Origin of the sequence: Actinomadura fibrosa (genome assembly GCF_900659615.1) — a bacterium.
GTDB lineage: Bacteria > Actinomycetota > Actinomycetes > Streptosporangiales > Streptosporangiaceae > Spirillospora > Spirillospora fibrosa.
In genome coordinates this window covers 1-46782 of the sequence record NZ_CAACUY010000057.1, presented here as the reverse complement: position 1 = coordinate 46782, position 46782 = coordinate 1, and the positions used below count along the sequence as shown (strand labels likewise).

Genomic DNA, 46782 nt, shown 5'->3' with positions numbered 1-46782 from the left:
CGCCTGCTCGCTCGCGCTGCCGGGGGACGGTCCGTCCCGGTCGTCGGTGCGGGCGGAGGTCGGCGCGGGCGGGCACCTCGACGTCGCCCCGGAGCCGGTGGTCGCGGCGGGCGGCTGCGACCACCGCTCGGCCGCGTCCGTCGCGCTGGCCGCCGGGGCGACGCTGCGGTGGCGGGACGAGCTGGTCCTCGGCCGACACGGGGAGCAGCCCGGCCGCCATTCCGGCAGGCTCGACGTGACGGTCGGCGGTGCGCCGCTCCTGCGCCACGAGCTGCGCCTGGACGATCCCGACGTCCACCTGAGCAGCGCCGTCCTGGACGGTGCGGGCGCCGTCGGCTCCGTCCTCCTGGTCGGTGAGGACCTGACGGCGGAACCGCACACCGGGGACGGGCTCTCCGTCCTCCCCTTGGCGGTGCCTCAGGCCCACCATGTGCGCGCGGTGCTCATCACGGCGACGGCGGAGCATTCGGCGGAACTGAGGCGGCGTCTCGTCCAGGGAGAGCGCATGGCGCAAAGTGCTCTCGCCGGGACGGACCGTCCGGCACCCGAGCCCACGGCCGTGCCAGGGACCGCCTACCGAACCTGAGGTACCGCTGGCCGCACCCGGCCTCATTAACGACCGGTAACCCCAGGTGGACTATGGACAAACGCTCCGTCGCGCGATGAGATGGCGGACCCGAGAATTCGCCCATCCCCAGGCGGCCCCGATGACGGAAGTTGTGCTAGACGGCGTCGACAAGGTGTATCCGAACGGGCAGATCGCCGTCCGGAACGTGCGGCTGCGCATCGGTGACGGCGAGCTGTTCGTCCTGCTGGGTCCGTCCGGCTGCGGGAAGTCGACGATCCTCCGGATGATCGCCGGGCTGGAGGAGATCACCTCGGGCGACCTGTGGCTGAACGGGACCGTCGCCAACGAGCTGCCGCCGCGCGACCGGAACGTGGCGATGGTGTTCCAGGAGGGCGCGCTCTACCCGCACCGCACCGTCAAGGGGAACATGATGTTCCCGCTGGAGGTGTCGGGCGACGACCGCGCCGAGGCCACCGCGAAGGTCGTCGAGCTGGCGCGCGCGCTGGGCCTCAACACGATGATCGACCGGCTGCCGCGCACGCTGTCCGGCGGGCAGCGGCAGCGGGCCGCGATCGGCCGGGCGCTGATCCGCGAGCCGTCGCTGTTCCTCATGGACGAGCCGCTGTCCAGCCTCGACGCGGGCCTGCGGGCGGAGCTGCGCGTCGAGATCGCCGCGCTCGTGCGCTCCACCGGCACCACGACCGTCTACGTCACGCACGACCAGGTCGAGGCGATGACGATGGCCGACCGCATGGCGGTGCTGCGCGACGGCGTCCTGGAGGACGTCGGCACCCCCGAGCAGCTCTACGGCGACCCGGGGACGGTCTTCGTGGCCGCGTTCCTCAGCAGCCCGCCGATCAACCTGTTCCAGGCGACGCTGTGGGGCGTGGAGGGCGAGGGGCTGCTGCTCGACCTCGGGCCGCAGCGGCTGACGCTGCCGTGGGACGACCCGCGCGCGTCCGCGCTGATCAGCCACCACGGCCGGCCCGTGATCGTCGGCATCCGGCCGGACACGCTCGTCCCCATCGCCGCGGGCTCCCCCGCACGGCCGGGAACGGTCCTTTCCGGGCAGGTGCGCGCGCTGGAGTTCCACGGGCACGAGTGGCTCGCGTACGCCGAGGCGGGCATCCCGACCGTGGACGGCAACGAGGTCGGCCGGCCGAGGCGGCCCGACTCCGCGGGGCCGGGGCGCTCCGGAGTGCGCGAGCGGCTGCGCGGGCTGCTCGGCCGCCCCGCCGCCGACGAGCCGGTGCCGGAGGAGCACGCGGGCCACCACCGCCGCTCCGACCTGGTGTTCCGCGCCGCGCCCGGCGAGCGGCCGAACCGCGGCGACCACGTCGCCCTCACCGTGCACCTGGACCGGATCCTGCTGTTCGGCGCCGACGGCCGCCGCGTCACGCCGGTCGCGCGATGACGTCCCGGAGCCTGCGGAGCCCCGCCTCGATCTCCGGCGGCGCCACGGCCCCGTAGCCGAGGACCAGCCCGCGGACGGGCGGGCCGGTGACGGCGAACTCCGACAGCGCGTACAGCCCGACGCCCGCGTCCAGGGCCCGCCGGGCGAGCTCCGCGTCGTCCGCGCCGTCGGTGAGGCGGGCGCTCAGGTGCAGGCCCGCCGCGGACGGGACGAGCGCGAGCCGGTCCCCGAACCACTCCCCGACCAGCTCGGCGACGCGCCGGTGCCGCGCCTCGTACTCGCGCCGCGACCGGCGGATGTGCCGCGCGAGCAGCCCCTCGTCGATGAACCGGGCGAGGGCCGCCTGCGCGGGCACCTCCGCGTGCCAGGACGAGACGTAGCGCGCCATGCGGAACGCGTGGTGCAGCGAGGGCGGCGCGACCAGGAACCCGAGCCGCAGCACCGGCCGCATGATCTTCGAGAACGTCCCGGTGTAGAGGACGCGCCCGTCCGCGTCGAGGCTCTGCAGCGGCTCGATCGGGCGGCCGCCGTAGCGGTACTCGGTGTCGTAGTCGTCCTCGACGATCACCACCTCGCGGCGCCGCGCCCAGTCCAGCAGCGCCCGCCGCCGCGGCAGCGACATCGGCATGCCCAGCGGGAACTGGTGCGACGGCGTGACGTAGACGGCCCGCGCGGCGTCCGGCAGCGCGTCGACCCGCAGCCCCTCCGCGTCGACCGGGACGCCGCGCACCCGCATCCCCGCCGCCTCGAACAGCATCCGGGCGGGCGGGTAGCCGGGGTCCTCGACGGCGACGGTGTCGCCGGGTTCGAGGAGCACGCGGACGATCAGGTCCAGCGCCTGCTGGACGCCGGCCGTCACCACCACGTCCCGGGCTCCCGCCCGCACCGACCTGGTCACCCCGGCGTGGCGCGCGATCGCCGCCCGCAGCTCCGGCAGCCCCGCCGGGTCGCCCGCGGACCCGGCGCCCGCCAGCGCCGACGGCCGCAGCAGACCGGCCATGATCCGCCGCCACGCCTCGTAGGGGAACAGCCGCACGTCCGGCAGGCCCGCCCGGAAGTCCCACGTCACCCCCGGCATGGGGGCGGGCCACAGGTCCAGGCCGTCCCAGCCCCTCCTCGGCCGCAGCGGCGACGCCGCCGGAGCGCCCCGCGCCGCGGATCCCGTCTCCCGGACGAACGTCCCGGCCCCCACGCGGCTCTCCAGGAACCCTTCCGCGGCGAGCCGGTCGTAGGCGACCGCGACCGTGTTGCGGGAGATCTCCAGCCGCGCCGCCAGCTCCCGCGTCGGCGGCAGCGCCTCCCCGGCCCGCAGCCGCCCGTCCAGGATCGCCGCGCGGAGCTGCCGGTAGATCTGCCCCGCGAGATCGCGGCGCCCGACCAGGCTGACATGCACGTCCACGGCGCCGATCCTAGATCGGCTCAGTCATTTCGCCCGTTTTTGGCCCTGTACCTGGGCCTCTCGCCGTCCCTAGCGTGGACGCATGGACGCGCTGACCGAACTGCTGACCACCGACTTCCGCCCGCTCGACCGGAAGGCGTTCGACCTGTACCTCGCCGCCGTCGCGCAGGTGAAGCCCGACGCGCTGGCCCTCCCGACCCCGTGCCCCGACTGGACGGTGCACGGCCTCCTCCGCCACCAGGTCAGCCAGGACGAGGGGTTCGCCGCGGCCGCGCGCGGCGACGGCGCCCGCCTCGCGAACTGGCGGAACGGCGACCTCGGCGACGATCCCGCCGCAGCGGCGCGGACGTCGGCCGGCCTCGTCACGGCGGCCTTCGCCGAGGTGTCCCTCGACCAGGAGATGGTGCTCCCCGAGGTGCGCGAGGGCGGCGGCTTCCCCGCCTCCCTCGCGATCAGCTTCCACTTCGTCGACCTCGTCGTGCACGCCTGGGACCTCGCGACCGCCATCGGCGTGCCCTGGGAGCCGTCGGAGGAGCTGGTCGCCGCGTCCCTGAAGGTCGCGGCGATCGTCCCCACCGGCCCGGACGACCGCGGGCCGGGCCAGGCGTTCGACCGGCTCGTCCCGGCACCGGACGGCGCCTCGCCCGCCGACCGCCTGCTGGCCCTCCTCGGCCGGCGCCCGCGCTGACCGCCGCCGGACGCCGCCGGCGGGCGGGCCTCCCGCGCCCACCGGAGGGTCAGGCCGGTGCGCTCTCGCAGACCGCGTCCCGGTAGAAGCCGATCTTGAACTGGATGTGCTGCTGCTGGTCGCGCAGCCGGGCGATCTGCTCCTCCACCCGGCGGTCGTGCTCCTGGAGGATCTCCAGCCGCTCCTGGACGGTCTCGCCGCCGCCGCGAGCCAGTTCGGAGTACCGGAGCATCTCCGCGATCGGCATTCCGGTCTCGCGCAGGCAGCGCAGCATCCCGAGCCACTGGAGGTCGTCGTCGCTGAACACGCGCCGTCCGGACGCGTTGCGCGCGATGCCCGACAGCAGGCCGATCTTCTCGTAGTAGCGGAGGGTGTCGATGCTGAAGCCGCTCTTCTCAGCGGTCTCTGCTGGAGAGTAGGAGCTCACGCCCCAAGCATTTCACCTGGAGCGCACTCCAGGTCAATCCGCCGTAGGAGCCAGGCACCAGTACGGGCCCCGGCGGACGGGCCCTCAGGATGGCCCCGGCGGACCTGTCGGCCGGAGGCGGCACCCGCGACGATACGTGGCGGCCCGCCGAACCGGGCGGGCCGTGGCGCGCTCCGCGGAGCGCGCCGCCGTCGCTCGTCCGGGAAGGACCCACCATGATCCGTAGGACCCTCGCCACCGCGCTCCTGACCGGAGTCGCGCTCACCGGGCTCGCCCAGGCCGCCGGCGCCGCCCCGACCCACGCCGCGGCCGTCAAGTCCAAGCCCTTCGAGGCCTGCGGCAAGGGAGAGACGGCCAAGACCGGCAAGTGCGTCAAGAACGCCAAGCAGAAGGTGTCCGGGACGGTGCGGTTCGCCAGCTCGACGCAGGTGACGGGGAAGGCCGTCAACAAGACCCGCGGCGTGATCAACGTCGTGGTCGGGTTCTCCTGGAAGGCAGGGGCCAGAACCACAGCACGACCCGCACCCTGCCGGTCAAGGCCGGCGCGTCACCCAGGATCGGTGTGGCCGTCCCCGTCAACGCGGCGATGGTGCAGAAGGTGACCGTGCAGATCTGCAAGGGCCCGAAGACCGCGCGCGTGTGCGGCACCAAGAAGACCGTCCGCCCGTAGCCGGAGCACCGGTCTCCCACCGGGATTAGGAGCCGGCGATCTGGGGAGCTTGACCTGGAGCGCACTCCAGCTAGCAGAGTGGACCGGAACAGTCACCGCGAGGGACACGAAGGATTCGCCATGCGCATCGGACTCCAGGTTCCCAGCTTCACCTTCCCGGGAGGGCCGGAACAGATCGGCCCGGCCTTCGGCCGCATCGCCCGCGAGGCGGACCAGGCCGGGCTCCACTCGCTGTGGGTGATGGACCACTTCTTCCAGATCACCATGGTCGGCCCGCCCGAGGACCCGATGCTGGAGGCCTACTCGACGCTCGCGTACGCGGCGGCGCTGACGGAGCGGATCACGCTCGGCACGATGGTCACCGGCGTCACGTACCGGCACCCCGGCATCCTCGTCAAGACCGTGACCACGCTGGACGTGCTGTCCGGCGGGCGGGCCTGGCTGGGCATCGGCGCGGCGTGGAACGAGGAGGAGTCCAAGGGGCTCGGCGTGGCGTTCCCGCCGACCGCCGAGCGGTTCGAGCGGCTGGAGGAGACGCTCCGGATCGCGCACCAGATGTGGAAGGGCGACGAGTCGCCCTTCCAGGGCGAGTACTACCAGCTCGAACGCCCGCTGAACTCGCCGCAGTCGGTGCGGAGGCCGCATCCGCCGATCCTGATCGGCGGGGGCGGCGAGAAGAAGACGCTGCGGTTCGTCGCCAAGTACGCCGACGCCTGCAACCTCTTCGACGGCGACGAGCTGCCCCGCAAGGTGGACGTCCTGCGCGAGCACTGCGAGCGCGAGGGCCGCGACTACACCGAGATCGAGAAGACCGCGCTGACGTTCACGCAGGAGCCGTCGGTGGACGCCGCCGTGGACACCGTCGGGCGGCTCGCGGAACGCGGCATCGACCAGGTGATCTTCTCGCAGGGGGCCGGGCAGGACCTCGCGGGCATCCTGGGCGAGGCCCTCGCGCAGACCGAGAAGATCGTCCCGGCGGGCCGCTGACCCGGACCGGCCGGACGCCCGGCCCGGCGTCCGGCCGGGCGGGCCGTCCCGGCACGTCCCAGGCGTGCCGGGACGGCCCCCGGATCAGCTCCGGACCGGCGGCTCCAGCCGCAGCGGGACGCCGAACAGGTTGAGCGCGTTGATCAGCGACACCAGGGCCACGAGATCGCCCAGCTCGCGCTCGGCGGGATAGTGCTTCCGCAGCGTCTCCCAGAGCTCGTCGCCCACCTCCCGCCGGAGCGTGACGGCCTCGGTGTAGGCGAGCGCCGCCCGCTCCCCGTCGGTGTAGAGCGGCGACTTCGCCCAGACCGCGAGGTGGTGCATCCGCTCCTCCGGCTCGCCGAGCCGCCGGGCGTCGCGGATGTGCAGGTCCACGCAGAACGCGCAGCCGTTCAGCTGGGACGCGCGGATCTTGATCAGCTCCTGGACCCGGCGGTCCAGCGGACCCTTGTGGATCAGTTTCGCGATGCCGATGAAGCCCTGGTAGACCTCGGGCGTCGCCTCCTGCAGCAGCATGCGGGCCATGCCGTTCTCCCTTCGTCACGAGGGAGACGACGCACCCGGGGCCGCTGTGACGGCGTCCGGGCGCGGCCGCAGATGAGCGATCTTGTCCGGGTTGAGCACGCGGCGGTAGGCCGTGATCCGGCCGTTCCGGACCTCCAGCGTGTCGACGCCGACGAGGCGGCCGTCCTGCCGCCGGACGAGCCAGCCCGGCTCGCCGTTGACCTCGACTGGAACGAGCCGGAAGCGGCTCCGCGCGCATCCGCAGCACGACCGTCAGCACCCGCGCGGCGCCCGAGATGACCTTGCGCGCGGCGAAGACCTTGCCGCCGCCGTCGGTCGTGTACGTCGCGTCCGGGTCGAGCAGCGCCATCAGCGCGGTGCCGTCGCCCTCCTCGTAGGCCGCCCGGAACGCCGCCAGCACCCGCGCGTGCTCGCCCCGCCGCGCCGGGCGGACCGGGTCCGCCGCGGCGATCTTGCGGCGGGCGCGGGACGCGAGCTGCCGGCACGCCGCGGGCGACCGGTCCAGCACCTCCCCGATCCGCTCGTACGGCACCTCGAACGCCTGGTGCAGCACGAACGCGACCCGCTCGGGCGGCGAGAGCTCCTCCAGGACGAGCAGCATCGCCGTGCCGACGGTGTCGTCCACGAGCACCGCGTCCGCGACGTCCGGGCCGGTCAGCAGCGGCTCGGGCAGCCACGGGCCGACGTAGTCGACGCGGCGGGCGCGGGCGGACCCGAGCACGTCGTACGCCCGCCGCGCCGCGACCGTGACGAGCCAGGCCCGCAGGTCGCGCACGCCGTCCAGCGACTCCTGCGCGGCGGCGCGGAGCCACACGTCCTGGACGATGTCCTCGGCGTCCGCGACGCTGCCGGTGATGCGGTACGCGGCGCCGAACACGGCGGGCCGGTGCTCGGCCCACTCGTCGTCGAGGCGGCGAGGACGCGGCGGCACGGGCGCTGTCATGGACGCGCCGCTCAGGCCGCCGCCGGGGTGAAGACCCACTTCTTGTAGGACCAGTACCGGAACGCCGAGCCGAGGCCGACGCCCGCGAGCAGCCCGAGGTTGTAGGCGATCCCGCCGTGCAGCCCGAGCGTGTAGTACGTGAAGCCGGTGCACAGGACCTGGATGAGCAGCCCGATCCCGTTCAGCGCGAAGAAGATCACGACCTCGCGGCCGGAGCCGTCGCTGTCGCGGTGCCGGAACGTCCAGAAGCGGTTGGCCAGGTAGGAGGTCAGCGTGGACACCACGGTCGGCACCACCACGCTGGTGACCGGGCTGCCGCCGAGCCAGGCGCGCATCAGGTTCGCGCCGAAGATCATGATGAGAGTGCCGACACACCCCACGAAGCCGAAGCTGACCAGCTCACGCAGGAATGTGCGGTACTCCGGGGCGGAAAAGACCGTTTTGGCTGGTCTTGACCGCTGCAAGGTACTCACTCGCCCAGAGAGTACCGGATTTATTGCATCGTCCTCGGCGTCGCGCGCTGGCGCGCACTCCTTCAACGGACGACGCGGCGATCGCTGCATCGCTCCGGCTCGCCCAGGGGCTCGCTGCGCGATCAGTGCCTCGCAGGCTCGGCACTGGCTTCGCACGCGATCGCGGCGCTGCGGTGGGCCTCTACGCCTTGTTACACGCCTGGCTAGAGGAGGGTGTTCAGGGGGATCTTGGGGTCGGTTAGGCGGGTGGCGTCCACTGGGGCGGCGGAGCGGATGAGGGCTTGGATGTCTCCTGTGACATCCCACACGTTCACGTTCATTCCGGCTACGACGCGGCCGGCGGAGAGCCAGAAGGCGATGAACTGGCGGGAGGCCACGTCGCCGCGGTAGACGACCTGGTCGTACTCGCCCGGGGACACGACGCCCGACATCTCCATGCCGAGGTCGTACTGGTCGGTGAAGAAGTACGGGATCCGGTCGTAGACGACGTCCCGGCCCAGCATGGCGCGCGCGGCCGCAGGGCCGCCGTTCAGGGCGTTCGCCCAGTGCTCGACGCGGATCCGGCGGCCGAGGAGCGGGTTGTAGGCGTTCGCGACGTCGCCGGCGGCGAAGATCTCCGGGTCGGACGTGCGCAGGGACTGGTCGACGAGCACGCCGTCGGACACCTCCAGCCCGGCGGCCTCGGCCAGCGCGGTGTTGGGCCTGACGCCGATGCCGACGACCACGACGTCCGCGGGGACCTCGGCGCCGCCCGAGGTGACGACGGCCGACACCTGCCCGGCGCCCCAGAACCCGGCGACGCCCTGGTCGAGGCGCAGGTCGACGCCGTGCTCGCGGTGCAGGGCGGCGAACGTCCCGCCGAGCTCCGGGCCGAGGGCCGCGTGCAGCGGCGTGGGCTCCGGTTCGATCACCGTCACGTCGTTGCCGTGCGCGCGGGCGGCGGCGGCCGCCTCCAGGCCGATCCAGCCGCCCCCGGCGATCACGACGCGGCGGCCCCCGTGGGCCAGCGCCTGCCTCAGGGCGGCGGAGTCGGCCATCGTCCGCAGGTAGTGGATGCCCTGGAGCTTCGAGCCTGGGACGTCGAGGCGCCGCGGCGACGCGCCGGTCGCCAGCAGCAGCCGGTCGTAGTGGACGGGCTCCTTGCTGTCGAGCCGGACCTCGTGGGCCGCCCGGTCGATCGAGACGGCGGAGACGCCGAGCCGCAGCTCGACGTCGTGCTTCTCGTACCAGTCGGCCTCGTGGACGTGCGCCTTCTCGCGGGCCTCCTTGCCGAGCAGGAACCCCTTGGACAGGGGCGGCCGTTCGTAGGGCCGTTCGATCTCGTCCCCGATGAGCACCACCCTGCCGGGGAAGCCCTCCTCACGGAGCGTCTCCGCCGCCTTGGCCCCGGCCAGGCTGGCACCGACGATGACGAACGTCCCCTCGGTCATGGGTGACCTCCCGTAGACGGCTTCCTGCTATGCCTACAGCGGCCCCTGTGATGAGACAAGGGTCATGCGACGGCGCGTCGGGGCACATTCCCTTCACCTCGGCGCGCCGCGACGGTCACTGGCGGTGAGGACGATCGGCGGTGCGATCGCCGAGCATGCGGTGGCGGGCCATCGCGGACAGGTCGGTCAGCGAGGCGATCTGGTCGACGACCGCGCGGAGCCGGGCGGCGTCGTCCGGGGCCTCCACGAAGGCTTCCCGGAACCCGGGGTCGAGCGTGCCGGGCGCCCCGGCGAGCATCATCTCGGCCAGCTCGGTGATCAGCGTCCGCTGGCGGGCCCTGACCTCCTCGTGACTGATCCACACGTAGTGCGCGGTGATGCCCTTGAGCAGCGCGTTCTCCAGCCGCTGGGCGCGGGGGACGATCAGCTCCGCCGCGTAGCGGGTCAGCGGGCGGTCGCCGTAGGCCTGCCGGGTGGCGGTCTCGGCGGCGAGGCAGAACCGCCCGATGAGCGTGCTGGTGAGGTTCTTCAGCGCGGCGAGGCTGCGCGGGGTGCCGTCGTAGCGGTCCGGCCAGTACGGCTCGGCGAGCAGCCGCGCGAAGCGCTCCTCCAGCTCGTTCAGGTCGGCGTCGGCGCAGTACAGCTTCGCGGCGGTCGCGGCGACCAGCCGGCGCTCGGCCGGGTCGGCGAGCCGGGCGAAGTCGATGTGCCCGGCGACGAGCGCGTCCTCCAGGTCGTGGACGGAGTAGGCGACGTCGTCGCTCCAGTCCATGACCTGGGCCTCGAAGCACGGCCGGCCGTGCCCGACGCCCTCGCGGACCCAGCGGGCGACGTCCATGTCGTCGGCGTAGACGCCGAACTTGCCGTTCACCGCGTCGGCCTGGGACCAGGGGTACTTCATCGCGGCGTCCAGCGCGGCGCGGGTGAGGTTCAGCCCGACGCTGCGGCCGTGCAGGGGCGGGCCGTCCGGCGCGAAGGACTTGGGTTCGAGGCGCGTCAGGACGCGCAGGCTCTGCGCGTTGCCCTCGAAGCCGCCGCAGTCGCGGGCGACGATGTCCAGCGCGGACTCGCCGTTGTGGCCGAACGGGGGGTGGCCGATGTCGTGGGACAGGCACGCCGTCTCGACGAGGTCGGGGTCGCAGCCGAGGGACTTGCCCAGCTCGCGGCCCACCTGGGCGCATTCGAGCGAGTGGGTGAGGCGGGTGCGCAGGCTCTGCACGGTGTCGGCGCCGGCGTCCGCGCCGGGCGAGGCGACCTGCGTCTTGGCCGCGAGGCGGCGCAGGGCGGCGCTGTGCAGGACGCGGGCCCGGTCGCGCTCGAAGGCGGTGCGGTCGCGGCGCTTCGCCGGCTCCGGCGCCCACCGCCGGCGGTCGTGCTCGGAATATTCGGTCATGTCCTTCCAGGGTATGCGGACGGCGGCGGAGCCGGCATGGCGTTCCGGTGGCCTCCGGATGAGGCGTTCAGGGCGTTCCGGTGGGCGCCGCGCTCCGCGTGCCCGGCGCCGTGGCGCCCGGGGACGCCGGCACGGCCGGGTCGCCGTGGATGGTCTTGATCGTCTCGCTGGGCGTCTTCACGCTCTTGCCGAGCAGCACGTACGACAGGTAGCCGCCCGTCTCGCGCACGATGTAGTGGAACTGCGTGTCGCGGGTCTGGACGCTCGGGCCGCTGCGGGTCGGCGACGCGGCGGCCTTGATCCCGTTGTCCTCGGCCATGCGCTTGGAGCGCAGCCCGTGCCACGGATCGGTGACGATCACGCCCGACGACCAGTGCAGCCGCTTGTACTCCTTGCCGACGGCCTGGAAGCTCTCCAGCGTGTCGCGGCCCACGGGCACCGCGACGACCCGGGCGGCGGGCACGCCGCCCTTCTCGATCAGCCAGCGGCGGCCGGAGTCGGCCTCGGTGTAGGTGTCGCCGGGGGCCTTGCCGCCCACGGTGACGATCGCGGGCGCCACCCCGGAGCGGTACAGGTCCAGCGCGTGCTGGAGCCGCCACCGCAGCGTCGGGGACGGCACCCCGTTGTACTGGGCGGCGCCGAGCACGATGATCGCGTCCGAGCGGGGCCGCTCGTCCTGGCGGGCCTGGTACCAGATCCGCGCGCCGACGGTCAGCGGCGTCAGGACGGTGATGGCGAGCAGCCCGAGGACCACGCTCACGGGGACGGTGAACCAGAGCGACCTCCGCGGGCGCTCGCCGCGGCCGGAGCGGCGGCCGCGCGGCCGCTCCTCGGTCCCGTCCGGCTCGTTTTCCGGCAACTCCACTTCCAACGTCATCGCCTTGGCCACGTTACTTAGATGGTCCGGCGGACGTGCGGAGTTCACAAGTCGGGCGTGTTGTGCGGGCCACAGCGGCCGGGGCGGCGGGCGCGCGACGCGCCCGCCGCCCCGGAGGCCGGTGCGCGCCGCCTAGCGGGCGCCGCCGGACGGGGCGTCCGCCGCCTCGATCGCCGCGCGGCCCGCCTCCAGCCGGGCGACCGGAATGCGGAACGGCGAGCAGGACACGTAGTCGAGCCCGACCTCGTGGCAGAAGTGCACGGAGTCGGGGTCGCCGCCGTGCTCGCCGCAGATGCCGAGCTTGATGCCCGGCCGCGCCTTGCGGCCCTCCTCCGCCGCGATGCGGACGAGCCGGCCCACGCCGTCCCGGTCAAGGGTCTCGAACGGGGACACGCCGAAGATGCCGAGCTCCAGGTACCGGGAGAAGAACGCGGCCTCCACGTCGTCGCGGGAGAATCCCCACGTGGTCTGGGTGAGGTCGTTCGTGCCGAAGGAGAAGAACTCGGCGGCCCCGGCGATCTGCCCGGCGGTCAGCGCCGCCCGCGGCAGCTCGATCATGGTGCCGATCAGCGCCGGGACGTCCACCCCGGTCCGCTCCTTGACCTCGTCCAGGATCCCGCGGGCCTCCTCGCGGACGGCCTCCAGCTCCTGGACGGCGCCGACGAGCGGGATCATGATCTCGGGACGCGGGTCGCCGCCGGCCCGGCTGCGCTCCGCGGCGGCCTCGGCGATCGCGCGGACCTGCATCGCGAAGAGGCCGGGAATCACCAAACCGAGACGCACGCCCCGGAGTCCCAACATAGGGTTCTGCTCGTGCAGCCGGTGAACCGCTTCGAGCAGTTCCCGGTCCTTCGGGTCCGCGGCGTCACCGGCCAGGGCGACCTTGACGGAGAGCTCGGTGATATCGGGGAGGAACTCGTGCAGCGGCGGGTCGATGAGCCGGATCGTGACCGGCAGCCCGTCCATGGCCTCGAAGATGCCCGCGAAGTCCTGCTTCTGGAGCGGTTCGAGGGCGTCGAGCGCGGCCTGCCGCCCGGCGTCGTCCGCGGCGAGGATCAGCTTCTCGACGAGCTGCCGCCGGTCGCCGAGGAACATGTGCTCGGTGCGGCACAGCCCGATGCCCTGGGCGCCGAACCGGCGGGCCCGCGCGGCGTCCTCGGGGTTGTCGGCGTTCGCGCGGACCGCGAGCGCGGCGCGGGCGTCGGCGTGCCGCATGACGCGGTCGACGGCCGTGACGAGCTCGCCGCCGTCCTCTACCGAGAGCTCGCCCTCGAAGTACCGGACCACGGGCGAGTTCTCGACGGGCACCTCGCCGAGGTAGACGTCGCCGGACGAGCCGTCGATCGAGATGACGTCGCCCTCCTCGACGGTCACGCCGCCAGGGGCGGTGAAGCGCCCGGCCTTCACGTCGACGTCCAGTTCCTCGGCGCCGCAGACGCAGGTCTTGCCCATGCCGCGGGCGACGACGGCGGCGTGCGAGGTCTTGCCGCCGCGGGACGTGAGGACGCCCTTGGCCGCGACCATGCCCGACAGGTCGTCGGGGTTGGTCTCGCGGCGGACGAGGATCACGTCCTCGCCCTGCCCGGCCAGCTCCACCGCCCGCTCGGAGGTGAACACCGCCTTGCCGACGGCCGCGCCGGGCGAGGCGTTCATGCCCTTGGTCAGCTTCTTCACCCCGTCGCCCGAGGCGTCCTCGGCGAAGCGGGGGAACATGAGCTGCGCGAGCTGGTCGCCGGTGACGCGGCGGGCGGCCTCGTCCACGTCGATGAGGTCCTGGTCGAGGAGCTGGCAGGCGATGCGGAACGCCGCCGCGGCGGTCCGCTTGCCGACCCGGGTCTGGAGCATCCACAGCTTGCCGCGCTCGATCGTGAACTCGATGTCGCACATGTCGCGGTAGTGGTTCTCCAGCGTCTCCATGATGTCGAGAAGCCGGTCGTAGGACGCCTTGTCGATCCGCTCCAGCTCCGTCAGCGGGACCGTGTTGCGGATGCCCGCGACGACGTCCTCGCCCTGGGCGTTCTGGAGGTAGTCGCCGTAGATGCCCTGCTGCCCGGTGGCGGGGTCGCGGGTGAAGGCGACGCCCGTCCCGGAGTCCATGCCGAGGTTGCCGAAGACCATCGAGCAGATGTTCACCGCGGTGCCGAGGTCGACCGGGATGCGCTCCTGGCGGCGGTACAGGATCGCGCGCGGGGCGTTCCAGGAGTCGAACACCGCCTTGACCGCGAGGTCCATCTGCTCCCGGGGGTCGGTCGGGAAGTCCCGGCCGGTCCGCTCCCGGACGATCCCCTTGAACCGGTCGACCAGCGCCCGGAAGTCGTCGGCGGTCAGGTCGACGTCGTTCTCGGTGCCGCGGGCCTTCTTGACGTCCTCGACCGCGTCCTCGAACAGGTCGCCGTCGATGTCGAGGACGGTCTTGCCGAACATCTGGATCAGGCGGCGGTAGGAGTCCCACGCGAACCGCTCGTCCCCGGACTGGTCCGCCAGGCCGTGGACCGACTCGTCGTTCAGCCCGACGTTGAGGACGGTCTCCATCATCCCCGGCATGCTGAACTTCGCGCCGGAGCGCACGCTCACCAGCAGGGGGTCGTCGCTCTGGCCGAGCCGCTTGCCCATCGTCCGCTCCAGCGCGGCGAGGTGCTCGTCCACCTCGTCCTGGAGCCCCTCGGGAAGGGTCCCGTGCCCGAGGTAGTGGCGGCAGGCCTCCGTGGTGATCGTGAACCCGGGAGGCACGGGGAGCCCGAGGTTGGTCATCTCGGCCAGGTTGGCGCCCTTACCGCCCAGCAGATCCTTGAGGTCCTTGTTTCCCTCGTCGAAGTCGTACACGAACTTGGGCACGGGCAGCTCCTTATCGCTCCGGTTCCACCCACGGGCAGTGCCGGAACCGCGCCTCCGGGAACGCGCCGCGCGACGTTTCCCCAGGCGGCAACGGGTCCGCTGCCCTGTTTGCCGGGACTGTACCCGCGTGGCGGGGCTTTCCTCGGCGCCCGGTCGCCGACACGGCGTCCTCCCAGCTCAGAGCCGGGATAGTGGTCTAATCCAGTCTGGTCGGACGGGCGGGGAACACCTCCGCCCCCGAGGCGCACGCGTTGCGCGAGAGAGGGAATGATGAATCAGGGAGGTGAGGTTGTGAGGCCGAAGGTCGCCGGCGGCCGGGCGGGGGATCCGTTCGCCCCCATCGCCGATTTCGGGTTCCTGTCCGACTGCGAGACGACCGCGCTGGTCGCCCCGAGCGGGAACATCGAGTGGATGTGCCTGCCGCGGATGGACTCGCCGAGCGTGTTCGGCTCGATCCTCGACCGGGACGCCGGGTACTTCCGGGTCGGCCCCGCGGGCGTGGAGGTGCCCGCGGCGCAGCGCTACATCCCGGGCACCATGGTGATGGAGACTACCTGGTGGGTGCACGGCGGCTGGCTCGTCGTCACCGACGCCCTGCTGATGGGGCCGTGGCACCACGAGACGGAGCGGTCCCACACGCACCGCAGGGCCCCCACGGACTACGACGCCGACCACGTCCTGCTGCGGATGGTGCGGTGCGTGAACGGCCAGGTCCAGGTGCGGCTCGACTGCATGCCGGTGTTCGACTACGGCCAGACCCCGGCGCGCTGGGAGCACACCGGCGTCGGCTACCACGAGGCCGTCGCGCGCGGCAACGGCGTGGGGCTGCGCCTCACCACCGACATGAACGTCGGCTTCGAGGGGTCGCTCGCCACGTCCCGGACCCTGCTGAAGCAGGGCGAGGCGCGGTTCGTCGCGCTGTCGTGGAGCGAGCACGACGCGCCCGCCACCTACGCGGACGCGCAGGAGCGGCTCGTCTGGACCGTCCACCACTGGCAGCACTGGCTCGACCGGGGCCGCTTCCCCGACCATCCGTGGCGCAGCCACCTCCAGCGCAGCGCCCTCACGCTGAAGGGCCTGACGTTCGCGCCGTCCGGCGCGGTGGCGGCCGCCGCGACGACCTCGCTGCCGGAGACCCCGGGCGGCGACCGGAACTGGGACTACCGCTACACCTGGATCCGCGACTCCACCATGGCGCTGTGGGCCTTCTACACGCTCGGGTACGACTGGGAGGCCAACGACTTCTTCTACTTCATCACCGACGTGGCCGAGGCCGCCGAGGGCAAGCTCCAGATCATGTACGGGCTGGACGGCCGGGAGGAGCTGCCCGAGTCGACGCTGGAGCACCTGTCCGGCTACGGCAACGCCCGCCCGGTGCGCATCGGCAACGAGGCGTACATGCAGGCCCAGCACGACGTGTGGGGTGCGATCATCGGCTCCATCTACCTGTTCGTGCGCAAGCGCGACCGGCTCGACGACCGGCTCTGGAAGATCGTCGTCAAGCAGGTCGAGGACGCCCTCGCCAACTGGCGGACCCCGGACTGCGGCATGTGGGAGGTGCGCGGGGAGCCGCAGCACTTCACCTCGTCCAAGGTGTTCTGCTGGGTCGCCGCCGACCGCGGCGCCCGGCTGGCCCGCATCCGCGGCGACGACGAGCGCGCGCGGCGCTGGCAGGCCGCCGCCGACGAGATCCACGCCGACGTCCTCGCCAACGCCCTCGACGAGCGCGGCGTGTTCACCGCGCACTACGGGGCGACCACGCTGGACGCGTCGGCGCTGCTGATCCCCCTGCTCGGCTTCCTGCCCGCCGACGACAAGCGGGTCCGGGAGACCGTCCTCGCCATCGCCGACGAGCTGTCGGAGGACGACCTCGTCCTGCGGTACCGGGCGACCGAGACCGACGACGGCTTCGAGTCGGAGGAGGGCACCTTCACGATCTGCTCGTTCTGGCTGGTCAGCACGCTGGTGATGATCGGCGAGCTGGAGCGCGCCCGGGCGCTGTGCGAGAAGCTGCTGTCCTACGCGAGCCCGCTCCAGCTCTACGCCGAGGAGATCGACCCGCACACCGGCCGGCACCTCGGCAACTTCCCGCAGGCGTTCACCCACCTGGCGCTGATCAACGCCGTCATGCAGGTGATCCGGGCCGAGAACGACGAGCACCAGCCGCCGCTGGCCTGAGACCGCCCGAGGCGCGCCGCCCGCCGTGACCGCCGGCACCCCGGTCCACGGCGGGCCTCCTTGCACCGTTCCATGATCACGATCCGACCACGAACCATGTCGGACATGCCGCGATTGATGAGAATCCCTCTATCGTCTCCGGGTGACCACGCCACCGGACGCTGACAACCTCCCGGACGAAGGCGGAACCGCCCCCGCCTGGCCCCCGCCGGACACCGCCTTCACCACTCCGGCCGCCCCCGCGCCGGGACAGCCGTCCGCCCCCGGAACGCAGCCCCCGCCCGTCCGGCGGCGGACGAGCCGGCTCGCGATCACCGCGCTGGTCACCGGCCTCCTCGGCCTGGCCCTCCTCGCGATCGGCTTCGGCATCGCCGCGCTCGTCCAGACGCGCCGCCGCAACGAGAAGGGCAGGGCACTCGCCATCGCCGGCCTCGCCGCCGCCACCGCATGGCTCGTCGCGGGAGCGGCGATCTCGGTCGCCCTCCTGGACACCGGCGGCGGGGCGCGGAGGGAGCCCGTCGCCGGCGACGTCGTGGACGGCGTCCAGATCTATCCCAAGGTCGGCGAGTGCTTCGACTTCCCCAACGGCCGGATCATGACCGACACCCGCCTCGTCCCCTGCGGCCGCCCGCACGAGGCCGAGGTCCTCTTCGCCTTCGACCTGCCGGACCCGACCTGGCCGGGAGACGCCGAGATGAAGCTGATCGCCGACAGCGGCTGCCTGAAGCAGATGGTCACGCGGTTCCAGACCACCGTCCCGGTCGAGGACGGCGACATCGTCGCCCTCAAGCCGCAGCAGGCCGGCTGGTTCCGCGACCGCGCCGTCCGCTGCGCCGCCGTGGCCCCGGAGGCCGTGAAGGTCACCGGCAGGATCACGCCGCGCGGCACGGGCGTCCGGCTCTGGGACGACCTGCGGCTCGGCGAGTGCTTCGACCGCGTCGCCGACGAGACCCTGGTCGTCCGGCCCCGCGACTGCGCCCAGCCGCACGACGCGCAGCTCACCCACCGCTTCGAGGTGCGCGGGACGGGCGCGGAGGCGGTCGGCAAGGAGGCGCTGAAGGGGTGTCTCCGCAGGTGGCTGCGGCTCTTCAACGACCGCCCGACGAGCCGCGACCTCAGCGGCTCGTACTTCACTCCGGCGAGGGACGCCTGGGAGGGCGGCAAGCGCCTCGCGTTCTGCTACGTCGGCGCCCTCAAGAACAAGAAGCGCAAGGGCTCCGTGATGCCCGCCCCGGTCGGAGCGTAGGGAGCCTCCATGAGCACTCCATCCGACGCCGACGACCCTGCGGCGGAACCGGAGGCCGTACCGGAAGTGCGGCGGACGAACCGGCTGGCGATCACCGCGCTGGTCATCGGCCTCCTCGCAGTGACCTTCCTCGCGGTGGGCGCGGCGGTCCTCGCCCTGGACATGCGCGAGAGCCCGGGGCCCGTCCGTGACTCCGCAGGGCGGATCACCAAGGCTCGCGAGGTGCCCGTGACGACGCTCCGCAAAGGCGACTGCTTCACCGGCTTCACCGAGACCGCGCCGGCCCGCACGGTGCGGTCGATGCCCTGCACCGAACCGCACGACGGCGAGGTCGTGGACGAGAAGCAGCTCGCCGCCGGGCCCTATCCCGGCGAGCAGGCCGTGACCTTCCAGGCGTCGCAGGCGTGCAAGGGATGGCTGAAGAAGTTCCAGACCAGCCGCGTCCGGGACGACCTCTCGGCCTTCAACACCGAGCCGGAGCGGGACTCCTGGAAGGACGGTGACCGCGAGGTGCTGTGCACCCTCCACTACACCGGACCCGGCGCGCTGGGCACGCCCCTGGAGTCCACCCTGGACAAGAGCCTCAAGGAGGTCACAGGGCTGCGCCCCGGTGACTGCCTTCCCGATATCGAGGGCTGGAGCGCGGTCGCTCGCACGGTGGCCTGCACCGAGCCGCACCTCTACGAGGTCATCACGCTGTTCGAGCTGCCGGACGGTCCGTATGCCGGAGACGCCCCGACCAAGCGTCGGGCCGCCGTCGGGTGCACCAGGCTCCTGCGAGCGGCCTTCAAGCGGGATCGCCCACCGGTAGCGATGTCGGGCGTTGCCTGGCCTCCTGAGGAGTGGCAGTGGGACGAGGGAACGCGCACGGCCATCTGCCTGGCCCGGCCGTCGAAGGGGCGCTTGAACCGGTCGGTGATGCCGCAGCCAGCCGTTCGCACTTAGAAGGACACCCCATGACAACTCCATCGGAAGCCGACGAGCCCTCGACGGAACCTGAGGCCGAGCCTGCGCAGGAGTGGGCCCGTCCCGACGCGGCCCTGTCCGAGCCACCGGCGGTCCGGCCGCCGGCGCCGGAGCCGCCCGGGCAGCCCGTAGAGCCGTTCGGTTCCGCGGGGGCGGTCGTACCGGGGGCGCGGCGGACGAATCGGCTCGCGATCGTCGCGCTGGTCACCGGGTTGCTCTGCCTGGTCCCCCTGGCCCTCGGGTTCGGCGTCGCCGCACTCGTCCAGACGGGACGCCGCAACGAGAAGGGCCGGGGGCTCGCCGTCGGCGGGCTCGTCGCGGCGCTCGCGTGGGCCGCGGCGGGCGCGGTCTTCGCGGCCATGAGCCTCGGCTCGCTGTTCGCGCCGGACCGGGACGAGGCCGGGCACATCCGCAAGAGCGGGCGGGTGCTGGTCGGGGCGCTGCGCGTCGGTGACTGCTTCACCGGATTCAGCGGGGACACGAGCAACCGCTTCGTCACCGCGATGCCGTGCACGCGGCCCCACGACGGCGAGGTTGCGGCCAGGGTGCAGATGCAGGACGGGCCCTACCCCGGCGACGAGCGGACGACGGAGTTGGCGACCGACCTGTGCGAGCGGCGCCTGACGCGCCTCCTGCGGAAGAGCCGCTACAGCGACGATTTGGAGATCTACGCCACGCAGCCCGACGGGACGACATGGCGCAGCGGGGACCGCGAGGTGACGTGCATGCTGCGCTACGTCGGCCCCGGCACGCTGACGGCGCCGCTGTCGGAGTCCGTGGACGAGGCCGCGAAGGCGTTCGCGGATATGGCGGTCGGCGACTGCTTCGGGAAGTGGAAGGACGACTCCCCCACGCAGCGCGTGGTCTCCTGCACCGGCCCGCACTGGAGCGAGGTGTACTGGGTCCAGGCGCTGCCCGCCGGGCCTTATCCGGGGGACGCGAAGGTCGAGCGGCAGGCGGACGCCCTGTGCGACAAGCGCGCGGGCACGGTGTTCAAGGGCCATAAGCGGCCCGACCGGTTGTTCCACCTGTATCCGCTGGAAGGCGACTGGTCCGCGGAGGACCGCAGGATCGTCTGCCTCGGCGAGAGCCTGGACAGGCCGATGAGGGGCCCGATCGTCCCGCGCTGAGCCGGGTGACAAAAGCGCGGCACGAGGTCATCAGCCGGCTGACAAGACCCGCCCGATCGCGTCCCGTCAAGGGTGGACCGGGTCAAAAAAGCCCGCCGCCAGCGGCCTTTTCACCGCCACCAGCAGACACGCGCGCGTGTCCCGATCCGGCCACACCGCGTTGGCCGGGGAGTCATTGCCGGACCGGGAAAGGCGAATTACTTTCACGATGCCCACCCCGAACCGGACAAAGGAGTATCCGGTGGCACGTATCAGACAGACCGCAGCCGTCGGAACGGCCGTCCTCGCCGTCCTCGCCGTCGGGACGGTTCCCGCCTCCGCCGCGACCACCACCATCCGCAAAGGCTCGGCGGCCGCCGCGCCCTACACGGGCAACGTCCGCGCCTCGCTGCTCGGCAGCGCGACCGTCTCGTCGTCCATCGGCAGCGGGAGCTGCAACGAGTCGACGATGACCGGGGCCATCCAGTCCAACGGCACCGGGCTCAACGTCAGCAGCGCGAGCTTCACCAGCAACGGCGGCGGCCCCTGCACCGGCACCACGACGGCCACGATCACCGCGCAGAACCTGCCGTGGAGCGGCGGCAGCGTCGTCTTCGACTCCGCGCACACCGGCAACCGCGACGCCGCCGTCACGATCGCGAACTTCAGGGTCAAGGCCGTGGTGAACCTGCTGGGCGGGATCACGTGCATCTTCGGCGGCAACCTCACCGCGAACGGCTACAACCCCACCAACCCGAACCGTCCGGTCACCGGCAACAACCAGGCCCAGGTCGGCGTGAACGGCGCCACGGTCAGCAAGCAGTCCGGCAGCAACATCTTCTGCCCGTCCACCGCCACGGTCACCGCCACCTACCAGCTCCTCGGTGAGACCGTCGCCGGGTCCGGCACGTTCAACCAGACGCTGTTCGTGACGAGCTGACGCTCTCCCCAGGGACGCACCCCCAGGACGCTCCCGGAGAAGCGGCGGGCCGCCGGTGCGAGGGCGGCCCGCCGCGCGGCGTTCCGGCCCCGCGCGGAACGCGCGGGATCAGCAGCCGACGAGCTGCGCGGCCAGGAACGACTCGACCTGGCTGATCGCGATGCGCTCCTGGCTCATCGAGTCGCGCTCCCGGACGGTCACCGCGTCGTCCTTCAGGGTGTCGAAGTCGACGGTGACGCAGAACGGGGTGCCGATCTCGTCCTGGCGGCGGTAGCGGCGGCCGATGGCGCCCGCGTCGTCGAAGTCGACGTTCCAATTGCGGCGCAGCCGGGCGGCGAGGTCGCGGGCCTTCGGGGACAGGTCGGCGTTGCGCGACAGCGGCAGCACCGCGACCTTGACCGGCGCGAGGCGGCGGTCGAGGCGCATGACGGTGCGCTTCTCCAGCTTGCCCTTGGCGTTGGGCGCCTCGTCCTCGGCGTAGGCGTCCATCATGAACATCAGCGCGGCGCGGTCGACCCCGGCCGCGGGCTCGATCACGTACGGGGTGAACCGCTCGCCGGACTCCTGGTCGAAGAACGACAGGTCGGCGCCGGACGCCTTCGAGTGCGTCGTGAGGTCGAAGTCGGTGCGGTTGGCGACGCCCTCCAGCTCGCCCCACTCGCCGCCGACGAAGTTGAAGCGGTACTCCACGTCCACGGTGCGCTTGGAGTAGTGCGAGAGCTTGTCGGCCGGGTGCTCGTACAGCCGCAGGTTCTCCTTGCGGACGCCCAGGTCGACGTACCACTGGAGGCGCTCGTCGATCCAGTACTGGTGCCATTCCTCGTCGGTGCCCGGCTTGACGAAGAACTCCATCTCCATCTGCTCGAACTCGCGGGTCCGGAAGATGAAGTTGCCGGGGGTGATCTCGTTGCGGAACGACTTGCCGATCTGGCCGATGCCGAACGGCACCTTGCGGCGCGCGGACTGCTGGACGTTCAGGTAGTTGATGAAGATGCCCTGCGCGGTCTCGGGCCGCAGGTAGGCCAGGCCGGACTCGTCCTCGACCGGGCCGAGGTAGGTCTTGAGCAGGCCGTTGAACATCTTCGGCTCGGTGAAGGAGCCCTTCACGCCGCAGTTCGGGCAGGTGATGTCGGCGAGGCCGTTCGCGGGCGGGCGGCCGTGCTTCTCCGCGTAGGCCTCTTCGAGGTGGTCGGCGCGGAAGCGCTTGTGGCACGACTGGCACTCGGTGAGCGGGTCGACGAACGCCTGGACGTGGCCGCTGGCCTCCCACACCTCGCGCGCGAGGATCACGCACGAGTCGAGGCCGACGACGTCGTCGCGGCCCTGCACCATCGACTTCCACCACTGGCGCTTGACGTTGTTCTTCAGCTCGACGCCGAGCGGCCCGTAGTCCCAGGAGGCGCGCAGCCCGCCGTAGATCTCGCTCGACGGGTAGACGAGCCCCCGCCGCTTGGCGAGGTTGACGATGGTGTCCAACACATCGGAACGGCGTGCCATGAAACGTTCTCCATCCGGCTGGCGGTCGGCGGGACAGCGAATGCGCCCCGGATCCTTGAGAGGTGGGCGGAGGCGCGGAGATCCCCGTGATGACGTACTGCGATGCCGCGCGAGGCGCGGTCGTCGCCGGCACCTCCGAGCATTTCCCAGCTTAGGGCACCGCGAGCGGTTCCCGGACGGCAACCTGCCAGGGCACCGGCCCGGGATTCCCTCCCCCGGCCCGGCGCCCGGCCCGGCGCCCGGCCCGGCTCGCGCCCCGGTTCGCGCTCCGCGTGCCCGCGGCTCAGTAGACCCGCCCGTCGACGTAGTTGCTGTCGATGTTGATCGTCACCCCGCCGTGCCTCTCCCTGTGGCCGCCGCGGTACTGCTTGATGCGGCGGTGCGGGGGCCACCACCGGTCGGGCAGGTACGGGTCGCCGTACGCCTGCGCCCTGCCGTCCCAGTCGGCGAACCAGATGCATCCGGGCTTGCTGATCCCGGTGGCCCAGCCCACGTCCCGCATGCCGGAGCTGGCGCTGCTGTACATGCAGGGCTGGTAGTTCCTGGCCTCCAGCGCGCGGACCCACGCGTCCACGAAGCGGAGCACGGCCTTCCGGCAGGACGCCTTCCTGCTGCGGTACGCCTCCATGTCCAGGTAGACGGGCATGCCGGGCGGGATGCCGAGCGCGTCGGCCCTGCGCGCGGCGTCCGCGGCCGCCGCGGCGCCCTTCGCCGCCGCGTTCCTGCGGGTGAAGCGCTGCGGGCGGCGGCCGCAGGGCGCCTGGAGGCCGACGTAGGTGGGCGTGATCCGGTACCCCATCCGGCGCACCTCCCGCACCCACGAGGCGGTCAGGTTCGGCTGGGCGCAGCCGCGGGCCGCGCCGCCGATGTAGATGTTGGTGACGTCGAACGACGGCCGCCACGCCCTCATCGCGGCGAGGGACGGCGCCGTGCAGGTGTCGAAGCCCTTCCCCGTCGCCCAGTTCGTCTGCTCGTCCGGCCCCTCGACGCCGGCCTGGCCGTCCGGGGGCAGGGGCGGCGGCGGCCCGCCGGACGGTTGACCCGGCCCGGCGCCGGCCGGTTCGTCCGGGTCGTCGATGCCGGACGGCGGGGTGAGCCAGGGGAACCCGGGCAGCGTCGGGTCGGGATCGGCCTCGGCCTTCCGGCGCGCGGGCTCCACCGGCCCCCCGGACGCGGCGCCGTTGGGCTGCGCGGCGTGCTTCGGAGCGGTGGCGGCGCCGCCCGGCTTCGCCCCTCCGGACCCGGCGGGCCAGTTCGGGGTCAGCCGGGTGGCGCGGATCGTCCGTTCGAGCAGGGCCCGGTCGGTCCCGTACACGCCGATGATCGTGACACCGGCCTCGGGGAGCCGGACCGTGGTCTCCTGGCCGGTCGAGGGGCGGACGTCGAGCCCGGCGAGCTTGTCGCCCTGGACGGCGGTCCGCGACGTCCGGCCGGCGCCGAGCGGGACGACGTGGAGGGCCTCGGTGCGGCCGACCACGCGGGCCGGGCAGTCGGGCTGCGCGCCCGGCCGCCCGAGGTAGACGGCGTGCCGGTCGTACCGGACGCAGCGGGCCGGATGCCGGTCGAGGCGGTGCACCTCCCAGCCCGGCGGGACGGGAACGCGCACGCCGCGGTAGTGGACGACGCGCGGCGCGTCCCGGGGCGGCGCGCTCCGCGGCGGCGCCGGGCGGATCAGCGCGGCGGGTGCGTCGGGCGGGGTCCGCGCGGCGGCCGGACCGAGACCGGCGACGAGCGGAGCGGCCGCCGCCACCCCGGAGATTCCACTGAGCAGGACGGCATGGCGCATCACATCTCCCCCGAAAGAAGCCCCGCGGTCCCCGGAGGCCCTGTCCCTCCGGGGCCGCGGCATGACCGTGATGCGGCAGAGATGACCTTGGCGGGGGCACGCCAAACCCGGCCGGAACGCTTCTTGCCCGGTCATTGCCCGTATCCGGACCGGCCGCCCTTACCTCATGACTCGGGCACGGGCGGGACGGCGCTGACGACCTCGTACGCGCCCGGCTCGTCCACGGCCATCGCGGCGAGCGGGACGAACTCCAGCCGCACCTCGTAGGCGCCGAGGGCGCGCCGGTAGTAGCCGGCGCCGTCCCACTCGGTGACGAGGGCCCAGAGCGCGGGATCGTCGACGGTCCGCGCGAGCCGGCCGGAGCGGAAGCCGGGGCTCGCCGACAGCGCCGCGAGCACCGCGTCCATCCGCGCGGCGAAGCCGTCGGCCTCCTCGCTCGGCACCCGGTACCGGGTTATCGCGATCATCGGTCCATCCTGGCAGTACGTTGGGGCCCGTGAGCACACGGGACGGGACGGGCATGCGGGCGGCGGTCGAGCGGTGGAGCGCGGCTCCCGTGGTGTTCCTGCACCGCCTCCCGCGCGGGGTGCTGCTGGCGGCGGTGTTCGCGCTGCTGGTGGTCGGCATGGTCAGGACGGGCTGGGTGGGCGCCGCGGGGCTGCTCGTGCTCGCGGTGGCGCTGGCCTGGTTCGGCTACCTCAACTGGCCCGCGCTGGACGCGTCCGGACGGCTGCTGCGCGTCGTCGCGCTGGCCGTCTTGACCGGATTTGCCCTAGCTCGCGGCATCGGTCGGTTTTGACAATCATTTTCATCTTCGTCCATAATCCTGACATGCCCACCTCGTCCCGTTTCGCCCGCGGTCCCGCGTCCCCCCTCACCCTCCGTGCCGCCGCCGTCGCCCTCGCGGGCCTGGCCGGCGCGACCGGCCTCGCCGCCTGCGGCGACGCGGACGCGGGCGGCTCCGGCGGCAGGACGGAGGTCGTCGCGTCCTTCTACCCGGTGGCCTGGCTGGCGGGACGGATCGGCGGCGGGGACGTGTCCGTCCGGACCCTGACCAAGCCCGGCGCGGAGCCGCACGACCTGGAGCTGACGGCCCGGCAGGTCGCCGACGTCGGCAAGGCCGACTACGCCGTCTACGTCAAGGGCGTGCAGCCCGCGGTGGACGAGGCCGTCGAGAAGCACGCGAAGTCCAAGTCGCTGGACGCGGCGAGCGTCGTCAAGACGCTGCCTCCGCCCACGGGCGGCGAGGAAGAGGAGCACGAGGGCGACCACGAGCACGCGGACACGAATTACGACCCGCACATCTGGCTCGACCCGAGCCGCATGGCCACGATCGCCACGGCCCTCGGCGACAGGCTAGCCAAGGCGGACGCGCCGCACGCCGCCGGATACCGCGACCGCGCCAAGGCCGTCGCCACCGAGCTGTCCGCCCTCGACCGGCAGTACCGGGACGGGCTGAAGACCTGCAAGCGGAACACGATCGTCACCGCACACGCCGCCTTCGGCTACCTAGCCGAGCGGTACGGGCTGCGGCAGGTCCCGATCGCGGGCGTGGACCCGACGAGCGAGCCGTCCCCCAAGCGGATCGCCGAACTCAGCGGGCAGATCAAAACCGCGGGCGCCACCACGGTGTTCACCGAGACCCTCGTCAGCCCCAAGGTCGCGCAGACGCTCGCCAAGGAGGTCGGGGTGAAGACCGCCGTGCTCGACCCGGTCGAGGGCGTCGCCGAAGGCTCGTCCGACGACTACCTGACCATCATGCGCAAGAACCTCGAAACGCTGCGGCCCGCGCTGGAGTGCTCATGAACGACGAGGCGCCACCGTTCGCGATGACCGGCGGCCTGGTGCGGCGGGACGGCCGCGAGGTGCTCGCGGGCGTCGACCTGCGGGTCGCCGCGGGCGACGTGCTCGCGGTCCTCGGCCCGAACGGCGCCGGGAAGTCGACGCTGGTCAAGGCCCTGCTCGGGCTGATCCCGCTGGCCGCCGGCCGGACCGAGATCTACGGGGTGCCGCCCGCCGCGTTCCGCGACTGGAAGCGCCTCGGGTACGTGCCGCAGCGGCTGCCGATGGGCGGCGGCGTCCCGGCGACCGTCCGGGAGGTCGTGGCGTCGGGACGGGTGGCGCGGCAGTCCCGCTGGCGGCCGTCCTCGGCCGCCGACCGCGCCGCCGTCGACCGCGCCCTCGCGGCCGTCGGCCTCACCGACCTCGCCGGCGAGTCGGCGCACCTGCTGTCGGGCGGCCAGCAGCAGCGCGTGCTGATCGCCCGCGCGCTGGCGGGCGAGCCCGACACGTTCGTCATGGACGAGCCGACCGCGGGCGTGGACGCCGGCAGCCAGGCCGCGCTCGCCGCGACGCTGCGCGACCTGGCCGGGGCCGGCCGCACGGTGGTGCTGGTCGCGCACGAGCTCGGCCCGCTGGAGCCGCTGATCACCCGCACGGTCGAGCTGGAGCACGGCCGCGTCGTCCGCGAGACGGCGCTGCGGGAAGTCACGGGGACCACGACATGATCGAGATGTTGCAGTACGACTTCATGCGCATCGCGCTGGTGATGGCGGTGCTGATCGGGCTGACGGCGCCCGCCGTCGGCACGTTCATCGTCCAGCGCAGGCTGTCACTGCTCGGCGACGGCATCGGCCACATCGCGCTGACCGGCATCGGGCTGGGCCTGCTGACCAGCACCTCCCCCGTCCTCGCCGCGCTGCTCGTGTCGGTGCTGGGCGCGGTGGCGATCGAGGTGCTGCGGGCCCGCAGCCGCAGCGGCGCCGACGTCGTGCTGGCGCTGCTGTTCTACGGCGGGCTCGCGGGCGGCGTCCTGCTCACCAACGGCCAGGGCGGCGGCACGAGCCTCCAGTCCTACCTGTTCGGCTCGATCAGCAGCGTCTCCACCGGCGACCTGTACGTCGTGGCGGGCCTCGCCGCCGCGGTGCTCGCCATCGTCGTCCTGTTCGGGCGGGAGATGTTCCTGCTGTGCCAGGACGAGGAGGTCGCGCGCGCGTCCGGGCTGCCCGTCCGCTTCCTCGGCGTCCTGATCGCCGCGACCGCCGCCGTCACCGTCGTGATCGCGATGCGGGCGATCGGGCTGCTGCTGGTCAGCGCCCTCATGATCGTTCCGGTGGCCGCGGCGCAGCAGGTCACCCGGGGGTTCCGCGGCACGATGCTGCTGGCGATGGGAGTCGGTGTACTGTCGGCCGTATCGGGGCTGGCGGGCTCCTTCCAGTACGATCTTCCCCCGGGACCGTCCATCGTGCTGCTGGCGCTGGCCCTGTTCGTCGTCGCCGTCGCCGGGGGGTCGGTCGTGCGGCGCAGACGTGCGCGGGCCGGCGCGTCCGGGGAGGCCGTCCCCACCACGGTCAGGCCCGCCGTGGACGCCGAGGCGGAGGTGCTTGGAGGATGACGACGGCCCGCCGGGACGCGGTGCGGCAGGTGCTGGCCGGCTGCGACGGCTTCCGCAGCGCGCAGGACATCTTCGCCGACCTCCGCGCGGACGGCTCCAAGATCGGCCTCACCACGGTGTACCGGGCCCTCCAGGCGCTCAGCGACTCCGGCGAGGTGGACGTGCTGCGCACCGACGACGGCGAGGCCGTCTACCGGGCCTGCCGCACCGAGCAGCACCACCACCACCTGGTCTGCCGCGAGTGCGGCCGGACCGTCGAGGTCGAGGGCCCGGCCGTGGAGCGCTGGGCCGACGCGATCGGCGCCGAGCACGGCTTCGTGGACATCACGCACACCGTCGAGGTCTTCGGGACGTGCGCGGGCTGCGCCCGCTGACCGTTCCCGTGTCGGTGATCCCGCACCCGGCGCCATGGTGAAGAATCGGAGCATGGCAACGACACGTACGGCCAACGCGCACTGGGAAGGGCCGCTCCTCAGCGGCCAGGGAACCGTTTCGCTCGACTCGTCGAACGTGGGCACCTTCGACGTCACCTGGGCCTCGCGCGCCGAGGACCCCGCCGGGCGCACGAGCCCGGAGGAGCTCATCGCCGCCGCCCACTCCACCTGCTACTCGATGGCGCTCTCGCACGGCCTCGCGGGCGCCGGGACGCCGCCGGAGAAGGTCGACACCAAGGCCGACGTCACCTTCCAGCCGGGCGAGGGCATCACCGGCATCCACCTGACCGTCCGGGCCAGCGTCCCCGGCCTGTCCGCGGCCGACTTCGAGAAGGCGGCCCAGGCCGCCAAGGAGGGCTGCCCCGTCAGCCAGGCCCTGGCCGGCACCAAGATCACCCTAGACGCCGCCCTGGCCTGAAAGCCGGACCGGAAGAGACGACGCGGCGATCACTGCGCATGCAGCGATCGCCGCGCCGCCGTTGCAGTAAGCCCCGCCCGCAGCGGCCCGAGCGTTGCGATCGCGTGCGAAGCCAGGTTCGAGCCTGCGAGAACCTGATCGCGCAGCGAGCCGCAAGGCGAGTCGAAGCGATGCAGCGATCGCCGCGGCGCCCGTTGAAGGAACGCGCGCTAGCGCGTGACGCCAAGGGCGACGGAATTAGGCACAGCCCCTCCGTATCTGCGGTCTCTGCTGGCGTAGATCTCGCAGGCGTGCCAGAGGTGGCGGCGGTCGAAGTCGGGCCAGAGGGTGTCGAGGAAGACCATCTCGGCGTAGGCCGACTGCCAGAGCAGGAAGTTGGACGTGCGCTGCTCGCCGGAGGATCGCAGGAAGAGGTCCACGTCCGGGATGCCGGGCTCGTCGAGGTAGCGGGCGAACACCTTCTCGTTGATCTTGTCGGGGTTGAGCCGGCCGGCCTGGACGTCGCGGGCGATGGCGGCGGCGGCGTCGGCGATCTCGGCGCGGCCGCCGTAGTTCACGCAGAACTGGAGCGTGAGGACGTCGTTGTGGCGGGTCATCTCCTCGGCCGTCTCCAGTTCCCTGATGACGCTGCGCCACAGGCGGGGGCGCCGTCCGGCCCAGCGGACGCGGACGCCCATCGAGTGGAGCTGGTCGCGGCGGCGGCGGATGACGTCGCGGTTGAAGCCCATGAGGAAGCGGACCTCGTCCGGGGAGCGCTTCCAGTTCTCGGTGGAGAACGCGTAGGCGGACAGGTAGGGGACGCCGAGCTCGATCGCGCCCATGATCACGTCGAAGAGCGAGTCCTCGCCGCGCTTGTGGCCTTCGGTGCGCGGCAGCCCGCGCTCCTTGGCCCAGCGGCCGTTGCCGTCCATGACGATGGCGACGTGCCGCGGGACCAGGTCCGCGGGGATCGGCGGCGGCGTGGCGCCGTGCCGGTGCGGTTCCGGAGGCGAGACGGCCCTTCTCAAACTCTCTCCCTGTTGGTCGTTTCGTTTCCGGCGTCGCGTTCCACGTGGCGCAGGGAACGGATGCCGTGTTCCAGGTGCCACTGGAGGTAGGCGGCCACGAGGCCGCTGCACTCGACGCGGTGGCGGGACTCGCTGCCGTCGGCGTACTCCCAGTCGCCGCGCAGCAGCGCCAGCATCAGCGCGAACGTCGGCGGGGCGGGGGTGGCGGCGCCGGGCTGGCGGCAGTTCGCGCAGACCGCGCCGCCCGCCGCGATGGCGAAGCCGCGCAGCCCGCCGCGGGTGCCGCAGCGGCAGCACTCGTCGAGCGCCGGGGCCCACCCGGCGACCGAGAGCGAGCGGAGGAGGAAGGCGTCCAGGACGAGCCGCGGGTCGTGGCCGCGCTCGGCGAGGGTCCGCAGGCCCCCGACGAGGAGGAGGAACTGCCGCAGGGCGGGCTCCCCCTCTTCGCTGGTCAGCTTCTCCGCGGTCTCCAGCATCGCGGTCCCCGCGGTGTAGCGGGGGTAGTCGGTGACCAGGGCCTCGCCGTACGGGCGCAGCGTCTCGGCCTGGGTGATCAGGTCGAGGGAGCGGCGCTCGTAGAGCTGGAGGTCGACGTGCGTGAAGGGCTCCAGCCGCGCCCCGAAGCGGGACCTGGTCTTGCGGACCCCCTTCGCCGCGGCGCGGATCCGGCCGCCGCGCCGGGTCAGCACCGTCACGATGCGGTCGGCCTCGCCCAGCTTCTGGGTGCGCAGGACGATGCCTTCGTCGCGGTAGAGGGTCACCCCTCCATTCTCGCGTACTCGACCCGATGCGTTGATGCAGGCCGGTCATCTCCGCAGGATCTACACATCCTGCCTCATGATGCCGCTGCGCGGTATGGCAATCACGTTACGTGACCGGTTTCGGCCGCCATACCCGTCCGGAAAGCGTGGCCTGCGTCACGCGGAGCTGGCAGCGTTGTGGCATGAGATGCCACATCGTGCCGCCGCACATGCTTGAGCGCATCGCCCGCGACGCCGGGGACCCGGCCCTCCGCGCCCGGGCCCGCCGCAGCCTCGTGCTGTCGTCCGCCCAGCGGACGGAGCGCCGGCTGTTCCCCGCCTCCCCGACCTCCCCGACCGAGGACTTCGTCCCCAACCGGACCATCAACGACGCCGAGCACGGCGAGAGCCTCCCCGGCAAGACCGTCCGCAAGGAGGGCGACGCCGCCACCGGCGACAAGGTGGTCAACCAGGCCTACGACTGGCTCGGCGTGACCTTCGACTTCTACGAGGCCGCCTACCGGCGCAACTCCATCGACGGCGCCGGCCTGAAGATGGTCTCGACCGTCCACTACGGCGAGGAGTACGACAACGCCTTCTGGAACGGCGAGCAGATGGTGTACGGCGACGGTGACGGCAGGCTGTTCACCGACTTCACCGGCCCGCTGGACGTCACGGGCCACGAGCTCACCCACGGCGTCACCCAGTACACCGCGAACCTGGAGTACTACGGCCAGTCCGGCGCGCTCAACGAGTCGGTCTCGGACGTGTTCGGCTCCCTGATCAAGCAGTGGCACCTGAAGCAGACCGCCGACGCGGCGGACTGGCTCATCGGCCAGGGCCTCCTCGCCAAGGGCGTCCACGGCGTCGCGCTGCGGTCGATGAAGGAGCCGGGCACCGCCTACGACGACCCGCAGCTCGGCAAGGACCCGCAGCCCGCCCACATGGACCACTACGTCAAGACCCACAGCGACAACGGGGGCGTCCACATCAACTCGGGCATCCCGAACCACGCGTTCTACCTCGCCGCCAAGGCGATCGGCGGGAACGCCTGGGAGAAGGCCGGCCGCGTCTGGTACGAGACGCTCACCAAGGGCGACCTGGAGTCCGACGCCGACTTCGCCGGCTTCGCGGCCGCGACCGTCGCGGCGGCCAAACGGCTCTACGGCGAAGGATCGGAGACCACAGCGGTACAGGAGGCGTGGACAGGGGTAGGCGTCTCACAGTAGGTGGGACGGAACGGGACATGCAGTGAAGGTCAAAGTCATCCGCAGCGGGGGCTTCGCCGGGCTGGAGAAGCACGCCGAGTCCGACAGCGCCCGCGATCCCATGCTGGCGCGGCTGGTCGACAGGGTGGACCTCGGCTCCGTGCCGCCGCCCGGCCGGATTCCCGACCAGTTCCTGTACGAGATCGACATCGACGGCGACCGGACGACCGTCGGTGAGGCGCAGCTGAACGGTCCGCTGCGCGAGCTCGTGCACCACGTGCTCGGGCGCGCCCGCTGACACCGGGAGCGGCGCCGGTCCCCCGCGGGGCCGGTGCCGTTCCCGGTGCGCTGTCCGTCAGCCGAGCCAGGCCGTGGTGTCGGGCGGCAGCATGCCGTCCTCGACCGGGCCGCTGGCCAGCAGCACCGCGCGGCCCGCGGGCAGCGGGACGGGCGCGGCGCCGAGGTTGACGACGCAGGTCAGGCCCGAGTCGCGGGTGAAGGCGAGGACGTCCTCCTCCGCGGGCAGCCATTCCATCGTGCCGTCGCCGAGCCGTTCGCGGCGGATCGCCAGGGCCGCCCGGTACAGGGCGAGCATCGAGCCGGGGTCGGCGTCCTGCGCCTCGACGGTCAGGTCCTTCCACTCCGCGGGCTGCGGCAGCCACGGCTCGCCGGTGCCGAACCCGAACGGCGGGCGGTCCCCGGACCACGGCAGCGGCACCCGGCAGCCGTCCCGGCCCGGGTCGGTGCGGCCCGACCGGGTCCAGATCGGGTCCTGCCGCAGCTCGTCCGGCAGGTCCTCGACCTCGGGGAGCCCCAGCTCCTCGCCCTGGTAGACGTAGACGGCGCCGGGCAGCGCCATCGCCAGCAGTGCCGCCGCGCGGGCCCGGCGGACGCCGAGCGCCCGGTCGGTCGGCGCGCCGTGCCGCCGGTCCTGGAGGCTGAACGAGGTGTCGGCCCGCCCGTACCGCGTCACGGGACGCACCACGTCGTGGTTCGCGAGCACCCAGGTGGGCGGGGCGCCGAGCGGCGTGTGCGTCGCCAGCGTCGTCTCGATCACCTTGCGGAGGGCGTGCGGCTCCCAGGCGCAGTTCAGGAAGTCGAAGTTGAACGCCGTGTGCATCTCGTCGGGCCGCAGGTAGCGGGCGAGGCGCTCCTGGTCGGGCAGCCACACCTCGCCGACGAGCATCCGGTCGGGGTAGCCGTCGGTGACCGCCCGCCAGCCGCGGTAGATCTCGTGGACGCCGTCGCGGTCGGTGTAGGGGTCGGAGCCGTCCGGTTCGGCGTCGGGGTCCTTCACGAGCAGCGCCGCCGAGTCGATCCGGATGCCGTCGACGCCCCGGTCGTACCAGAAGCGCAGCACGTCGTGGAACTCCTGGACGACGTCGGGGCTGTTCCAGTTGAAGTCGGGCTGCTCCGGCGCGAACAGGTGCAGGTACCACTCCCCGTCCGGGACGCGCGTCCACGCCGGCCCGCCGAAGATCGACTGCCAGTCGTTGGGCGGCGCGTCCCCCTGGCCCGGCCGGAACCAGAAGCGCTCGCGCTCGGGCGAGCCCGGCCCGGCCGCGAGGGCCTCGCGGAACCAGGCGGACTGGTCCGAGGCGTGGTTCGGCACCACGTCGAGGATGATTTTCAGTCCGGCGCGGTGGGCCTCGGCGATCAGCGCCTCCGCCTCGGCGAGGGTCCCGAAGACGGCCTCGATGTCCCGGTAGTCGGCCACGTCGTACCCGCCGTCCGCCATCGGCGACGGATACCACGGGTTCAGCCACAGGGCGTCGACGCCGAGCCCGGCGAGATAGGGCAGCCGGTCGCGCAGACCGGCGAGGTCGCCGACGCCGTCGCCGTTTCCGTCCGCGAAGCTGCGCGGGTAGACCTGGTAGATCACCGCGCCCCGCCACCATGAGTCGGGCATGCTCGTGACAACTCCTTACTGCGTGCGGGCGAAATGCGAAGAGGGGATGGGACGGTTCGGGTGCGGGTCAGCCCTTGAGGCCGCCCGCGGTGAGGCCGGCCATGATGTGCCGCTGGAAGACGAAGAACACGACGATGGTCGGCACGCTCGCGATCACCAGCCCGCCGATCAGCACGTTCTGCGGCACCTGGACGGCGAGCGAGGAGATCGCGACGCTGACCGTCCGGCGCTGCGCGTCCGGCAGCACCAGCAGCGGCCAGACGAAGTCGCGCCACACGTTGACGACCGTGAAGATCGACACGACGCCGAGGATCGGCCGGGAGACCGGCAGCACGACCGACCACAGGATCCGGGCCGGCGAGGCGCCGTCCACCTCCGCGGCGTCGATCAGCTCGGCCGGGATCGAGTCGAAGAACCGCTTGAGCAGGAAGATGTTGAACGCGTTGGCGGCGGCGGGCAGCCAGATCGCCCACGGGGTGTTCAGCAGGTTCGCGTGGAGCAGCGGCAGGTCCTTCACCGTCAGGTAGGCGGGCAGCAGGATCACCATCGGCGGGATCATCAGCGTGGCCAGCATCAGGCCGAGGATCGTCCGGCCGAGCAGCGGCCGCAGCTTCGACAGCGCGTACGCGGCGGTCACGTCCACGCCGAGCGTGAACAGCCAGGCGCCGAACGCGTAGAGCAGCGTGTTGCGCAGGTAGAGGCCGAGGTCGAGCTGCCGCCACGCCTCCCGGTACCCCGACAGGTCGGCGTCCTTCGGGAAGAGGCTCGGCGGCACCTCCGCCAGCTCCCCCGGCGACTTCATCGCGCCGGTGACCATCCAGTACAGCGGGAACACGAACACGAAGGTGAACAGCACGACGACCGTGACGAGGACCGTCCAGTAGACGGCCTTCCCCTTCCGCGTGCCGAGCGTGTGCGGCGAGACGAGCGTGCGGGTCTCGGCGCGGTACAGGTCGGTACGGCGTGCGCGGCGTGCGCGGCGGCGCCGGTCGCGTCCCGCGGTCGCGGTGAGATCGGACATGGCTGCTACCGGGCTTCCTCGCGCGAGACGCGCAGGTAGACGGCGGAGAAGAGCATCAGGACGAGCATGAGCATCAGCCCGAGCGCGCCGCCGCCGCCGAAGTTCGTGAAGTTGAACGCGTACTGGTACATCAGGTACGCGACGGTGACGGTGGCGTCCTCCGGGCCGCCGCCGGTGAGCAGGTACGGCTCGATGAACACCTGCATGGTCGCGATGATCTGGAGCAGCAGCATGACCAGCAGGATCAGCCGGGTCTGCGGGATCGTGACGTACCGGATCCGGCGGAACATCCCCGCCCCGTCCAGCTCCGCCGCCTCGTACAGCTCGCCCGGGATCGTCTGGAGCGCGGCCAGGTAGATCAGCGTGCCGCTGCCGAGGTTCATCCAGGTCGACACGAGGACCAGCGAGATGAGCGCGGTGTCGGACGAGTCGAGCCAGTTCAGCGTCGGCAGGTGCCCCAGCTTGAGGATCTGGTTGAACAGGCCCGGCCCCGGGTCGTAGAACCACTTGAACAGCAGCACCGCGACCGCGGGCGGCAGCATCACCGGCAGGTACACGACGAACCGCAGGTAGCCGCGGGCGTGCTTCAGCTCGTTCAGGACGATCGCGATCGCGAACGGCACGACGTACCCGACGGCCAGCGCCAGCAGCGTGAAGACCGCGGTGTTGACCCAGGCGTCGACGAACACCGGGTCGTCGATCACCGTCCGGAAGTTGTCCAGCCCGACCCAGCGGGTGTCGCCGACGAAGTTGGTCTTCTGGAAGCTGAGCAGCACCTCGCGCACGATCGGGTACCAGGAGAAGAACGCGAAGCAGATCAGCGCCCCGCACAGGAAGCCGTACGCCGTCACGTTGCGCCGCACGGTCCGCCGCGTCCGCGGGGAGAGGCGGCGGGCCCGCCCGGCGGGGCGGACGAGCGTCCGCGCTGTGGTCATGTCAGTCCCCTCGGGAGGTCGGGGCGCCGGCGCCGGAACCGGCCCGCCGGCGCCCCGGGCGGGCGTCAGTTCGCCCTCGCGAGCGCGGCGTCGGCCTTCTTCTGCGCGTCGGCGAGGAGCTGGTCGATGTTCGCGTCACGCCTGGTCAGCACGGCGGAGACGACCGAGTCGAGGACGGCGTAGAGCTGCTGGGCCTGCGGCGGCTCCAGCTTGCCGGGGACGCTGCCGTAGGCGTCCTCGTACGGCTTGAAGTTCCCGACCGGCAGGTTCGCGGACGCGGCGCGCAGCTGGCGGTCCTTCTGCCCGACCGCGTTCTGCCCGAAGAGCTTCGGCTGCGGCAGCCCGACCGGGCGGCCGTACTTCGCGGCCCGCGCGTAGTTGAGCTGTCCCTGCCCGGGCGTGATCCCGTAGTACTCCAGCCACAGCAGCCCGGCCTTGATCTTGTCGGGGGACGCCTTGGGGTTGAACAGCCAGCCGTCGCCGCCCATCAGCGTCCCGGCCGAGCCGGGGATGGGCGCCATGCCGTAGTCCTCGTACTTGCCCTTGAACTGGTCGACCAGCGCGGTGGCGTTGTCCGGCGCGCCGAGGTACATGCCGAGCTTGCCGCTGGCCATCATCCGCTGGATGTCGGCGTCGATGAGGAGCTGCTTGGTGCCCATCGAGTCGTCCGTCCAGCGCATGTCCTTCAGGTTCTGGAGGACGGCCCTGCCCTGCGGGCTGTTGAACGCCGATTTCCGCCCGCTGCCGTCCACCATGTCGCCGCCCTGGCTGTAGAGCGACGTGGTGAAGTGCCAGCCTCCCTGGTTCTTGGCGCTGAGCTCGGCGTACCCGGTGATCCCGTCCCCCAGCGCGCTGATCTTCTTGGCGGCCTCGCGCACCTCGGCCCAGGTCTTCGGGGGCGCGTCGGGGTTCAGCCCGGCCCTGCTGAACAGCTTGCGGTTGTAGAACAGCCCCATCGCGTAGTTCTGCCTCGGCAGCCCGTAGACCTTGTCGCCGTCCTTGAAGACCCTCTCCACGGCCGGGTCCAGGTTGGGGAACTGCTTGACCGAGCCGATGTACGGCGTGATGTCGGCGGCCTGGCCGTTGGCGATGATGCCGCGGACGTCGGTGAAGTAGACGTAGAAGACGTCCTCCATCTGCCCGCCGGCCAGCTTCGCCTGGAAGGTGTTCGGGTCGATGCAGGGGAAGGCGTCCTTGCCCACGACCGTGATGTTGGGGTGCAGCCTCTGGAAGGCGGCGACGTCCTCCTCCCACTCCTTGCGCTGCGCCTCCTGGCTCTTGGCCGGCATGCAGCCGACCGTGATCGACACCTTGGTGCCGGCGCCCAGGGGCGCGGTGTCCTGGCCACCGGAGTCGTCCCCGCCGCAACCGGCGGCGGTGGCGCCGAGGACCGCGGCGAGCAGGGTGGCGAGAATCCGGGATCTCATGGGGGTGTCCCTCCTGGGCCTGGGGTCGGCCGATGGCGAGGAACATATAGAGAGCTGCATCACATTGCAATACATGAATGAACATGCGCAAGAACACGACAAACCAGCCCTGGTCGCGCGCAAGACAGGTCAGGAACGCGAAAGCCGCCCTGCGCGAGGACGGCTTTGAAAGGTGGGTCCCGGCGAGAGCGGGCCGGGATCGCCGCGACGCTACGAGGTGGCGGGCTGCCTGACCGGTCCCGTCGAGGCGCGGACGACGAGCTCCGGCTCGTACAGCAGTTCCTCGGCCGTGACGGGCCCGCCCTCGACCTGGCTGACCAGCAGCGCGACGGCCGCGCGGCCGATGGCCTCGATCGGCTGCCGGACGGTCGTGAGCGGCGGGTTCACGCAGTTCATGAACGCCGAGTCGTCGTAGCCCACGACGGACACGTCCGCCGGCACCGACATCCCGAGCCTGCGCACCGCGCGGATGACGCCGAGCGCGAGCGGGTCGCTGGCGCAGATGATCCCGGTGACGCCGTCGCGGATCAGCCGCCCGGTGACGGCCTGGCCGCCCTCCAGCGAGAACATGCTGCGCCTGATCCGGGTGTCGGGCAGCTCGACGCCGGCGCGGGCGGCGGCGGCCCGCACGGCGGCGAGCTTCCGGCGCGAGGGCACGTGGTCCTCCGGCCCGAGGACGACCCCGATCCGCTCGTGGCCGAGCGAGACGAGGTGGGCGAACGCCTGCTCGGCGGCCACCGCGTCGTCGGTGGAGACCTGCGGGAACTCCAGCTTCTCGCTGGCGGCGTTGACCAGCACGACGGGGAGCCGCACCTCCAGCAGCCGGTGGTAGTGCTGGTGCGGGGCGTCGGCCTCGGCGTACAGCCCGCCCGCGAAGACCAGACCGGACGCCTGCTGCTGGAGCAGCATCTCGACGTAGTCGGCCTCCGACAGCCCGCCCGGAGTGAGCGTGCACAGCACCGGAGTGAACCCGCGCTGGGCCAGCGCGCCGCCGACCACCTCGGCGAGCGCCGGGAAGATCGGGTTGCCGAGCTCGGGCAGGACCAGCCCGACGAGCCGGGCGCGCTCGCCGCGGAGCTGGGTCGGGCGCTCGTAGCCGAGCACGTCCAGCGCCGTGAGGACGGCCGCCCGCGTCGCGTCCGACACCCCGGGCTTGTCGTTGAGGACCCGGCTGACGGTGGCCTCGCTGACCCCGACCTTCTTGGCGACCTCGGCCAGTCGACGTGTCATGCCGCAACTATAGGACTTTCCGGCGCAAGGCACTTGCGCAACGTTGCGGACGCCGTCGGACCCCGCCGTGAGATCGTCACGGCGGGGTCCGGGGTTCCGAGCGCGCGCCTCATGAGCGCGCGCCGGGTCTGGTGGCCGGCCCGGACGGGATGGGTCCGGAGACGACCAGGTCAGGACGGGTCAGGCCAAGCCGGATACGGGCTGGACCGGACCGGGTCGTGCGGGGGCGAGGCTCAGGCGGCCGAGCGCGCCACGCGGTTGACCGCGGAGAGGATGGCCTTGAGCGACGCGGTGACGATGTTGCCGTCGATGCCGACGCCCCAGACCGTCGTGCCCTCCACGTCGCACTCGACGTAGGCGGCGGCGCGCGCGTCGCCGCCCGCGCTCATCGCGTGCTCGGCGTAGTCGAGGACGCGGACGTCGATGCCGATCGAGGCGAGCGCGTCCTCGAACGCCGACACGGGCCCGTTGCCAACGCCCTCGATCTCGCGGATCTCGCCGTCCACGCGGACGTCGCAGCTCAGCGCGTCCTTCTCGTCCACCCGCGAGGTCGCGCGGTGGGCGAGCAGCCCGGCCCGGGGGCCGTTGGCGAGGAACTCGCCCTGGAAGATCTCCCACATGCGCTCGGCGGTGACCTCGCCGCCCTCGCTGTCGGTGTGCGCCTGCACGACCCGGGAGAACTCGATCTGGAGCCGGCGCGGCAGCTCCAGGGCGTGCTCGGTCTTCATGATGTAGGCCACGCCGCCCTTGCCGGACTGGCTGTTGACCCGGATCACGGCCTCGTAGGTGCGGCCGACGTCGTGCGGGTCGATCGGCAGGTACGGGACCTCCCAGCGGTACTCCTCGACGGGCGTCCCGGCCGCCTCGGCGTCCCGGCGCAGGTGGTCGAAGCCCTTGTTGATCGCGTCCTGGTGCGAGCCGGAGAACGCGGTGTAGACCAGGTCGCCGCCGTAGGGGTGCCGCTCGTGGACGGGCAGCTGGTTGCAGTATTCGACGGTGCGGCGGATCTCGTCGATGTCGGAGAAGTCGATCTGCGGGTCGACGCCCTGGGTGAACAGGTTCAGGCCCAGCGTGACCAGGCACACGTTGCCGGTGCGCTCGCCGTTGCCGAACAGGCAGCCCTCGATCCGGTCGGCGCCCGCCATGTAGCCGAGCTCGGCGGCGGCCACGGCGGTGCCCCGGTCGTTGTGGGGGTGCAGCGACAGGATGACGGAGTCGCGGTAGGCGAGGTTCCGGTTCATCCACTCGATCTGGTCGGCGTAGACGTTCGGGGTCGCCATCTCCACCGTCGCGGGCAGGTTGACGATCACCTTGCGGTCCGGCGTGGGCTTCCACACGTCATTGACGGCGTTGCAGACCTCGACGGCGTAGTCGAGCTCGGTGCCGGTGAACGACTCGGGCGAGTACTGGAAGAAGATCTCCGTGTCGCCCATGTCCTCGGCCAGCTTCGCGCACAGCTTCGCGCCCTCGACCGCGATCGCGGTGATGCCGTCGCGGTCCTGGCCGAACACCACGCGGCGCTGGAGCGTACTGGTGGAGTTGTACAGGTGGACGATCGCCCGCTTGGCCCCGCGGACCGACTCGAAGGTCCGCTCGATCAGCTCGGGGCGGGCCTGCGTCAGCACCTGGATCACCACGTCGCCGGGGATCCGGTCCTCGTCGATGATCTGCCGGACGAAGTCGTAGTCGGTCTGGCTGGCCGCCGGGAAGCCGACCTCGATCTCCTTGTAACCCATCCGTACCAGCAGCTCGAACATGCGGAGCTTGCGGTCGGCGTCCATCGGGTCGATCAGCGCCTGGTTGCCGTCCCGGAGGTCGACCGCGCACCAGCGCGGGGCCTCGGTGATGACCGCGTCCGGCCACGTGCGGTCGCTCAGCCTGACCGGCTCGAACGGGCGGTAGCGCTGGAAAGGCATGCCGGAAGACTGCTGTTGCGGATACATCCGTATGGTCCCTCTGCTCGGATCCTGCGGCCGACGCACGTCGATATCCCGCAGCGAGGGAGCCGACCTCTACAGGCCCCCGCTGCGGCCGCTAAGGAGGAGCAGGTCGCACGACACGATTGTCAAGCTAACAGATGCCATCCGTGTTACGGAAACCCCGTCCCGAATACTGAGACATCCGGCGGCTCCCCCGTCTCAGGAACGCCCGCGGGGCACCAGGACATTCCTGGTGCCCCGCGCGTCCCGGGTCTGGAGCCCTCAGACGGCGAGGAGGCGGCGGACCTCCTCGTCCCGCAGGTCCCCGGCGGTACCGGCCCGGCGGACGACCCCGCCCTCGATGATCACGAAGCCGTCGGCGAGCCGGAGGGCCAGCTCCAGGTACTGCTCGACCAGCAGCACCGCGAGGCCGCGCTCGCGGTGCAGCCGGACGATCGCCGCCTCGATCTCGGCGACGATGGACGGCTGCACGCCCTCGGTCGGCTCGTCGAGCAGCAGCATCCGCGGCCGGGTGACGAGCGCCCGCGCGATCGCGAGCTGCTGCTGCTGGCCGCCGGACAGGAACCCGGCGCGGCGCCCCAGCAGGTCCTTCAGCCGGGGGAACACCTCCAGCGCCTCGTCGATCGCGCCGCGGTCGCGGTGCCGGGACGCCTCCAGCGTGACCTGGAGGTTCTCGGCCACGGTGAGCTGCGGGAACGTCTCATGCCCCTGCGGCACGTAGCCCATGCCGCGGCGGACCCGCTCGTGCGCGGGCAGCCGCGTCACGTCCTCGCCGTCGAAGACGACACGGCCCGCGGTCGGCGCCAGCACGCCCATGACCGCGTTGAGCAGGGTGGTCTTGCCGACGCCATTGCGGCCCATCACGCACGTCAGCGAGCCCGCGCCGACCGTGACGTCCACGCCGAACAGGACGCGGGCGCGCCCGTAGGCGGCCTCCAGCCCGGTCACCTCCAGCAGCGGCGGCTCGCCCGCCTCCGGCGTGCTCTCGGGCCCGCTCATCGGACGTCCTCCCGGGAACGGCCCAGATAGACCTCCTGGACCCGCGGATCGGCCTGGACGGCGGCCACGTCGCCCTCCACCAGCACCTTCCCCTCGTGCAGCACCGTGACCTGCGAGGCGTACCGGCGCAGGAACTCCATGTCGTGCTCGACCACGACCACCGTGTGGTCCGCGGCGATCCGGGTGAGCAGCTCGCCGGTGCGCTCGCGCTCGCCGCCGCTCATGCCGGCGACGGGCTCGTCCAGCAGCAGGAGCCGCGGCCGCTGCGCGATGAGCATGCCGATCTCCAGCCACTGGCGCTGGCCGTGCGAGAGCACCCCGGCGGGACGGTCCGCGAGGTCCCCGAGGCCGATCACGTCCAGGGCCTCGGCGACCGTGCCGGAGACGCCGCGCCGCTGCCGCAGCAGCGCGGGCAGCGGGCGGCGGAACCCGGCGGCGAGGTCGAGGTTCTCGACCACGGTCAGCTCCTCGAACACCACCGAGGTCTGGAACGTGCGGCCGATGCCGAGCCGGACGATGCGGTGCTCGCGGCGGCCGGTCAGCTCCGTCCCGGCGAACCGGACGGTCCCGGCGGCGGGCCGCGTCAGCCCGGTGACCACGTCGATCAGCGTCGTCTTGCCCGCGCCGTTCGGCCCGATGAGGAACCGCAGCTCGCCCTGCCCGACGGTCAGGTCCACGCCGTCGATCGCCCGGAACCCGTCGAACACGACCTCCAGCCCGCGGATCTCCAGCAGCGCCCCCTCGTTCTCGCTCATGCTGCCTCCCCCTGGACGGACTGCGCCGGCACCGGGCGCTCGGGCGTCCGGCGGCGGGCGACGGCGTCCTTGACCTGCTCGTAGAGGCCGACCGCGCCCTTCGGCGCCAGCGTCATCACGAGGATGAACAGCGCGCCCTGGAGGTAGAGCCAGCCGCCCGCCCACTGCTCGCTGAACTCGGTCTTCGCGTAGTTCATGACGACCGCGCCGAGGACCGCGCCCGCGAGGGCGTAGCGGCCGCCGACCGCGACGGCGACGACCAGTTCCAGCGACGGCACGACGCCGAGCAGAGAGGGCGAGATGATCCCGACGACCGGCACGAACAGCGCGCCGGCGAGCCCCGCCATGCCCGCCGAGATCGCGAACGTGACCGTCTTGACCGTGGCGGGGTTGTAGCCGAGGAACCGCACCCGGTCCTCGCCGTCCCGGACGGCGACCAGCAGCCGCCCGAACCGGCTCTTCACGAGCTGCCGCGCCGCGAGGTACAGGACGCCGAGGACGGCGGCGGTGACGAAGTACATCGTCCGCTGGGTGCTCTCGGCCTCGGGGTCCCGGCCGAAGACGTCGTAGAAGTTGGTCAGGCCGTTCGTCCCGCCGGTCAGGCCCTGCCGCCCGACCAGCAGGATGACGAACGCGGCGGCCAGCGCCTGCGTCAGGATCGCGAAGTACGCGCCGCGCACCCGCTGCCGGAACACGAGCGCGCCGAGCACCGCCGCCACGGCGACCGGGACGGCCACGACGGCGGCGATCGCGACCACCGGGCTCTCGAACGGCTTCCACAGCGCGGGCAGCTTCTCCACCCCGGACCACACCATGAAGTCGGGGAGGTCGCCGTCCGCGTCGTGGAGCTTGAAGTACATCGCCATCGCGTAGCCGCCGAGGCCGAAGAACACGCCCTGGCCGAGCGTGAGCATCCCGCCCTGCCCCCAGGCGAGCCCGATGCCGAGCGCGGCGATGGCGAAGCACAGGTACTTGGCCAGCTCGTCCAGCCGGAACGCGGGCAGCGCGAGCGGCGCCACGACCAGCAGGAGCAGCGCGACCGCGGCGAAGAGCGCGTAGCCGCGCAGCCGGGCGCGCAGGGCCGGCGAGCGGAGCGCGGTCCCGGGGGCGGTCATGTCAGCGCCCTGGAGCGCAGGACGAACATGCCCTGCGGCCGGACCTGGAGGAATCCGATGACCACCGCGAACACGATCACCTTGGCGAGGCTCGCGTCCGTCCAGAACTCGGCGTAGGAGTTCAGCATGCCGAGCGCGACCGCGGCGATGACGGCGCCGCGGAGCTGGCCGAGCCCGCCCGCGACGACGACGAGGAACGCGTCCACGATGTAGTAGGTGCCGATGGACGGGCCGACCGGCCCGATCAGCGTCAGCGCCACCCCGGCGACGCCGGCGAGGCCCGAGCCGATGAAGAAGGTCAGCTGGTCGACGCGGGCCGTCGCGACGCCGGAGACCTCGGCGAGCTGGCGGTTCTGCATGACCGCCCGCATCCGGCGGCCCGGCCGGGACCGGCTCAGGTACAGCCAGATCCCGGCGACGCACGCGACCGCGAGGGCCATGATGAACAGCCGCGCGTACGGCAGCGCGCCGCCGAGCACCTCGATCCGGCCGGTCAGCCAGCCGGGCGCGACGACCTGCACGTTCGGCGCGCCGAAGAGGTCGCGCGCGGCCTGCTGGAGGACGAGGCTGACGCCCCACGTCAGCAGCAGCGTGTCGAGCGGCCGGCCGTAGAAGTGCCGGATCGCGAGGCGCTCCAGCACCCAGCCGAGCGCGCCCGCCACCGCGAACGCCACCGGCAGGGCGGCGAGCACCGCCTGCGAGCCGGCCCAGTCCTGGAGCATGTACGCGGTGTAGCCGCCGGCCATGATGAACTCGCCGTGGGCCATGTTGACGACGCCCATCTGGCCGAAGGTGAACGTCAGGCCGAGCGCGACCAGCAGCAGCACCGCGCCGATGCTGAGGCCGATCGGCACCTGGTTGAGCAGTGAATCCATGCCGCCTCCTCAGGGCGCACCGGGCTGGACGGGCGGGGGCGGCGCCGCGCGCACGGCGCCGCTCGCGCGCGTCACGACAGGCCGGCGGCCCAGGGGTAGGACTTCAGGTACGGGTCGGGCTTGATCGGCTCCTTGCTGGACCAGACCTCGTCGATGAGGCCGTCCTTCCGGACGACGCCGATCCTGGCGGTCTTGTAGACGTGCTGGGTCGGGCCGTCGATGGTCACCTTGCCCTCGGGCAGGTCCAGGGAGAGCCCGGCGGCGGCCTTCTTCACGGCCTCCGGGTCGGTGCTGCCGGCCTTCTTCACGGCGGCGGCCCACAGGTGCACCGCGTTGTACCCGGCCTCCATCGGGTCGGACGTGACCTTCCCCGTCCCGTACTTGGCCTTGAACGCCTTGACGAACGTGTCGTTCGCCCTGCCCTTGGTGGTCTCGTAGTAGTTCCAGGCGACGGGCTGCCCCACGATGTTGTCGATCCCGATGCCCTTGACCTCCTCCTCGGCGATGCTCACCGACATCACCGGCAGCTTCGCGGCGTCGAAACCGGCGCTGCGGAGCTGCTTGAAGAACGCCACGTTGCTGTCGCCGTTCAGCGTGTTGAACACCGCGTCCGGCTTCGCCTCGCCGATCTTGTTGACGAGCGTGCTGTACTCGGTGTGCCCGAGCGGGGTGTACTCCTCGCCGAGGATCTGCATCCCATTGGCCTTGGCATAGGCCTTGATGATTTTGTTCGCGGTACGCGGGAAAACGTAGTCGCTGCCGACCAGGTAGAGCTTCTTCTTGCCCTTTTCCTTCAGGTAGTCCAGGCCGGGGACGATCTGCTGGTTGGTGGTGGCGCCGGTGTAGAAGATGGAGGGCGAGCTCTCCAGCCCCTCGTACTGCACCGGGTACCACAGCAGCGCCTTGTTGCGCTCGAACACCGGCAGCATCGCCTTGCGGCTGGCGGACGTCCAGCCGCCGAACACCGTCGCGACCTTGTCCTTCTTGATGAGCTTCTGGGCCTTCTGGGCGAACGTCGGCCAGTCGGAGGCGCCGTCCTCCACGACCGGCTCCACCTTCTTGCCGAGCAGGCCGCCCGCCGCGTTGACCTCCTCGATGGCGAGCGTCTCGGAGTTCTTGACGGTCACCTCGCTGATCGCCATCGTCCCGCTCAGCGAGTGCAGCACGCCGACCTTGATGGTGCTCCCGCCCGAGGCGCCCCCGCCGGCGCCGTCACCGGACTCGCCGCCGCACGCCGTGAGCAGCGCGGCCGGCAGCAGGACCGCCGCCGCCAGCGGCCGAAGGAATGGTTCGCGCAACTATCGACTCCTCACAGAACCGGCCCCCGACCGCAGTTTTCTGTGACAAGTCTCCGGAATGAGATTTCCGCGCAACGACCGCCGTGTTACAAGCGCCTTACGAAAGCCGCACCCGGCATTGCGGGCGACCGTTATCCCGGGAATTTCAGGGGACGAGCACCGAGAGGCAGCTCACGCAGCCCTCGAGCGCCTCGAACTCGCTGATGTCCACCGACGTCACGCGCAGCCCGTCCGCGGCGAGCCGGGCGGCGGTGCGCGGCGCCGACGCCGACATCAGGACGTGCTCGGGGCCGATCACCACCACGTGCGCGCCGGCCGGCTCCGGCACGACCGACAGGCACGGCAGGACGGACGTGTCGACCAGGTCCGGCAGGCCGATCAGGCTGCCGTCGGGCAGCGCGGACAGCGCCGACTTCAGGTGCAGGCAGCCGCTCGTGTCCACCGGCACCACCCGCCGCCCGCCCAGCAGGTGCGCGAGCTGGCAGATGCCCTCCTCGTTCGTCCGGGCGCCGCGCCCGACGTAGACGGTGTCGCCGACGCGCAGCACGTCGCCGCCGTCCAGGGTGCCCGGCTCCTTGATCCGCTCGACCCGCAGGCCGAGGTCGCGCACCGCCCGCTCCGCGCCCGGCACCTCGCCGCGGCGGCGCGCCTCGCCGGACCGGCCGAGCACCGCGAGGTCGCCGCAGACCACCACGGCGTCCTCGACGAACACCGCGTCGGGATGGGCGTCGGCGGGCGCGACCTCGCGGATCCGCCAGCCGGCCGCCCGCAGCGAGCCGACGTAGGCCGCGTGCTGGCGCGCCGCGAGCGCCGCGTCCACCGGGCGGCGGTCGATGTGGGTGACGATCCCGTCCGCCAGGCGGGGCCCGGGGCGGCGCACCAGGGCCGTCCCGGCGCGGTGCCGGTCCTCCATCACCGCGCCGCCCCCTCCGCCGTCACGATCACGCCCAGCGCGTAGGCGCGGGACATGCCCATCAGCTCGGCGATCCGGTGCAGGACGCTCCGCTGCGCGTCGCCGAGCGGCCCGCCGGCCAGCCCGACGCGGACGGCCTGCGCGAGGAACCACTCCTTGGCCTCCACGGCGAGGTGGGAGCCCGCCAGCGCGACCTCGTCCTCCAGGAACTCGCGCCGCAGCGCGAGGTCGGCGTCCACGGAGGCGGTGTCGTAGTCGGTCCCCCCGTAGCCGCGGACGGCCTCGACGGCGCGGGCGCGCGCCGTCCCGTCGGACGGGTCGCCGGCGTCCAGCACCAGCGCCGCGGCGGCCCGCATCCCGGCGGGCAGCGCCGCCGCCATCTGCCGCGCCGTCGCCGTCCGCAGCGCCGCGGGGGCGAAGCGGCCGCGGCACGCGCGGCACTCCACCACCTGGCCGAGCCGCCACAGCGGCACGAGCGGGACGAGGAACAGCGAGCACCAGCGGCGTCCCGCCCGCCTCCGGTAGGCACGGTCACCGCCGCAGCGCGGGCAGTGGAACGTCCCCTCGCTGACCGTGCGAAACACCGCCGTCAGCCCGAAAACGAGCAACACCGGGGCTCTCCTCCCATTTCGGACTCGGATCCAAACTACCGACCCGCGCGCCCCGCCGGGGGCGTCCCGGCCAACGCGGCCGCTCCCCTTACGCTGGGTCCATGACCGGTGACCAGGACTCCGGCCGGGGCGGCGCCGCCCGCTCCCGCCCGTCCTTCCTGCCGCCCGACGACGGACCGGCGCCGCGGGACGCCCCGGAGCC

General features: G+C 72.4%; 44 protein-coding genes and 1 pseudogene. 18 read left to right on the top strand and 27 right to left on the bottom strand.

Translation table 11 applies throughout. The annotated features are described in order from the left end of the window. On the top strand, positions 1-586 hold a 586-nt coding region (locus tag E1300_RS20890; RefSeq protein ID WP_131758712.1), incomplete at its 5' end, for an urease accessory protein UreD. A 121-nt stretch (positions 587-707) separates the two neighbouring features. After that, positions 708-1982 carry an ABC transporter ATP-binding protein gene (locus tag E1300_RS20885; RefSeq protein WP_131758711.1) on the top strand — a complete coding sequence of 425 codons (1275 nt, stop codon included), beginning with the start codon at positions 708-710 and terminating at the stop codon, positions 1980-1982. Here the strand turns inward: E1300_RS20885 and pdxR are convergent. Then, the gene (pdxR, locus tag E1300_RS20880; protein WP_131758710.1) at positions 1963-3381 is read right to left on the bottom strand and encodes a MocR-like pyridoxine biosynthesis transcription factor PdxR; all 1419 of its coding nucleotides are present in this window, start codon (positions 3379-3381) and stop codon (positions 1963-1965) included. The genes E1300_RS20885 and pdxR overlap by 20 nt on opposite strands. An 82-nt stretch (positions 3382-3463) precedes the next feature. Here pdxR and E1300_RS20875 point away from each other — a divergent pair, with 82 nt between their 5' ends. Continuing rightward, a complete protein-coding gene (locus tag E1300_RS20875; RefSeq protein WP_131758709.1) occupies positions 3464-4069 on the top strand; it encodes a TIGR03086 family metal-binding protein in 606 nt (201 codons plus the stop codon). Between the two features lie 49 nt (positions 4070-4118). Here the strand turns inward: E1300_RS20875 and E1300_RS20870 are convergent, their stop codons facing one another. Continuing rightward, positions 4119-4496: a MerR family transcriptional regulator gene (locus E1300_RS20870; protein WP_131758708.1), complete on the bottom strand. Its 378-nt coding sequence runs from the start codon at positions 4494-4496 to the stop codon at positions 4119-4121. A gap of 215 nt (positions 4497-4711) precedes the next feature. On the opposite strand from E1300_RS20870, the gene E1300_RS20865 reads away from it, so the two are divergent. Then, positions 4712-5098, top strand: a complete 387-nt coding sequence (locus E1300_RS20865) for a hypothetical protein (RefSeq protein WP_131758707.1) — start codon at positions 4712-4714, stop codon at positions 5096-5098. Positions 5099-5286: 188 nt separating this feature from the next. Then, positions 5287-6153, top strand: coding sequence for an LLM class F420-dependent oxidoreductase (locus E1300_RS20860; RefSeq protein ID WP_131758706.1), 867 nt, complete (start codon positions 5287-5289; stop codon positions 6151-6153). 84 nt (positions 6154-6237) lie between these two features. On the opposite strand, the gene E1300_RS20855 is transcribed toward E1300_RS20860, so the two are convergent. From E1300_RS20855 to ppdK, 7 genes and pseudogenes are all read right to left on the bottom strand, one after another. Then, positions 6238-6678: a carboxymuconolactone decarboxylase family protein gene (locus E1300_RS20855; protein WP_131758705.1), complete on the bottom strand. Its 441-nt coding sequence runs from the start codon at positions 6676-6678 to the stop codon at positions 6238-6240. Positions 6679-7183: 505 nt separating this feature from the next. Beyond that, positions 7184-7621 (bottom strand): annotated as a pseudogene (locus E1300_RS53995) (sigma-70 family RNA polymerase sigma factor); the annotation flags it as partial. An 11-nt stretch (positions 7622-7632) separates the two neighbouring features. After that, positions 7633-7977, bottom strand: a complete 345-nt coding sequence (locus tag E1300_RS20845; protein WP_242619282.1) for a GtrA family protein — start codon at positions 7975-7977, stop codon at positions 7633-7635. 320 nt (positions 7978-8297) lie between these two features. Then, on the bottom strand, positions 8298-9524 hold the full coding sequence (locus E1300_RS20840; protein WP_131758703.1) for an NAD(P)/FAD-dependent oxidoreductase: 1227 nt from the start codon (positions 9522-9524) through the stop codon (positions 8298-8300). Between the two features lie 115 nt (positions 9525-9639). Beyond that, complete coding sequence (locus E1300_RS20835; protein ID WP_131758702.1) at positions 9640-10917, bottom strand: deoxyguanosinetriphosphate triphosphohydrolase; 1278 nt, start codon at positions 10915-10917, stop codon at positions 9640-9642. Between the two features lie 67 nt (positions 10918-10984). Beyond that, positions 10985-11782 carry a YdcF family protein gene (locus E1300_RS20830; RefSeq protein ID WP_242619281.1) on the bottom strand — a complete coding sequence of 266 codons (798 nt, stop codon included), beginning with the start codon at positions 11780-11782 and terminating at the stop codon, positions 10985-10987. Between the two features lie 144 nt (positions 11783-11926). Beyond that, positions 11927-14629: a pyruvate, phosphate dikinase gene (ppdK, locus tag E1300_RS20825; RefSeq protein ID WP_131758700.1), complete on the bottom strand. Its 2703-nt coding sequence runs from the start codon at positions 14627-14629 to the stop codon at positions 11927-11929. Between the two features lie 291 nt (positions 14630-14920). Here ppdK and E1300_RS20820 point away from each other — a divergent pair, with 291 nt between their 5' ends. The 5 genes from E1300_RS20820 to E1300_RS20800 all read left to right on the top strand — a co-directional run bounded on the left by E1300_RS20820 (position 14921) and on the right by E1300_RS20800 (position 21068). Next, a complete protein-coding gene (locus E1300_RS20820; RefSeq protein ID WP_242619280.1) occupies positions 14921-16807 on the top strand; it encodes a glycoside hydrolase family 15 protein in 1887 nt (628 codons plus the stop codon). 142 nt (positions 16808-16949) lie between these two features. Next, positions 16950-18053 carry a DUF4190 domain-containing protein gene (locus tag E1300_RS20815; protein ID WP_131758698.1) on the top strand — a complete coding sequence of 368 codons (1104 nt, stop codon included), beginning with the start codon at positions 16950-16952 and terminating at the stop codon, positions 18051-18053. A 9-nt stretch (positions 18054-18062) separates the two neighbouring features. Further along, on the top strand, positions 18063-18998 hold the full coding sequence (locus tag E1300_RS20810) for a septum formation family protein (RefSeq protein ID WP_131758697.1): 936 nt from the start codon (positions 18063-18065) through the stop codon (positions 18996-18998). Positions 18999-19009: 11 nt separating this feature from the next. Continuing rightward, positions 19010-20149, top strand: a complete 1140-nt coding sequence (locus E1300_RS20805) for a DUF4190 domain-containing protein (RefSeq protein ID WP_131758696.1) — start codon at positions 19010-19012, stop codon at positions 20147-20149. Between the two features lie 241 nt (positions 20150-20390). Further along, positions 20391-21068 carry a hypothetical protein gene (locus E1300_RS20800; protein WP_131758695.1) on the top strand — a complete coding sequence of 226 codons (678 nt, stop codon included), beginning with the start codon at positions 20391-20393 and terminating at the stop codon, positions 21066-21068. Between the two features lie 108 nt (positions 21069-21176). Here E1300_RS20800 and E1300_RS20795 read toward each other — a convergent pair whose 3' ends face one another. The 3 genes from E1300_RS20795 to E1300_RS20785 form a co-directional block, all read right to left on the bottom strand. Then, a complete protein-coding gene (locus E1300_RS20795) occupies positions 21177-22565 on the bottom strand; it encodes a glycine--tRNA ligase (protein ID WP_131758694.1) in 1389 nt (462 codons plus the stop codon). 283 nt (positions 22566-22848) lie between these two features. After that, entirely contained in the window at positions 22849-24351 is a 1503-nt protein-coding gene (locus E1300_RS20790) for a DUF1906 domain-containing protein (RefSeq protein WP_131758693.1), read from the bottom strand. A gap of 164 nt (positions 24352-24515) precedes the next feature. Continuing rightward, a complete protein-coding gene (locus E1300_RS20785) occupies positions 24516-24818 on the bottom strand; it encodes an antibiotic biosynthesis monooxygenase family protein (protein WP_131758692.1) in 303 nt (100 codons plus the stop codon). Between the two features lie 29 nt (positions 24819-24847). Here E1300_RS20785 and E1300_RS20780 point away from each other — a divergent pair, with 29 nt between their 5' ends. The 6 genes from E1300_RS20780 to E1300_RS20755 are packed head-to-tail and all read left to right on the top strand — an operon-like array spanning position 24848 to position 28597. Then, positions 24848-25150 carry a DUF6703 family protein gene (locus E1300_RS20780; RefSeq protein WP_131758691.1) on the top strand — a complete coding sequence of 101 codons (303 nt, stop codon included), beginning with the start codon at positions 24848-24850 and terminating at the stop codon, positions 25148-25150. A 32-nt stretch (positions 25151-25182) separates the two neighbouring features. Then, on the top strand, positions 25183-26157 hold the full coding sequence (locus E1300_RS20775; protein ID WP_131758690.1) for a metal ABC transporter substrate-binding protein: 975 nt from the start codon (positions 25183-25185) through the stop codon (positions 26155-26157). Next, complete coding sequence (locus E1300_RS20770; protein ID WP_131758689.1) at positions 26154-26858, top strand: metal ABC transporter ATP-binding protein; 705 nt, start codon at positions 26154-26156, stop codon at positions 26856-26858. Before E1300_RS20775 ends, E1300_RS20770 begins: the two co-directional genes overlap by 4 nt. Further along, on the top strand, positions 26855-27745 hold the full coding sequence (locus tag E1300_RS20765; RefSeq protein ID WP_131758688.1) for a metal ABC transporter permease: 891 nt from the start codon (positions 26855-26857) through the stop codon (positions 27743-27745). The genes E1300_RS20770 and E1300_RS20765 overlap by 4 nt, the downstream gene beginning before the upstream one ends. Beyond that, positions 27742-28119: a Fur family transcriptional regulator gene (locus E1300_RS20760; protein WP_131758687.1), complete on the top strand. Its 378-nt coding sequence runs from the start codon at positions 27742-27744 to the stop codon at positions 28117-28119. Before E1300_RS20765 ends, E1300_RS20760 begins: the two co-directional genes overlap by 4 nt. A gap of 52 nt (positions 28120-28171) precedes the next feature. Then, positions 28172-28597 (top strand): OsmC family protein, encoded by a 426-nt coding sequence (locus tag E1300_RS20755; RefSeq protein WP_131758686.1) that lies wholly within the window; start codon positions 28172-28174, stop codon positions 28595-28597. Positions 28598-28806: 209 nt separating this feature from the next. Here the strand turns inward: E1300_RS20755 and E1300_RS20750 are convergent, their stop codons facing one another. Beyond that, positions 28807-29604, bottom strand: coding sequence for an isoprenyl transferase (locus E1300_RS20750; RefSeq protein ID WP_131758685.1), 798 nt, complete (start codon positions 29602-29604; stop codon positions 28807-28809). After that, the gene (recO, locus tag E1300_RS20745; protein WP_131758684.1) at positions 29601-30365 is read right to left on the bottom strand and encodes a DNA repair protein RecO; all 765 of its coding nucleotides are present in this window, start codon (positions 30363-30365) and stop codon (positions 29601-29603) included. The genes E1300_RS20750 and recO overlap by 4 nt, the downstream gene beginning before the upstream one ends. Before the next feature lie 182 nt (positions 30366-30547). On the opposite strand from recO, the gene E1300_RS20740 reads away from it, so the two are divergent. Together E1300_RS20740 and E1300_RS20735 are read left to right on the top strand one after the other, a co-directional pair. After that, positions 30548-31573, top strand: coding sequence for a M4 family metallopeptidase (locus E1300_RS20740; protein ID WP_131758683.1), 1026 nt, complete (start codon positions 30548-30550; stop codon positions 31571-31573). 22 nt (positions 31574-31595) lie between these two features. After that, entirely contained in the window at positions 31596-31850 is a 255-nt protein-coding gene (locus tag E1300_RS20735; RefSeq protein ID WP_242619279.1) for a protealysin inhibitor emfourin, read from the top strand. A 57-nt stretch (positions 31851-31907) separates the two neighbouring features. Here E1300_RS20735 and E1300_RS20730 read toward each other — a convergent pair whose 3' ends face one another. From E1300_RS20730 to E1300_RS20670, 13 genes are all read right to left on the bottom strand, one after another. Further along, complete coding sequence (locus tag E1300_RS20730; protein ID WP_131758682.1) at positions 31908-33461, bottom strand: glycoside hydrolase family 13 protein; 1554 nt, start codon at positions 33459-33461, stop codon at positions 31908-31910. A gap of 67 nt (positions 33462-33528) precedes the next feature. After that, positions 33529-34482, bottom strand: a complete 954-nt coding sequence (locus tag E1300_RS20725) for a carbohydrate ABC transporter permease (RefSeq protein WP_131758681.1) — start codon at positions 34480-34482, stop codon at positions 33529-33531. Between the two features lie 5 nt (positions 34483-34487). Beyond that, entirely contained in the window at positions 34488-35417 is a 930-nt protein-coding gene (locus E1300_RS20720) for a carbohydrate ABC transporter permease (protein WP_131758680.1), read from the bottom strand. A gap of 65 nt (positions 35418-35482) precedes the next feature. Then, on the bottom strand, positions 35483-36844 hold the full coding sequence (locus E1300_RS20715) for an ABC transporter substrate-binding protein (RefSeq protein WP_131758679.1): 1362 nt from the start codon (positions 36842-36844) through the stop codon (positions 35483-35485). Positions 36845-37054: 210 nt separating this feature from the next. Then, positions 37055-38074 (bottom strand): LacI family DNA-binding transcriptional regulator, encoded by a 1020-nt coding sequence (locus E1300_RS20710; protein WP_131758678.1) that lies wholly within the window; start codon positions 38072-38074, stop codon positions 37055-37057. Between the two features lie 233 nt (positions 38075-38307). After that, positions 38308-40017, bottom strand: coding sequence for a 2-isopropylmalate synthase (gene leuA / locus E1300_RS20705; RefSeq protein ID WP_207399874.1), 1710 nt, complete (start codon positions 40015-40017; stop codon positions 38308-38310). A 258-nt stretch (positions 40018-40275) separates the two neighbouring features. Next, entirely contained in the window at positions 40276-41013 is a 738-nt protein-coding gene (urtE, locus tag E1300_RS20700; RefSeq protein WP_131758676.1) for an urea ABC transporter ATP-binding subunit UrtE, read from the bottom strand. Then, on the bottom strand, positions 41010-41768 hold the full coding sequence (gene urtD / locus E1300_RS20695) for an urea ABC transporter ATP-binding protein UrtD (protein ID WP_131758675.1): 759 nt from the start codon (positions 41766-41768) through the stop codon (positions 41010-41012). The genes urtE and urtD overlap by 4 nt, the downstream gene beginning before the upstream one ends. Continuing rightward, complete coding sequence (urtC, locus tag E1300_RS20690; protein ID WP_242619278.1) at positions 41765-42883, bottom strand: urea ABC transporter permease subunit UrtC; 1119 nt, start codon at positions 42881-42883, stop codon at positions 41765-41767. The genes urtD and urtC overlap by 4 nt, the downstream gene beginning before the upstream one ends. Next, positions 42880-43758: an urea ABC transporter permease subunit UrtB gene (gene urtB, locus E1300_RS20685; RefSeq protein WP_131758674.1), complete on the bottom strand. Its 879-nt coding sequence runs from the start codon at positions 43756-43758 to the stop codon at positions 42880-42882. The genes urtC and urtB overlap by 4 nt, the downstream gene beginning before the upstream one ends. 71 nt (positions 43759-43829) lie before the next feature. Continuing rightward, positions 43830-45056: an urea ABC transporter substrate-binding protein gene (urtA, locus tag E1300_RS20680; protein ID WP_242619277.1), complete on the bottom strand. Its 1227-nt coding sequence runs from the start codon at positions 45054-45056 to the stop codon at positions 43830-43832. 145 nt (positions 45057-45201) lie between these two features. After that, a complete protein-coding gene (ddaH, locus tag E1300_RS20675; protein ID WP_131758673.1) occupies positions 45202-45969 on the bottom strand; it encodes a dimethylargininase in 768 nt (255 codons plus the stop codon). Next, positions 45969-46580, bottom strand: a complete 612-nt coding sequence (locus E1300_RS20670; protein WP_131758672.1) for a hypothetical protein — start codon at positions 46578-46580, stop codon at positions 45969-45971. Before E1300_RS20670 ends, ddaH begins: the two co-directional genes overlap by 1 nt. Positions 46581-46782 lie beyond the last annotated feature (202 nt).

Excerpts from the sequence above, each read along its gene's own strand:
- E1300_RS20785 (WP_131758692.1), bottom strand. The coding sequence starts at position 24,818 with ATGATCGCGATAACCCGGTACCGGGTGCCGAGCGAGGAGGCCGACGGC.
- E1300_RS20855 (WP_131758705.1), bottom strand. The coding sequence starts at position 6,678 with ATGGCCCGCATGCTGCTGCAGGAGGCGACGCCCGAGGTCTACCAGGGC.
- E1300_RS20810 (WP_131758697.1), top strand. The coding sequence starts at position 18,063 with ATGAGCACTCCATCCGACGCCGACGACCCTGCGGCGGAACCGGAGGCC.
- E1300_RS20845 (WP_242619282.1), bottom strand. The coding sequence starts at position 7,977 with ATGATCTTCGGCGCGAACCTGATGCGCGCCTGGCTCGGCGGCAGCCCG.
- urtC (WP_242619278.1), bottom strand. The coding sequence starts at position 42,883 with ATGACCGCCCCCGGGACCGCGCTCCGCTCGCCGGCCCTGCGCGCCCGG.
- E1300_RS20840 (WP_131758703.1), bottom strand. The coding sequence starts at position 9,524 with ATGACCGAGGGGACGTTCGTCATCGTCGGTGCCAGCCTGGCCGGGGCC.
- E1300_RS20755 (WP_131758686.1), top strand. The coding sequence starts at position 28,172 with ATGGCAACGACACGTACGGCCAACGCGCACTGGGAAGGGCCGCTCCTC.
- E1300_RS20835 (WP_131758702.1), bottom strand. The coding sequence starts at position 10,917 with ATGACCGAATATTCCGAGCACGACCGCCGGCGGTGGGCGCCGGAGCCG.
- E1300_RS20885 (WP_131758711.1), top strand. The coding sequence starts at position 708 with ATGACGGAAGTTGTGCTAGACGGCGTCGACAAGGTGTATCCGAACGGG.
- E1300_RS20770 (WP_131758689.1), top strand. The coding sequence starts at position 26,154 with ATGAACGACGAGGCGCCACCGTTCGCGATGACCGGCGGCCTGGTGCGG.
- E1300_RS20805 (WP_131758696.1), top strand. The coding sequence starts at position 19,010 with ATGACAACTCCATCGGAAGCCGACGAGCCCTCGACGGAACCTGAGGCC.
- urtB (WP_131758674.1), bottom strand. The coding sequence starts at position 43,758 with ATGGATTCACTGCTCAACCAGGTGCCGATCGGCCTCAGCATCGGCGCG.
- E1300_RS20860 (WP_131758706.1), top strand. The coding sequence starts at position 5,287 with ATGCGCATCGGACTCCAGGTTCCCAGCTTCACCTTCCCGGGAGGGCCG.
- E1300_RS20775 (WP_131758690.1), top strand. The coding sequence starts at position 25,183 with ATGCCCACCTCGTCCCGTTTCGCCCGCGGTCCCGCGTCCCCCCTCACC.
- E1300_RS20795 (WP_131758694.1), bottom strand. The coding sequence starts at position 22,565 with ATGGCACGCCGTTCCGATGTGTTGGACACCATCGTCAACCTCGCCAAG.
- urtE (WP_131758676.1), bottom strand. The coding sequence starts at position 41,013 with ATGAGCGGGCCCGAGAGCACGCCGGAGGCGGGCGAGCCGCCGCTGCTG.
- E1300_RS20790 (WP_131758693.1), bottom strand. The coding sequence starts at position 24,351 with ATGCGCCATGCCGTCCTGCTCAGTGGAATCTCCGGGGTGGCGGCGGCC.
- E1300_RS20715 (WP_131758679.1), bottom strand. The coding sequence starts at position 36,844 with ATGAGATCCCGGATTCTCGCCACCCTGCTCGCCGCGGTCCTCGGCGCC.
- E1300_RS20730 (WP_131758682.1), bottom strand. The coding sequence starts at position 33,461 with ATGCCCGACTCATGGTGGCGGGGCGCGGTGATCTACCAGGTCTACCCG.
- E1300_RS20865 (WP_131758707.1), top strand. The coding sequence starts at position 4,712 with ATGATCCGTAGGACCCTCGCCACCGCGCTCCTGACCGGAGTCGCGCTC.
- ddaH (WP_131758673.1), bottom strand. The coding sequence starts at position 45,969 with ATGGAGGACCGGCACCGCGCCGGGACGGCCCTGGTGCGCCGCCCCGGG.
- E1300_RS20725 (WP_131758681.1), bottom strand. The coding sequence starts at position 34,482 with ATGTCCGATCTCACCGCGACCGCGGGACGCGACCGGCGCCGCCGCGCA.
- E1300_RS20875 (WP_131758709.1), top strand. The coding sequence starts at position 3,464 with ATGGACGCGCTGACCGAACTGCTGACCACCGACTTCCGCCCGCTCGAC.
- leuA (WP_207399874.1), bottom strand. The coding sequence starts at position 40,017 with ATGTATCCGCAACAGCAGTCTTCCGGCATGCCTTTCCAGCGCTACCGC.
- E1300_RS20710 (WP_131758678.1), bottom strand. The coding sequence starts at position 38,074 with ATGACACGTCGACTGGCCGAGGTCGCCAAGAAGGTCGGGGTCAGCGAG.
- E1300_RS20720 (WP_131758680.1), bottom strand. The coding sequence starts at position 35,417 with ATGACCACAGCGCGGACGCTCGTCCGCCCCGCCGGGCGGGCCCGCCGC.
- E1300_RS20740 (WP_131758683.1), top strand. The coding sequence starts at position 30,548 with ATGAGATGCCACATCGTGCCGCCGCACATGCTTGAGCGCATCGCCCGC.
- E1300_RS20760 (WP_131758687.1), top strand. The coding sequence starts at position 27,742 with ATGACGACGGCCCGCCGGGACGCGGTGCGGCAGGTGCTGGCCGGCTGC.
- E1300_RS20765 (WP_131758688.1), top strand. The coding sequence starts at position 26,855 with ATGATCGAGATGTTGCAGTACGACTTCATGCGCATCGCGCTGGTGATG.
- urtD (WP_131758675.1), bottom strand. The coding sequence starts at position 41,768 with ATGAGCGAGAACGAGGGGGCGCTGCTGGAGATCCGCGGGCTGGAGGTC.